53 protein-coding genes and 4 pseudogenes (1 of these 57 cut by a window edge) are annotated in these 56697 nt (G+C 58.0%); 37 read left to right on the forward strand and 20 right to left on the reverse strand.

Going from position 1 to position 56697, the window contains the following annotated elements:
* Positions 1 to 138: 138 nt before the first annotated feature.
* The 13 genes from AC1DHT_RS10770 to AC1DHT_RS10830 all read left to right on the forward strand — a co-directional run bounded on the left by AC1DHT_RS10770 (position 139) and on the right by AC1DHT_RS10830 (position 16551).
* Positions 139 to 1263, forward strand: a complete 1125-nt coding sequence (locus tag AC1DHT_RS10770) for a C45 family autoproteolytic acyltransferase/hydolase (RefSeq protein ID WP_427539977.1) — start codon at positions 139 to 141, stop codon at positions 1261 to 1263.
* Positions 1264 to 1380: 117 nt separating this feature from the next.
* Entirely contained in the window at positions 1381 to 2943 is a 1563-nt protein-coding gene (locus AC1DHT_RS10775) for an ABC transporter substrate-binding protein (protein ID WP_427539974.1), read from the forward strand.
* Positions 2944 to 2953: 10 nt separating this feature from the next.
* Complete coding sequence (locus AC1DHT_RS10780) at positions 2954 to 3895, forward strand: ABC transporter permease (protein ID WP_427539971.1); 942 nt, start codon at positions 2954 to 2956, stop codon at positions 3893 to 3895.
* Entirely contained in the window at positions 3892 to 4752 is an 861-nt protein-coding gene (locus AC1DHT_RS10785; RefSeq protein ID WP_427539968.1) for an ABC transporter permease, read from the forward strand. The genes AC1DHT_RS10780 and AC1DHT_RS10785 overlap by 4 nt, the downstream gene beginning before the upstream one ends.
* Positions 4753 to 4754: 2 nt before the next feature.
* Positions 4755 to 6404 (forward strand): ABC transporter ATP-binding protein, encoded by a 1650-nt coding sequence (locus tag AC1DHT_RS10790; RefSeq protein ID WP_427539965.1) that lies wholly within the window; start codon positions 4755 to 4757, stop codon positions 6402 to 6404.
* A gap of 103 nt (positions 6405 to 6507) precedes the next feature.
* On the forward strand, positions 6508 to 7782 hold the full coding sequence (locus tag AC1DHT_RS10795; RefSeq protein ID WP_427539962.1) for an OprD family porin: 1275 nt from the start codon (positions 6508 to 6510) through the stop codon (positions 7780 to 7782).
* 219 nt (positions 7783 to 8001) lie between these two features.
* Positions 8002 to 9312, forward strand: coding sequence for an ABC transporter substrate-binding protein (locus AC1DHT_RS10800; protein WP_427539959.1), 1311 nt, complete (start codon positions 8002 to 8004; stop codon positions 9310 to 9312).
* A 157-nt stretch (positions 9313 to 9469) separates the two neighbouring features.
* Positions 9470 to 10396 carry a carbohydrate ABC transporter permease gene (locus tag AC1DHT_RS10805; RefSeq protein ID WP_427539956.1) on the forward strand — a complete coding sequence of 309 codons (927 nt, stop codon included), beginning with the start codon at positions 9470 to 9472 and terminating at the stop codon, positions 10394 to 10396.
* An 8-nt stretch (positions 10397 to 10404) separates the two neighbouring features.
* Entirely contained in the window at positions 10405 to 11235 is an 831-nt protein-coding gene (locus AC1DHT_RS10810; protein ID WP_054597530.1) for a carbohydrate ABC transporter permease, read from the forward strand.
* Positions 11236 to 11270: 35 nt separating this feature from the next.
* Positions 11271 to 12374: an ABC transporter ATP-binding protein gene (locus AC1DHT_RS10815; RefSeq protein ID WP_427539953.1), complete on the forward strand. Its 1104-nt coding sequence runs from the start codon at positions 11271 to 11273 to the stop codon at positions 12372 to 12374.
* A 15-nt stretch (positions 12375 to 12389) separates the two neighbouring features.
* Positions 12390 to 13871: a mannitol dehydrogenase family protein gene (locus tag AC1DHT_RS10820; protein WP_427539950.1), complete on the forward strand. Its 1482-nt coding sequence runs from the start codon at positions 12390 to 12392 to the stop codon at positions 13869 to 13871.
* Positions 13872 to 14099: 228 nt separating this feature from the next.
* Entirely contained in the window at positions 14100 to 15593 is a 1494-nt protein-coding gene (gene xylB, locus AC1DHT_RS10825) for a xylulokinase (protein ID WP_427539947.1), read from the forward strand.
* A gap of 13 nt (positions 15594 to 15606) precedes the next feature.
* Entirely contained in the window at positions 15607 to 16551 is a 945-nt protein-coding gene (locus AC1DHT_RS10830; protein ID WP_427539944.1) for a carbohydrate kinase family protein, read from the forward strand.
* 122 nt (positions 16552 to 16673) lie between these two features.
* Here AC1DHT_RS10830 and AC1DHT_RS10835 read toward each other — a convergent pair whose 3' ends face one another.
* The gene (locus AC1DHT_RS10835) at positions 16674 to 17975 is read right to left on the reverse strand and encodes an OprD family porin (protein WP_427539941.1); all 1302 of its coding nucleotides are present in this window, start codon (positions 17973 to 17975) and stop codon (positions 16674 to 16676) included.
* Positions 17976 to 18350: 375 nt separating this feature from the next.
* Between AC1DHT_RS10835 and AC1DHT_RS10840 the strand changes: the two genes are divergently transcribed.
* The 4 genes from AC1DHT_RS10840 to AC1DHT_RS10855 all read left to right on the forward strand — a co-directional run bounded on the left by AC1DHT_RS10840 (position 18351) and on the right by AC1DHT_RS10855 (position 23109).
* A complete protein-coding gene (locus tag AC1DHT_RS10840; RefSeq protein ID WP_442114742.1) occupies positions 18351 to 20564 on the forward strand; it encodes a type VI secretion system Vgr family protein in 2214 nt (737 codons plus the stop codon).
* Positions 20561 to 21568: a DUF2515 family protein gene (locus tag AC1DHT_RS10845; RefSeq protein ID WP_427539619.1), complete on the forward strand. Its 1008-nt coding sequence runs from the start codon at positions 20561 to 20563 to the stop codon at positions 21566 to 21568. Before AC1DHT_RS10840 ends, AC1DHT_RS10845 begins: the two co-directional genes overlap by 4 nt.
* Positions 21569 to 21639: 71 nt before the next feature.
* Entirely contained in the window at positions 21640 to 22443 is an 804-nt protein-coding gene (locus AC1DHT_RS10850; RefSeq protein ID WP_477761353.1) for a hypothetical protein, read from the forward strand.
* Between the two features lie 72 nt (positions 22444 to 22515).
* Complete coding sequence (locus AC1DHT_RS10855; protein WP_427539613.1) at positions 22516 to 23109, forward strand: hypothetical protein; 594 nt, start codon at positions 22516 to 22518, stop codon at positions 23107 to 23109.
* 118 nt (positions 23110 to 23227) lie between these two features.
* Here AC1DHT_RS10855 and AC1DHT_RS10860 read toward each other — a convergent pair whose 3' ends face one another.
* Positions 23228 to 23524 carry a hypothetical protein gene (locus tag AC1DHT_RS10860; RefSeq protein ID WP_427539610.1) on the reverse strand — a complete coding sequence of 99 codons (297 nt, stop codon included), beginning with the start codon at positions 23522 to 23524 and terminating at the stop codon, positions 23228 to 23230.
* A gap of 443 nt (positions 23525 to 23967) precedes the next feature.
* Here AC1DHT_RS10860 and AC1DHT_RS10865 point away from each other — a divergent pair, with 443 nt between their 5' ends.
* Together AC1DHT_RS10865 and AC1DHT_RS10870 are read left to right on the forward strand one after the other, a co-directional pair.
* Positions 23968 to 24231 carry a DUF2790 domain-containing protein gene (locus AC1DHT_RS10865; RefSeq protein ID WP_427539607.1) on the forward strand — a complete coding sequence of 88 codons (264 nt, stop codon included), beginning with the start codon at positions 23968 to 23970 and terminating at the stop codon, positions 24229 to 24231.
* Between the two features lie 90 nt (positions 24232 to 24321).
* Positions 24322 to 24720: a hypothetical protein gene (locus tag AC1DHT_RS10870; protein ID WP_427539604.1), complete on the forward strand. Its 399-nt coding sequence runs from the start codon at positions 24322 to 24324 to the stop codon at positions 24718 to 24720.
* On the opposite strand, the gene AC1DHT_RS10875 is transcribed toward AC1DHT_RS10870, so the two are convergent.
* Entirely contained in the window at positions 24717 to 24989 is a 273-nt protein-coding gene (locus tag AC1DHT_RS10875; protein WP_145016091.1) for a DUF1652 domain-containing protein, read from the reverse strand. The two genes, AC1DHT_RS10870 and AC1DHT_RS10875, sit on opposite strands and share 4 nt — an antisense overlap.
* 318 nt (positions 24990 to 25307) lie before the next feature.
* Between AC1DHT_RS10875 and eco the strand changes: the two genes are divergently transcribed.
* A complete protein-coding gene (gene eco, locus AC1DHT_RS10880; protein WP_427539600.1) occupies positions 25308 to 25787 on the forward strand; it encodes a serine protease inhibitor ecotin in 480 nt (159 codons plus the stop codon).
* 14 nt (positions 25788 to 25801) lie between these two features.
* On the forward strand, positions 25802 to 26107 hold the full coding sequence (locus tag AC1DHT_RS10885) for an NIPSNAP family protein (RefSeq protein WP_427539597.1): 306 nt from the start codon (positions 25802 to 25804) through the stop codon (positions 26105 to 26107).
* 33 nt (positions 26108 to 26140) lie between these two features.
* On the opposite strand, the pseudogene ilvA reads toward AC1DHT_RS10885, so the two are convergent.
* From ilvA to AC1DHT_RS10900, 3 genes and pseudogenes are all read right to left on the reverse strand, one after another.
* Positions 26141 to 27148 (reverse strand): annotated as a pseudogene (ilvA, locus tag AC1DHT_RS10890) (threonine ammonia-lyase, biosynthetic); the annotation flags it as partial.
* 216 nt (positions 27149 to 27364) lie between these two features.
* Positions 27365 to 28405: an asparaginase gene (locus AC1DHT_RS10895; protein ID WP_427539594.1), complete on the reverse strand. Its 1041-nt coding sequence runs from the start codon at positions 28403 to 28405 to the stop codon at positions 27365 to 27367.
* 97 nt (positions 28406 to 28502) lie between these two features.
* The gene (locus AC1DHT_RS10900; protein WP_477761354.1) at positions 28503 to 30089 is read right to left on the reverse strand and encodes a RimK family protein; all 1587 of its coding nucleotides are present in this window, start codon (positions 30087 to 30089) and stop codon (positions 28503 to 28505) included.
* Between the two features lie 92 nt (positions 30090 to 30181).
* On the opposite strand from AC1DHT_RS10900, the pseudogene rimI reads away from it, so the two are divergent.
* Positions 30182 to 30646: pseudogene (rimI, locus tag AC1DHT_RS10905) on the forward strand (ribosomal protein S18-alanine N-acetyltransferase); the annotation flags it as partial.
* 32 nt (positions 30647 to 30678) lie between these two features.
* On the opposite strand, the gene AC1DHT_RS10910 reads toward rimI, so the two are convergent.
* Both AC1DHT_RS10910 and lpxO read right to left on the reverse strand, forming a co-directional pair.
* Entirely contained in the window at positions 30679 to 31056 is a 378-nt protein-coding gene (locus AC1DHT_RS10910) for a hypothetical protein (RefSeq protein ID WP_427539588.1), read from the reverse strand.
* A gap of 170 nt (positions 31057 to 31226) precedes the next feature.
* Positions 31227 to 32126, reverse strand: a complete 900-nt coding sequence (gene lpxO / locus AC1DHT_RS10915) for a lipid A hydroxylase LpxO (protein WP_054597549.1) — start codon at positions 32124 to 32126, stop codon at positions 31227 to 31229.
* A gap of 626 nt (positions 32127 to 32752) precedes the next feature.
* Here lpxO and AC1DHT_RS10920 point away from each other — a divergent pair.
* The 5 genes from AC1DHT_RS10920 (at position 32753) to AC1DHT_RS10940 (ending at position 36757) form a co-directional block, all read left to right on the forward strand.
* The gene (locus AC1DHT_RS10920; RefSeq protein ID WP_427539584.1) at positions 32753 to 34183 is read left to right on the forward strand and encodes a GGDEF domain-containing protein; all 1431 of its coding nucleotides are present in this window, start codon (positions 32753 to 32755) and stop codon (positions 34181 to 34183) included.
* Between the two features lie 362 nt (positions 34184 to 34545).
* Complete coding sequence (locus AC1DHT_RS10925; RefSeq protein ID WP_427539581.1) at positions 34546 to 35181, forward strand: LysE family translocator; 636 nt, start codon at positions 34546 to 34548, stop codon at positions 35179 to 35181.
* A gap of 86 nt (positions 35182 to 35267) precedes the next feature.
* Positions 35268 to 35645 carry a hypothetical protein gene (locus AC1DHT_RS10930; protein WP_427539578.1) on the forward strand — a complete coding sequence of 126 codons (378 nt, stop codon included), beginning with the start codon at positions 35268 to 35270 and terminating at the stop codon, positions 35643 to 35645.
* 222 nt (positions 35646 to 35867) lie between these two features.
* Positions 35868 to 36071: an exodeoxyribonuclease VII small subunit gene (locus AC1DHT_RS10935; RefSeq protein ID WP_054597553.1), complete on the forward strand. Its 204-nt coding sequence runs from the start codon at positions 35868 to 35870 to the stop codon at positions 36069 to 36071.
* Positions 36072 to 36475: 404 nt separating this feature from the next.
* Positions 36476 to 36757, forward strand: a complete 282-nt coding sequence (locus AC1DHT_RS10940) for a DUF3761 domain-containing protein (RefSeq protein WP_429538114.1) — start codon at positions 36476 to 36478, stop codon at positions 36755 to 36757.
* Positions 36758 to 37512: 755 nt separating this feature from the next.
* Here AC1DHT_RS10940 and AC1DHT_RS10945 read toward each other — a convergent pair.
* The 6 genes and pseudogenes from AC1DHT_RS10945 to AC1DHT_RS10970 all read right to left on the reverse strand — a co-directional run bounded on the left by AC1DHT_RS10945 (position 37513) and on the right by AC1DHT_RS10970 (position 39943).
* Complete coding sequence (locus tag AC1DHT_RS10945) at positions 37513 to 37968, reverse strand: carboxypeptidase regulatory-like domain-containing protein (protein ID WP_427539572.1); 456 nt, start codon at positions 37966 to 37968, stop codon at positions 37513 to 37515.
* A gap of 194 nt (positions 37969 to 38162) precedes the next feature.
* Positions 38163 to 38421 (reverse strand): annotated as a pseudogene (locus AC1DHT_RS10950) (phage tail protein); the annotation flags it as partial.
* A gap of 94 nt (positions 38422 to 38515) precedes the next feature.
* Complete coding sequence (locus AC1DHT_RS10955; protein WP_427539628.1) at positions 38516 to 38731, reverse strand: hypothetical protein; 216 nt, start codon at positions 38729 to 38731, stop codon at positions 38516 to 38518.
* Between the two features lie 115 nt (positions 38732 to 38846).
* Positions 38847 to 38954 carry a DUF1737 domain-containing protein gene (locus tag AC1DHT_RS10960; RefSeq protein WP_427539569.1) on the reverse strand — a complete coding sequence of 36 codons (108 nt, stop codon included), beginning with the start codon at positions 38952 to 38954 and terminating at the stop codon, positions 38847 to 38849.
* A gap of 252 nt (positions 38955 to 39206) precedes the next feature.
* Positions 39207 to 39443, reverse strand: coding sequence for a hypothetical protein (locus AC1DHT_RS10965; RefSeq protein WP_427539566.1), 237 nt, complete (start codon positions 39441 to 39443; stop codon positions 39207 to 39209).
* Between the two features lie 281 nt (positions 39444 to 39724).
* Positions 39725 to 39943 carry a putative metallopeptidase gene (locus AC1DHT_RS10970; RefSeq protein WP_427539563.1) on the reverse strand — a complete coding sequence of 73 codons (219 nt, stop codon included), beginning with the start codon at positions 39941 to 39943 and terminating at the stop codon, positions 39725 to 39727.
* On the opposite strand from AC1DHT_RS10970, the pseudogene AC1DHT_RS10975 reads away from it, so the two are divergent.
* Together AC1DHT_RS10975 and AC1DHT_RS10980 are read left to right on the forward strand one after the other, a co-directional pair.
* A pseudogene (locus AC1DHT_RS10975) lies at positions 39898 to 40500 on the forward strand (tyrosine-type recombinase/integrase); the annotation flags it as partial. The gene AC1DHT_RS10970 and the pseudogene AC1DHT_RS10975 sit on opposite strands and share 46 nt — an antisense overlap.
* 12 nt (positions 40501 to 40512) lie before the next feature.
* On the forward strand, positions 40513 to 42102 hold the full coding sequence (locus AC1DHT_RS10980; RefSeq protein ID WP_145021703.1) for an ABC-F family ATPase: 1590 nt from the start codon (positions 40513 to 40515) through the stop codon (positions 42100 to 42102).
* Positions 42103 to 42167: 65 nt separating this feature from the next.
* Here AC1DHT_RS10980 and pssA read toward each other — a convergent pair whose 3' ends face one another.
* On the reverse strand, positions 42168 to 43511 hold the full coding sequence (pssA, locus tag AC1DHT_RS10985; RefSeq protein WP_427539331.1) for a CDP-diacylglycerol--serine O-phosphatidyltransferase: 1344 nt from the start codon (positions 43509 to 43511) through the stop codon (positions 42168 to 42170).
* A gap of 229 nt (positions 43512 to 43740) precedes the next feature.
* On the opposite strand from pssA, the gene AC1DHT_RS10990 reads away from it, so the two are divergent.
* The 3 genes from AC1DHT_RS10990 to AC1DHT_RS11000 all read left to right on the forward strand — a co-directional run bounded on the left by AC1DHT_RS10990 (position 43741) and on the right by AC1DHT_RS11000 (position 45750).
* Positions 43741 to 44304, forward strand: a complete 564-nt coding sequence (locus AC1DHT_RS10990; protein WP_427539328.1) for a TetR/AcrR family transcriptional regulator — start codon at positions 43741 to 43743, stop codon at positions 44302 to 44304.
* A gap of 56 nt (positions 44305 to 44360) precedes the next feature.
* On the forward strand, positions 44361 to 44840 hold the full coding sequence (locus tag AC1DHT_RS10995; RefSeq protein WP_427539325.1) for a nuclear transport factor 2 family protein: 480 nt from the start codon (positions 44361 to 44363) through the stop codon (positions 44838 to 44840).
* A 130-nt stretch (positions 44841 to 44970) separates the two neighbouring features.
* Complete coding sequence (locus AC1DHT_RS11000) at positions 44971 to 45750, forward strand: TSUP family transporter (protein ID WP_427539322.1); 780 nt, start codon at positions 44971 to 44973, stop codon at positions 45748 to 45750.
* Here the strand turns inward: AC1DHT_RS11000 and nudC are convergent.
* Together nudC and AC1DHT_RS11010 are read right to left on the reverse strand one after the other, a co-directional pair.
* Positions 45718 to 46548 carry an NAD(+) diphosphatase gene (gene nudC / locus AC1DHT_RS11005; protein ID WP_427539319.1) on the reverse strand — a complete coding sequence of 277 codons (831 nt, stop codon included), beginning with the start codon at positions 46546 to 46548 and terminating at the stop codon, positions 45718 to 45720. The genes AC1DHT_RS11000 and nudC overlap by 33 nt on opposite strands.
* A 6-nt stretch (positions 46549 to 46554) precedes the next feature.
* Positions 46555 to 47367 (reverse strand): crotonase/enoyl-CoA hydratase family protein, encoded by an 813-nt coding sequence (locus tag AC1DHT_RS11010; protein ID WP_427539316.1) that lies wholly within the window; start codon positions 47365 to 47367, stop codon positions 46555 to 46557.
* Between the two features lie 220 nt (positions 47368 to 47587).
* Between AC1DHT_RS11010 and AC1DHT_RS11015 the strand changes: the two genes are divergently transcribed.
* Together AC1DHT_RS11015 and AC1DHT_RS11020 are read left to right on the forward strand one after the other, a co-directional pair.
* Positions 47588 to 48022, forward strand: coding sequence for a YeeE/YedE family protein (locus tag AC1DHT_RS11015; protein WP_427539313.1), 435 nt, complete (start codon positions 47588 to 47590; stop codon positions 48020 to 48022).
* Between the two features lie 2 nt (positions 48023 to 48024).
* Positions 48025 to 48438, forward strand: a complete 414-nt coding sequence (locus tag AC1DHT_RS11020) for a DUF6691 family protein (protein WP_427539310.1) — start codon at positions 48025 to 48027, stop codon at positions 48436 to 48438.
* Between the two features lie 81 nt (positions 48439 to 48519).
* On the opposite strand, the gene AC1DHT_RS11025 is transcribed toward AC1DHT_RS11020, so the two are convergent.
* Positions 48520 to 49803: a Zn-dependent hydrolase gene (locus AC1DHT_RS11025; RefSeq protein ID WP_427539307.1), complete on the reverse strand. Its 1284-nt coding sequence runs from the start codon at positions 49801 to 49803 to the stop codon at positions 48520 to 48522.
* Positions 49804 to 49955: 152 nt separating this feature from the next.
* Positions 49956 to 51440 (reverse strand): NCS1 family nucleobase:cation symporter-1, encoded by a 1485-nt coding sequence (locus tag AC1DHT_RS11030; protein WP_427539304.1) that lies wholly within the window; start codon positions 51438 to 51440, stop codon positions 49956 to 49958.
* Positions 51441 to 52062: 622 nt separating this feature from the next.
* Here AC1DHT_RS11030 and hydA point away from each other — a divergent pair.
* The 3 genes from hydA (at position 52063) to preA (ending at position 56297) form a co-directional block, all read left to right on the forward strand.
* The gene (hydA, locus tag AC1DHT_RS11035) at positions 52063 to 53502 is read left to right on the forward strand and encodes a dihydropyrimidinase (protein WP_477761355.1); all 1440 of its coding nucleotides are present in this window, start codon (positions 52063 to 52065) and stop codon (positions 53500 to 53502) included.
* Positions 53503 to 53654: 152 nt separating this feature from the next.
* Complete coding sequence (locus AC1DHT_RS11040) at positions 53655 to 55022, forward strand: NAD(P)-dependent oxidoreductase (RefSeq protein WP_427539298.1); 1368 nt, start codon at positions 53655 to 53657, stop codon at positions 55020 to 55022.
* Positions 55023 to 56297 (forward strand): NAD-dependent dihydropyrimidine dehydrogenase subunit PreA, encoded by a 1275-nt coding sequence (preA, locus tag AC1DHT_RS11045; RefSeq protein ID WP_427528050.1) that lies wholly within the window; start codon positions 55023 to 55025, stop codon positions 56295 to 56297.
* A 125-nt stretch (positions 56298 to 56422) separates the two neighbouring features.
* Here preA and AC1DHT_RS11050 read toward each other — a convergent pair whose 3' ends face one another.
* A protein-coding gene (locus tag AC1DHT_RS11050) for a TetR/AcrR family transcriptional regulator (protein ID WP_054597654.1) crosses the window boundary here: on the reverse strand, positions 56423 to 56697 show its 3' end. It continues 346 nt past the right edge of the window; only the last 275 of its 621 coding nucleotides appear in the window; its start codon lies off the right edge, out of view; it ends in the stop codon at positions 56423 to 56425.

The following is a 56697-nucleotide window of genomic DNA, read 5'->3' on the forward strand; positions in this document are numbered from 1 at the left end:
TGCGCACATAACGCAGCCGATAGCCCGCTGTAGGATTCCTACAGCAAGGTTTTATCCGCCACCAAAACGCATTGACAGTCGGTTTATATCCGGCAATTCTTGTACTCAACACAAACAAAAAACATGAGATTGCCAACCATGAGCCACTCCCCTTTCCCTCTCGTCGAGATCAGCGGCACCCCCTTCGACCGCGGCCTCCAATACGGTCAAGCGGTCAGTCAGCGCATTCACAAAAGCATCGAGATCTACTCTGTCCAGCTGCTGAAGATGGGTTACACCTGGGCCGACATCCGTGGCTTTGCCAATGAGTTCGTGCCCAGCATCGAAGCATTCGAGCCTGAGTACGCCCAGGAAATGCGCGGTATCGCCGAGGGTGCAGGCTGTGATTTCGAAGCTATCGTGCTGATCAACGCCCGCACCGAGATCATCCAGCTGGGCCGACGCAAGGCTCGCCTGCCAGATCCGGATGGCTGCACTGGCGCGGTGATTCTGCCGACGGCATCGGCCGCCAACGAAGTGATTCACGGACAAAACTGGGACTGGCGCGCGGAATGCGCCGAGAGCGCCATTGTGCTGAAAGTCCTGCGCGAAGACGGCCCGGATGTACTGACCTTCACCGAAGCCGGCGGCCTGGCCCGCAACGGCTTGAACTCGATCGGCACCGCGATTACCGCCAACTACCTGGAGTCCGAACGCGACTACACCCAGGTCGGCGTGCCACTGCCATTCATTCGACGCAAGGCGCTGGAGGCTGCGCATTTTGCGCTGTCGATCAAGGTGGTCGCCACCACGGCCAAATCCACCTCCAACAACATGATGCTCAGTCACGCTGGCGGCTATGCGATCAACTTTGAATGCGCCCCGGATGAAGTCTTCCCGATTCAGGCCGAACAGGGGTTGCTCGTACACGCCAACCATTGGCAGAGCCCGGTGGCATTGGGCAAGTTGCGTGAAGCCGGATTGAACAGCGTTCCGGAAAGCCTCTATCGCGACGTGCGTGTGCGGCAAATCCTCAGCGAAACGCCCGGGCAATTGACCGCCGAGCACCTGAAAAAAGCCTTCTTCGATGACTTCGGCACGCCGTGGGCGGTGTGTCGGCCACCACTTTCCAACATGGCCGGCAACCTGTCGGCCACCGTAGCCATGGTGGTGATGCGTCCGGCCAAGGGGCTGATGGAAGTCGCACCGCTGCCGGCCGTGAACCGCGAATTCAGCGCCTATTCGCTGGCCATGGAGGGCGACATCAACCGCTACCTCAAGTAACTCGCGCGACACCCTGCCCTGCGGGCGGCACGACAAGAACAATGACAATAAACAACTAACGGTTTGCGACGCCTGCCGGCTCTCACCGTCGCAAACCGCCTATGGAGAATCACTCCCGTGCATACATTCACTCGTATCGCCCTGACGCTAGGGTTCAGCAGTTTCGTTCTTGGCAGTCTCAGCGCCGAAGCCGCCAGCACTCTGCGGGTAGCCCTCAATGCGGATATCCGCAGCACCGACCCCGGCGTCAATCGCGACGAAAACACCGACGCGGTGATCCTGCACATTGTCGAAGGCCTGGTGGCTTACCGCGAAGACGCCTCGGTCGGCATGCTGCTGGCCAGCAAGGTCGAGGTGTCGGCCGATGGCCTCGAGTACCAATTCACCCTGCGTGACGGGGTGAGGTTTCATAACGGCGCCGCCCTCACGTCCGCCGACGTGCTGTGGACCTGGAAACGCTATCTTGACCCGCAAACCCAATGGCGCTGTCTTGCAGACTTCGATGGCCGCGGGGTGGCGAAAGTCGCCGACATCAGTGCGCCGGATCCGTTGACCGTGGTCTTCACGCTGGACAAACCCAATGGCTTGTTCCTCGCACAAATGGCCCGTTCCGATTGCGGCGGCACCGGCATCCTGCACCCTTCCTCTGTCGATGCGAACGGCAAGTGGCAAGCACCAATCGGCACCGGACCGTTCAAGCTCGTCGAATGGAAACCGGGGCAATACGTCGACCTGCAACGCTTTACCGACTACAGCGCCCGTCCGGAGACAGACACCGACGGCTACACCGGCAACAAGCAGGCGTTTATCGATAACCTGCGCTTCATGGTCATCCCTGATGCCGCTTCAGCCAAAGCCGCGTTGCAATCCAAAGGCGTCGATGTGCTGCCGGATGTCACGGTGATGGACGCCCACGAACTCGGCGCCTTGCCAGGTATCAAGACCTCCAGCAGCTCCAACATGTCGCTCAACGCGCTGTTGTTCCAGACCCGCGACCCACTGCTCAAGGACGTGCGCATTCGGCGTGCCATCGCGCTGTCGCTGGACAGCGAACAAATGGTCCAGGCACTCACCGAAGGCACGTCCCACGCCAACAACTCGGTGGTGCCAGACACCAGCCCCTACTACAAAACCGTTCAAAAACAGGGCTACAAAGCCAACATCGAAGAAGCCAGGCGCCTGCTCAAGGAAGCCGGTTACAACGGCCAGCCGCTGAAAATCATCACCAATAAACGCTACCAGAGCGTGTTCGACATGGCGGTACTGAGCCAGGCCATGGCCCAGGCAGCCGGGTTGAACATCGATATCGAAACCCTCGAATGGGGCACGCAACTGGAGCGCTACCAGAGCGGTGCGTACCAGATCATGGCGTTCTCCTATTCAGCGCGCTTCGACGCGGCGCTGAACTTCGAGTCGGTGATGGGCGACAAAAACCAGCAACCCCGCAAGGTCTGGGACAACCCCCAGGCACAGGGCTGGATGCTTGAGTCCATGCGCGAAATCGTACCGGCCAAGCGTCAGGCCCTGTTCGATCAGTTGCACCAACAGATGCTCGCCGATGTGCCGATGGTGGTGATGTACAACGGCAGTACCGTCGGTGCCTTTCAGGATCGGGTCGAAGGTTACCGCTCCTGGCCCATCGCCAAACCGCGCCTGTGGGGCGTGAAACTGGCCGACTAGGAGATCGATCATGTTGCGATTTATCGCTCAACGCCTGGCACTGTCGGTGCCGACCTTGCTGCTGATTTCCGTGGTGGTGTTCGCGCTGATCCGCTTCATCCCCGGCGACCCGGCGCTGCTGATGCTCGGCGATATGGCCGACCCGCAAAGCCTGGCCAGCACCCGCGCAGCATTGGGGCTGGATCACTCGATCGGCGTGCAGTTCGTGTATTGGTTGCAGTCGGTGCTCAGTGGCGACCTCGGCGTGTCGATCACCAGCAAACAACCGGTGCTCGAGTTGATCCTCGACCGTTTCTCGGTCAGCGCCAACATCGTGCTGGTGGCGGTTCTGCTGGCGGCGTTGATTGCCGTTCCAGCAGGCCTGTTCGCGGCCTGGAAACAGGACAGCGCGCTGGACCTCGGGCTGGTCACCGGCGCAACCCTGTTGCTGTCGATTCCCAGTTTCTGGCTCGGCTTGCTGTTGCTCTACGCGTTCGGGATCAAGCTCAATTGGCTGCCCGTGTTCGGTTATGTGCCGTTCGCCCAGAACCCCGGTGAAGCCGTGACCTATCTGGTGCTGCCGATTGTCACCCTGACGCTGGTGGAGTTGGGAGCCATTACCCGGATGGCCCGGGCCAGCACCATCGAGGTGCTGCGGCTGGAATACATCGCCCACGCCAGAGCCAAGGGCTTGTCGGAACGCGCGGTGCTGTGGCGCCACGCACTGCCGAATGCCTTTGCGCCGACCTGGACCTTGATCGGCCTGATCCTCGGCAATTTGCTGGGCGGCATCGCGGTGCTGGAAACGGTGTTCACCCTGCCTGGCATCGGTCGCTTGATGGTCGACGCCATCTACGCTCGCGACTACCCCGTGCTGCAAGGCTGCCTGCTGCTGATCACGTTCATCTACGTGGCGGTCAACCTGCTGGTCGACCTGCTCTACCCACTCTTCGACCCAAGGGTGAAATTATGACCGTCTCCCTGCTTCCCGTGAACGCTACGCCCGCGCGTCGCCCGTTGCGCTGGCCACCGGCAAACGCCTTGATCGGCGGCACGTTGCTGGTGTTGTTGATCAGCATGGCGCTGGTCGGTGTGTTCTGGACACCTTACGACCCGCTGAAAATCGATCTGCTGTCGCGCCTCAAGGCCCCCTCGGCGCTGCATTGGCTAGGCACCGACGAGTTTGGCCGTGACGTGCTCAGCCGCCTGATCATCGGTGCGCGCACCAGTTTGTGGATCAGCTTGCTGACGGTGTGCCTGGCGCTGTTTTTCGGCAGTGTAATCGGCATGCTCGCCGGTTACCTGCGGGGCTGGACCGATCGCCTGCTAATGATGATCAACGATGCATTGCTCGCGTTCCCTGGCATCCTGATGGCGTTGGGCTTGATGGCGATCATCGGGGCCAGCCAGTACGGCATCGTTCTGGCCTTGAGCATCGCCTACACGCCGTCGGTGGTTCGGGTGGTACGTGGCAGCGTGCTGTCGCTGCGAGAACGCGAGTTCATCGAGGCCTCACGGGTCATCGGCAACAGCGAGTTCTACACGTTGTATCGGCACATCGCCCCCAACTGTGTCGCGCCACTGTGCGTGCTCGCCACAAGCATGTTCGGCTGGACGCTGCTGTCGGAAAGCGCCTTGAGCTTCCTCGGCCTGGGTGTTCCGCCACCCGCAGCGACCTGGGGCAACATGCTCGCCGCCAGCCGCCCGTACATTGCCAATGCCACCTGGCTCGGCCTGTTCCCGGGGTTGTTCATCGCCCTGGCGCTGGTCGCCATCAACCTGTTCGGCGACGCCCTGCGCGACCGCCTCGACCCTCGAATGAGCCGTTGATCATGCCCAGTCAAAAACTGTTGCTTGAAGTCGACCACCTGCTGATCCGCGCTGGCGCCGAAGGCCCGTTGGCGGTCAACGACCTGAGTTTCACCGTCGCACCTGGCGAGATTGTCGCGCTGGTGGGCGAATCCGGGAGCGGCAAGACCATGGCCGCTCGCGCAGCGATTGGCCTGCTGCCACTGCCGATGGAAGTCTGTGGCGGTGCGATTCGCTTCGAAGGCCAGGACCTCAATCAGCTGAGCTGTGCGCAATTGCGTGATATCCGCGGTGCGCGAATCGGCATGGTGTTCCAGGAACCGATGGTTTCGCTCAACCCGGCCATCCGCATTGGCGAGCAAATGGCCGAAGGTCTGCGCCTGCACACCGACCTGGGCAAGGCACAGATTCGCCAACGCTGCGTGGACATGCTGACGCGTATCGGCATCACCGACCCCGAGCGCTGCCTGAGCGCCTATCCCCATGAGTTTTCCGGCGGCATGCGCCAGCGGATCATGCTCGCTTCGGTGATGCTGCTGCGCCCGGCGTTGCTGATTGCCGACGAACCCACCACCGCCCTCGACTGCCTGGCGCAACTGGACGTGATCGAGCTGATGCTGGAGCTGACCCGCGAGCAAGGCACGGCGATCCTGTTCATCAGCCACGACCTGTCGCTGGTGGCGCGTTACGCCCACAAGGTGGTGGTCATGCGCCACGGTCAGGCCGTGGAGCAAGGTTCGATCAATCACATCCTGTTGGCACCGCAACACGCCTATACCCGCCAATTGCTCGAAGCGTTGCCCAAGCGCGGCGAACTGGCCGCGTTGCCAGCGACCGACAAACCGCTGGTGGAAATCACCGGTGTCAGCATCGAGCATCCGGGTCAGGCGCGGTTCTGGGGTCAATCGCAACCCAAGCGCGCCGTTCACAGTGCCAACCTGAGCATCGCACCCGGTGAAACCCTGGCATTGGTCGGCGGCAGTGGTTCGGGTAAAACCACACTGGGCCGCGCACTGGTGGGACTGGTCAAGCCCTGTGCCGGCGAGATTCGTTTCAAGGGCGTCGATATCCTCAAGGCCGGTCAGCGTGATCATCGGCTGCAATGCCAGATAATCTTTCAAGACCCCTACTCGTCCCTCGATCCGCGGATGCGCATTGGCGAAACCCTCGCCGAACCGTTGCGCCATCTGCCGGAGCTGAGCGAGGAGCAAAAACGTCAGCGTGTCGCCACCACGCTGGTGGATATCGGTTTGTCGGAAGCGTTCATGGAGCGCTTTCCCCATCAACTGTCGGGTGGACAACGCCAGCGGGTGGCCATCGGCCGAGCGCTGGTGCGGCACCCGCAACTGGTGATCGCCGACGAACCGATCTCGGCGCTGGACATGACCATCCAGAAACAGATCCTCGAACTGTTCGAGCGCTTGCAGGCGCAGTACGGCTTTGCCTGCCTGTTCATTTCCCATGACCTGGCGGCCGTCGAACGCATCGCCCATCGAGTGGCGGTCATGCACCAGGGCCATATCGTGGAAATCGGCAGTCGCGAAGCGGTCTTCGATAAGCCCTTGCATCCCTACACCCGCCAATTGCTGGCAGCGGCCAGTCCATTGGAACAACTGGCAAGCGGCGGTTACCGGCTGCGACCAAAACCCGAAAACCTGCAGCCCACGCCTTAGTCATTACTGACCTCACCTAGGGCGCTTTCAGACACCACTGAATGCGCCCATGGCGAAGCCATGCCCCCAAAAAAAACAACAAGCCCTCACAGGAGCCAACACCATGAACGCACGACTCATGCAGCACTTGACCTTGATCGGCGGCACCAGCCTGCTGCCGATGGCCGCCGAAGCGGAATTCCTCAAGGACAGCAAGGCCACGCTGGACTTGAAAAACTACTACTTCAACCGCGACTACCGCGAAGGTAATGGCCAGTCCAAGCGTGATGAATGGGCCCAGGGATTTCTGCTGAACCTGCAGTCGGGCTACACCGAAGGCACGGTCGGTTTTGGCCTGGACGCACTCGGCATGCTCGGACTGAAGCTCGACTCCAGCCCGGATCGCTCCGGCAGCGGTTTGTTGTCCCGAGAAAGCACAGCCGAACCGGGTAAACCGAGTTACGCCAGGCGTGCCCACGACAGCTATTCCAAGGTAGGCCTGACCGCCAAGGCCCGCGTTGCCAAGAGCGAGCTGCGTGTCGGCCATTTGCTGCCCGACCTGCCGCTGTTGCAACCGAACACCAGCCGAGTGTTGCCGCAGAGCTTCGAAGGCGCCCTGCTCAGCTCGAGCGACATCAAGGGCCTGACCTTACGCGGCGGGCAGATCGATCAGGTCAAACAGCGGGAATCGACCAACTACGAAAAGATGGGGCTGACCAGCCAGAACGGCGCTTACAAGAGCTCGGCAAAAAGCGATGAATTCCGTTTTGGCGGCGCTGATTACCGGTTCAACCCAACGCTGACGGGTAGCTATTACTACGCGCAGCTCGAGGACATTTATCAGCAGCACTATGTCGGTCTCAAGCACAGCCTGGCGCTGGGCGGCGGCACCCTGAAAAGCGATATCCGCTATTTCAGCGCCGACGCCGCCGGTGCAGGCCTGGCCGGCACCGTCGACAACCGCGCCTTGAGCACGCGCTTCATGTATGCGATTGCCGGACACTCCATCGGTGGTGGCTTCCAGCAGCAGTACGGTGAAACGCCGTTTGCGTATGTCGACGGCAGCAACACCTACCTGTTCACCGAATACCAACTGAGCAACTTTTCACAAACCAGGGAACGCGCCTGGCACGCCCGCTACGATTTTGACTTTGCTACCGTGGGCATTCCGGGGCTGTTGTTCTCCACGCGCTACGCCAAGGGCGATCAGGCGCAGATCAAAAGATTTGCCGGCGAAGGCCGGGAATGGGAGCGTGACATCGACCTGGGCTACACCATCCAGAGCGGCCCGCTGAAAAACGTCAGCGCCCGCTGGCGCAATGGCATGAGCAAAAGCAACTACCAACGCGACACCAACGAAAACCGCCTGGTCCTCAGTTACAGCGTCAAACTGTGGTAAGACGACATTGAAGATCGCAGGCTGCGCCAACTCCAACAAAGAGCTGGCATAGCCTGCGATCTTTCCATGTGCAAAATAGTATCAGTGCAAGTGCTACCAATGATTTGTCATCGCGTGTGTTGAGGGCTGTAATCAGCCTCAGATTCTTCCTACCTCCGGAAGACACAAAAACAATAACTGTCCTTCTGCTGCCCCCAGGGCTCAGAAGAGGAGTGCGCGATGAAACCCACTGTAAAAGCTCTGCTTGCCTGCACCTGCATGACCCTCAGCAGCGTCAGCCTTGGCGCACAAACCCTGACCATTGCCACCGTCAACAACAGCGACATGATCCGCATGCAAAAGCTCTCGAAAACCTTCGAGGCCGAGCACCCGGAGATCAAGCTCAATTGGGTGGTGCTGGAAGAAAACGTCCTGCGTCAGCGCCTGACCACCGACATCGCCACCCAGGGCGGCCAGTTCGATGTGTTGACCATCGGCATGTACGAAGCTGCACTGTGGGGCGCCAAGGGCTGGCTGGAACCGATGAAGGACCTCCCTGCCAGTTACGCGCTCGACGACGTCTTCCCTTCCGTGCGTGAAGGCCTGTCGGTCAAGGGCACGCTGTACGCCCTGCCGTTCTATGCCGAAAGCTCCATGACCTATTACCGCACCGACCTGTTCAAGGACGCAGGCCTGGCCATGCCCGAGCATCCGACCTGGGAGCAGATCGGCGAATTCGCTGGCAAACTCAACAAACCCGACCAGGAACAGTACGGTATCTGCCTGCGCGGCAAGACCGGCTGGGGCGAGAATATGGCGCTGATCACCACCATCGCCAACGCCTACGGCGCACGCTGGTTCGATGAGAAGTGGCAGCCGGAATTCAGCGGTCCCGAGTGGAAGAACGCACTGAGCTTCTACGCCGACACCATGAAAAAGTCCGGCCCGCCGGGTGCTTCCAGCAACGGCTTCAATGAGAACCTCGCGCTGTTCAACAGCGGCAAGTGCGCGATCTGGGTCGACGCCAGCGTTGCCGGTTCGTTCGTCACCGACAAGACCCAAAGCAAAGTCAGCGACCACGTCGGCTTCACCTACGCGCCCCATCAAGTGACCGACAAAGGCTCGGCCTGGTTGTACTCCTGGGCACTGGCGATCCCCACCAGCTCCAAAGCCAAGGACGCGGCAAAAACCTTCAGTGCCTGGGCCACCTCCAAAGAGTACGGCGCGCTGGTGGCCGAGAAGGACGGTATCGCCAACGTGCCGCCTGGCACTCGCGCTTCGACCTACAGCGCGGCCTACATGAATGCCGCGCCGTTCGCCAAGGTCACGCTGGAATCGCTGAAGGTCGCCGATCCGGGCAAACCGACCCTCAAGCCGGTGCCCTATATCGGCATCCAGTTGGTGACCATTCCCGAGTTCCAGGCCGTTGGTACCCAGGTCGGCAAGCTGTTCTCCGCCGCGCTGATCGGCCAGACCACCGTCGACCAGGCCCTGGCGGCGGCCCAGCAAACCACCGAACGTGAAATGAAGCGCGCGGGTTATCCCAAGTAACCCGGAAACCCCTGTGGGAGCGAGCCTGCTCGCGATGAGGCCATGACATTCAACATCGATGTCGGCTGATCAATCGCCATCGTCGGATCGCCGCCCGGAGCAAGCTCGCTCCCACACTGGATCTTCATTTGCCTGTTCTCAATCGGTTGTGATCGCCATGAATACCTCGACTCTCAAAGCACAAATGGACATTCCGGCGCCGCTGCGTAAAAGCCGGCTGGCCAACCCGGGCTGGTTTCTGGTCAGCCCTTCGGTGGCGCTGTTGCTGCTATGGATGATCGTGCCGCTGGGCATGACCCTGTACTTTTCGCTGATCCGCTACAACTTGCTGTACCCCGGCGACAACGCGTTCGTCGGGCTGGAGAACTTCAGCTACTTCCTGACCGATTCGGGCTTCCTGCCGGGCGCCACCAATACCTTGTTGCTGGTCGGCAGCGTGCTGCTGATCAGCGTGGTGTTCGGCGTATTGATCAGCGCCTTGCTGGAGGCCAGTGAGTTTCTTGGCCGCGGCATCGTGCGAGTAATGTTGATCTCGCCGTTCTTCATCATGCCCACCGTCGGCGCGCTGATCTGGAAGAACCTGATTTTCCATCCGGTCTCGGGGATTCTCGCGGCCGTGTGGAAGCTCTTCGGCGCGCAACCGGTGGACTGGCTCGCGCACTATCCGTTGCTGTCGATCATCATCATTGTCTCGTGGCAATGGCTGCCCTTCGCGATCCTGATCCTGATGACCGCCATGCAATCCCTCGACCAGGAACAGAAAGAAGCGGCACGCCTGGATGGCGCCGGCCCCGTCGCGATCTTCTGGCACCTGACCCTGCCGCACCTGGCGCGACCGATTGCGGTGGTGGTGATGATCGAAACCATCTTCCTGCTCTCGGTGTTCGCCGAAATCTTCACCACCACCAACGGCGGCCCCGGCTACGCCTCGACCAACCTCGCGTACCTGATCTACAACCAGGCGCTGGTGCAGTTCGACGTCGGCATGGCCTCGGCCGGTGGCTTGATCGCGGTGGTGATTGCCAACATTGCGGCGATCATCCTGGTGCGGATGATCGGCAAAAACCTGACAGACAAAGCCTGAGGCCTGCCATGACTCTTCAACAAACCCGCCGCCTGCAAAGCCTGCTGCTGGGCACCCTGGCCTGGGCCATCGCGATCCTGATTTTCTTCCCGATCTTCTGGATGGTGCTGACCAGTTTCAAAACCGAGATCGACGCGTTCGCCACGCCGCCGCAGTTCATCTTCACGCCAACGCTGGAGAACTACCTGCACGTCAACGAGCGTAGCGGCTACTTCAGCTTCGCCTGGAACTCGGTAGTGATTTCGTTCAGCGCGACAGCGCTGTGCCTGCTGATCGCAGTGCCGGCGGCGTACTCGATGGCGTTCTACGAAACCCAGCGCACCAAGGGCACGCTGCTGTGGATGCTCTCGACCAAGATGCTGCCGCCGGTGGGCGTGCTGATGCCGATCTACCTGCTAGCCAAGAGTTTCGGCCTGCTCGATACGCGGATCGCGCTGATCATCATCTACACGCTGATCAACCTGCCGATTGTGGTCTGGATGATTTACACCTACTTCAAGGACATTCCCAAGGACATCCTCGAAGCGGCGCGACTGGACGGCGCCACACTGTGGCAGGAAATGGTCCGGGTGCTGCTGCCGATCGCCAAGGGCGGACTGGCATCGACCGTGTTGCTGTCGCTGATCCTGTGCTGGAACGAGGCGTTCTGGTCACTGAACCTCACCTCGTCGAAAGCCGCGCCATTGACTGCGTTGATCGCCTCGTACTCCAGTCCCGAAGGGTTGTTCTGGGCCAAGTTGTCGGCGGTCTCGACCCTGGCCTGCGCACCGATCCTGATCTTCGGCTGGATCAGCCAGAAACAACTGGTCCGCGGCCTGTCCTTTGGCGCCGTGAAATAACGCCCCTTTCGAATCATTAAAAGTGGAGGCCCGTCATGGCCCACCTGAAAATCAAAAATCTGCAAAAAGGTTTCGAAGGCTTTTCCATCATCAAAGGCATCGACCTTGAAGTGAATGACCGCGAGTTCGTGGTCTTCGTCGGCCCGTCCGGCTGCGGCAAATCGACCCTGCTGCGGCTGATCGCCGGGCTGGAAGAAGTCACTGCCGGCAGCATCGAACTGGACGGACGCGACATCACCGAAGTCAGCCCGGCCAAGCGTGACCTGGCGATGGTGTTCCAGACCTATGCCCTCTACCCGCACATGAGCGTGCGCAAGAACATGTCCTTCGCCCTCGACCTGGCCGGAGTGAACAAGGCCGAGGTAGAGAAAAAGGTCAACGAAGCGGCACGAATTCTCGAGCTCGGGCCGATGCTCGAACGCAAGCCGAAACAGCTCTCCGGTGGCCAACGCCAGCGCGTGGCGATCGGCCGGGCGATTGTGCGCAACCCGAAAATCTTCCTGTTCGATGAACCACTGTCCAACCTCGACGCCGCCCTGCGGGTACAGATGCGCCTGGAGCTGGCGCGACTGCATAAAGAACTGCAAGCAACGATGATCTACGTGACCCACGACCAGGTCGAAGCCATGACCCTGGCTGACAAAGTCGTCGTGCTCAACGGTGGTCGGATCGAACAGGTCGGCTCGCCGCTGGAGCTCTATCACCAGCCGGCCAACCTGTTTGTCGCAGGCTTTCTCGGCACCCCGAAAATGGGCTTTCTCAAGGGCAAGGTCACCCGTGTCGAACGCCAGAACTGCGAAGTGCTACTGGACGCCGGCACTCGCATCACATTGCCGCTGAGCGGTGCCAACCTGAGCATTGGCGGCGCGGTGACGCTGGGTATTCGTCCGGAACACCTGAACCTCGCGTTACCCGGCGACTGCACCTTGCAAGTCACCGCCGACGTCAGCGAACGCCTGGGCAGCGACACCTTCTGCCACGTTCTGACCGCCTCCGGTGAAGCGCTGACCATGCGCATTCGCGGCGATCTGGCGAGCCGTTATGGCGAACAACTGAGCCTGCATCTGGACGCCGAACACTGCCACTTATTCGATGCCAGCGGGGTGGCGGTGGCCAGACCGCTGCGTGCCGCTGCCTGATTGCCGAGACCCGACATGAAACTGAACAAGCCCAACCTTACCCGTCTGGCAGCTGAAGTGGCTCTGCCCGCCTACCCCCTGAGTGCGACTCGCCAGGGTATCGCACACATCGGCGTCGGCGGTTTCCATCGCGCCCATCAGGCCTATTACACCGATGCCTTGATGAACACTGGAGAAGGCCTGGACTGGAGCATCTGCGGCATCGGCCTGCGTGCCGAAGATCGCCGCGCCCGGGATGACCTGGCCAGCCAGGATTACCTGTTCACGCTGTTTGAGCTGGGCGACAGCGGCGACACCGAAGTACGGGTCATCGGTGCCATCAGCGACATGCTGCTGGCCGAAGACGGTACCCAGGCGCTGATCGATAAACTCGCCAGCCCGGGCATTCGCATCGTCTCGCTGACTATCACCGAGGGCGGTTATTGCATTGACGACAGCACGGGCGAGTTCATGGCCCAACTGCCACAGATCCAGCATGACCTGGCGCATCCGAACTCACCGAAAACCGTGTTCGGCTTCCTCTGTGCGGCCCTGGCCAAACGCCGCGCCGCCGGTATTCCAGCGTTCACCTTGATGTCCTGCGATAACCTGCCACACAACGGCGCGGTCACCCGTAAGGCGCTGCTGGCCTTCGCCGCCCTGCGCGATGCCGATCTGCGGGACTGGATCGCCACAAACGTCAGTTTCCCCAACGCCATGGTCGACCGCATCACCCCAATGACCAGCTCGGCTCACCGCTTGCACCTGCACGACGAACACGGCATCGACGATCTATGGCCAGTGGTCTGCGAACCCTTCGTGCAATGGGTGCTGGAAGACAACTTCGTCAACGGTCGTCCAGCCTGGGAAAAAGTCGGCGTGCAGTTCACCGACGACGTCACGCCTTACGAAGAGATGAAAATCAAACTGCTCAACGGCAGCCATCTGGCCCTGACTTACCTGGGCTTTCTCAAGGGCTATCGCTTCGTCCACGAAACCATGAACGATCCGCTGTTCGTGCGTTACATGCGCGCCTACATAGACCTGGACGTAACGCCGCAATTGGCGCCGGTGCCGGGCATTGACCTGACGCAGTACAAGAACACCCTGGTCGAACGATTCTCCAATCAGGCGATTGCCGATCAACTGGCGCGGGTATGCTCCGACGGCTCGTCGAAGTTTCCGAAATTCACCGTACCGACCATCAACCGCTTGATTGCCGATGGCCGCGAGACCCGACGTGCGGCGTTGGTGGTGGCAGCGTGGGCGATTTACTTGAAGGGCGTGGATGAGAATGGCGATACCTACTCGATTCCCGACCCGCGGGCGGAGTTCTGTCAGGCGCTGGTGGCCGATGATGCGTTGATCACTCAGCGGTTGCTGGAGGTTGAGGAGATCTTTGGCACGGCAATCCCCCATTCTGCGGAGTTCGTTGCAGCGTTCGAGTGGTGCTGCAACAGCTTGCGTGAACATGGCGTGACGCGAACGTTGGAGCGGGTGTTGAACGATTTCGGTTGAGGGTCATTGAGAGCCCCCCTCACCCTAACCCTCTCCCCAAGGGGCGAGGGGACTGACCGAGTTGATTATGACAACTACTGCGACCTGAAACATCGAGCCGAACTCAGGTTCTGAAAACTATGGAGATCAGCTCCCTTTCCCCTCTCCCCCCTGGGGAGAGGGTTGGGGTGAGGGGTGGCTCTTGAACCAAACGCAGATTTCATGGAACGACCCGAGAAAAACTACGCAATGACAAACCCAGCATTCTTCCTAGGCATCGACTGCGGCACCCAAGGCACCAAAGCGCTGATCCTCGATTCGCGCAGCGGTAAAGTCCTCGGTCAGGGCGCCGCCGCCCACAGCCTGATCAGCGACGCCAATGGCCGTCGCGAACAAGACCCCGCCCAATGGCTTGAAGCCTTGACCCTCGCCACTCGCCAGGCCTTGCTCGCCGCCAACATCAGCGGCCAGGAGATTCTCGGCATCGGCGTCTCAGGCCAGCAACACGGCCTGGTCCTGCTCGATGAACAAGGCCAGGTCCTGCGCCCGGCCAAGCTCTGGTGCGACACCGAAACCACCGCAGAAAACCAGCGATTGCTGGCGCATCTGGGCGGTGAAAGCGGCTCACTGGAACGCCTCGGCGTGGCCATCGCACCGGGCTATACCGTGTCCAAACTGTTGTGGACCCAAGAGCAGCATCCGCACGTTTTCGCCCGCATTGCTCACATTCTGTTACCCCACGACTACCTCAACTATTGGCTGACCGGGCGCTGCTGCAGCGAGTTCGGCGATGCTTCGGGTACCGGCTACTTCAATGTGCGAAGCCGCCAATGGGACCTAGAGCTACTGGGCGACATCGATCCCAGTGGCCGCTTGCAAGCGGCGCTGCCCGAACTGCTGGAGGCGCATCAGGCGGTCGGCACGATTTTGCCGAACATCGCCGAACGGTTGGGCATCAACCCAAAGGCGCTGGTCGCCAGCGGTGGCGGCGACAACATGATGGGCGCCCTCGGCACCGGCAATATCCAGCCGGGTGCAATCACCATGAGCCTGGGCTCTTCGGGCACCGTGTATGCCTACGCCGAGCAGCCCAACGTCAGCCCGGACGCGTCAGTCGCGACGTTCTGTTCCTCCAGCGGCGGCTGGCTGCCGTTGATCTGCACGATGAACCTGACCAACGCGACCAGCGCCGTGCGTGAGCTGTTCGATCTCGACCTCTCACAATTCAATGCCCGGGTCGAGCAGTCACCGATCGGCGCCGAAGGCGTGAGCATGCTGCCGTTCCTCAACGGCGAGCGCGTCCCCGCCCTGCCCCACGCCACGGGCAGCCTGCTGGGGCTGAACATGACCAACCTGACCCAGGCCAACCTTTGCCGCGCAGTGGTTGAAGGCACTACCTTCGGTTTGCGTTATGGCCTGGACCTGCTGCGCCACAACGGATTGCAGAGCCGCAGCATTCGCCTCACCGGTGGCGGCTCGAAAAGCCCGGCATGGCGGCAGATGGTCGCGGACATCATGAATACCCCGGTGGTGTGCACCGAACACAGCGAGGCGGCAGCCCTCGGTGCAGCGATTCAGGCGGCGTGGTGCGAGTCGGCCGCCGGTACCCAGCAAAGTCTGTTGGCGTTGTGCGAGCGCTGTGTCAGCCTTGACCCCACCAGCGAAACCCAACCCATTGCGGCGAATGTAGCGGCCTACCAACAGGCCTATGAGCGTTATCGCCAACAGGTCGCAACCCTTTAAAGAGTGAACAACTATGTATCTGGTGTGTGGAGAAGCACTGTTCGATTTCTTCAGCGAAAACGCGGTGAGCGGTCAGGCCTCGACCGTGAACTACAAGGCAATTGCCGGCGGATCACCGTTCAACGTGGCGGTCGGCTTGCGCCGATTGGGGGTGGACTCGGCGCTGTTCGCCGGGCTGTCCACCGACTACCTCGGCCGTCGCTTGCAGCAGGTGCTGGCGGACGAAGGGGTGCGTGCGGATTATTTGCTGGACTTCGACGCACCCACCACACTGGCGATGGTTGCGGTGGGTGCCAACGGCTCGCCACATTACAGCTTTCGCGGTGAAGGCTGCGCTGATCGTCAGCTCACGCTCGCCCATCTGCCAGAGTTGAGCGATGAGGTGCGCGGTCTGCACATCGGTTCGTACTCGCTGGTGGTGCAACCGATTGCCGATACGCTGCTGGCGCTGGTGCGCCGGGAAAGCGGCAAACGCCTGATCAGCCTCGACCCGAATGTACGACTCAATCCCGAACCGAACATCGAGTTATGGCGCTCACGGATTGCCGAGTTGGTAAAGCATGCCGACCTGATCAAGGTCAGTGACGAAGACTTGAGCCTGCTGTATCCAGGCCGCGAGCCGCAGAGCGTGATCGACGGCTGGCTGGAATATCGCTGCCAATTGGTGTTCCTGACCCGTGGCGGCCAGGGCGCGACGGTGTTCAGCCGCCGCCACGGCAGCTGGTCCGCACCGGCAAGCAAAGTGGTCATTGCCGACACCGTCGGTGCCGGTGACACCTTCCAGGCTGCGTTGATCACCTGGCTGACCGAGCAACAGCTCGATTCAGTCGACGGCTTGCAGCGCTTGAGCCGCGAACAGATCGACACGATGCTCAGGTTCGCCATCAGCGCAGCGGCGCTGACCTGCAGCAAGACCGGGCCGGATTTGCCGTATCGGCACCAGTTGGAAATGCGCTGAATGTGAGGGCCTCTTCGCGAGCAAGCCCGCTCCCACAGGAGATCTGAGTCGTATGCAGAGTTTGCATCACATGAAGATCCAATGTGGGAGCGAGCCTGCTCGCGATGGCATTCTGTCAGGCGCTACAGAATCGAAAAGTTGTAACTCACAATCAACCGGGTCTCATCCACATCCCGGGCGAACTGCTCGTAGTTGGTCCGGTACGTCGCGTTGCGTAGCCGCAGGCTCAGGTCCTTGAACGTCCCACTCTGCACTACATACTTGAGCTCGCTGTCGCGCTCCCACTCCTTGCCTTCCTGCTCGCTGCCCGGCACCTTGATGTGATCGCCATTCACATAGCGGGTCAGGAAGCTCAAGCCATTGAGGCCGATGGCCTTGAAGTCGTAGTCGTAGCGCAACTGCCAGGAACGCTCCTGGGCCGCAGCGAAGTCGTTGACCTGCACATAGTTGACCAGATACGGGTTACTGCCATCCAGGTACGGCATCGAGTTGTCACCGATCATTCGCTGCCAGCCGGCGCTCAGCGTGTGACCGTCGAGGGTGTAGCCGAGCATGCCACTCAAGGCGCGGTTCTCAATGGAGCCGGCGCGAGCGGCGCCGCTGTCGGCACTATCGAGTACACGCAGGTCAGCCTTCATCAGGCCCGAGCCTAACGGCTGGTTGGCCAGCAAACCGACAAAGTGCTGACGGTAGATGTCTTCCAGTTCGGCGTAGTGATACTGAGCGCTCAGGCGTTCGTTGAACTTGTAATCGATGCCATACATATCGAAGTGATCAGCCGTGACGTTGCAGGCGTAACGCTTGTTCTTGCAGTGCACGCGGATGTCCTCGGCGTCGGTGGAGTCCCGGGCGGTGTACTTGTCCAGGCGTGCGGCCGTGAAGGTCAGGTCCTTGAGTTCTTTCGATGTGAGCATTGCACCGTTGAACATCGTTGGCAGCAGACGACCGTCGTTGTATTTCAGCAACGGCAGGTCCGGCAGCAATGCGCCGTACTTCAGGACGCTCTGCGAAACGCGGACTTTGGCCGTCAGGCCCAGCTTGGCGTATTGGTCTTTCGAACCGCGTGGGTTCTCCCCGGTTGACGGCAACAAGCCGCTGTTGCTGCTGTCGGGGCTGGAATCAAGCTTGAGGCCGAGCATGCCCAATGCATCGACACCGAACCCAACGGCGCCTTCGGTGTAGCCCGATTGCAGATTGAGAATGAAACCCTGGGCCGACTCGTCACGTTTCGACGCACCCTGCTCGTTCGAGGTATGCCCGTCACGAAAATCGCGGTTGAAATACACCGTGCGCGATTCGACTTTGGCGCTGCTGTCTTCGATAAAACCGCTGGCCTGGGAGTGCGCGGTAAAACCTGCGCACAGGACTAAAGCGCCGAAACCCAGAGCCGGGCACGGAGTGATGAGGGGAAACGGGGGACGCATGAAAAAAAGCTCCAACAGTGCATCTTTGCGACAGGACAATCAGCCAACACAAATAGCGTTCATCCAGCGAAAGGGTTCGCCGCAATGAAGTAAAAAGTTACGGGGGTGATTGCCAATAGTGGCAGATGGCTGCTAGCTGACACAGGCGACTTTAGTCTGAAAATGACTGCCGACTCCTGCCCACCGATAAGTTACCCATAGCGCTTAACAACCTCGCACAGCTTACCGCCCCCCTGAATTCATTGGCCTGAACCCTGTAAATAGGGGTTTTCCCCATACCTGCCACAGCCCGCGTCTAGTCCATTTTCGCCTTGAACCAGCAGGTTTAATCCTGCACCATCGCCGCCTGGTTTTTCAAAGGACGGAATCAAAGGCATGCTGGATGCTAACGCTACCCATATTTCTCTCACCCTCGAAGGTGTTTCCACTGACCTTCAGGTGCTCAGTTTCGTTGGCCGTGAAGCCCTCAATCAGCCGTTCTGTTTTGACATCGAACTGGTCAGTTCCCGTCCCGACCTGAAGCTTGAAGAGCTGCTGCACAAACCTGCCTGCCTGACCTTCGGCGCTACCGGCGAAGGCGTCATTCATGGCCTGGTCTACCGCATCGCCCAAGGCGATTCGGGCAAAAGCCTGACGCGCTACAGCATCAGCCTGACGCCGCAGCTCAACTACCTGCGCCACAACCATGACCAGCAGATCTTCCAGCAGCTGAGCGTGCCGAAAATCATCGCCCAGGTCCTCGAAGCCCGCGGCATTCTGTCCGACGCCTACAGTTTCCAGCTGGGCGCGATCTACCCCGAGCGTGTGTACTGCGTGCAGTACGACGAGTCCGACCTGCATTTCATCCAGCGCCTGTGCGAAGAAGAAGGCATCCACTTTCACTTCCAGCACAGTGCCAGCGGCCACAAGCTGGTGTTCGGCGATGACCAGACGGTGTTCCGCAAACTGGCACCGGTGACCTATCAGCAAGACTCCGGCATGAGCGCCGACAAACCGGTGATCAAGCGTTTCAACCTGCGCCTGGAAACCCGCACCAGCCGTGTCAGCCGTCGCGATTACGACTTCGAAAAACCGCGCATCCTGCCTGAAGGCACGGCCAGCAGTGCATTCCTGCCAGACCTGGAAGACTACGACTACCCCGGCCGTTTCACCGACCGCGAACGCGGCAAGCAACTGGCAACCCGCGCCCTGGAACGTCACCGCAGCGACTACCAGCTGGCCGAAGGCAAAAGCGATCAGCCGATCCTGGTCAGCGGGCATTTCCTGGCCCTAAGCGAACACCCACGCGCCGAGTGGAACGACCTGTGGCTGCTGCTGGAAGTCATTCACGAAGGCAAACAGCCGCAAGTGCTCGGCGAAAACGTCACCAGCGACGTCACCCAGAACAAGGATGACTTCCACCAGGGTTACCGCAACCGCTTCCTCGCCACCCCGTGGGACGCGCACTTCCGCCCTGCCCTCGAACACCCGAAACCGAAAGTCCTGGGTAGCCAGACCGCGGTGGTCACCGGTCCCAAAGGCGAAGAAATCCACTGCGATCAATACGGCCGCATCAAGGTGCAATTTCACTGGGATCGTGACGGCCAGGCCGACGACAAGACCAGCTGCTGGGTCCGCGTCGCCACCGGCTGGGCCGGTAGCGCCTACGGCGGCATCGCCATCCCGCGTATCGGCATGGAAGTGCTGGTGACCTTCCTCGAAGGCGACCCCGACCAGCCGCTCGTCACCGGCTGCCTGTACCACAAGGAAAACGTCGTCCCCTACGACCTGCCGGCGAACAAGACCCGCAGCACCTTCAAGACCCTCAGCTCACCGGGCGGCAAGGGCTACAACGAGTTCCGCATCGAAGACAAGAAAGGTGCCGAACAGATCTACCTGCACGCCCAACGCGACTGGGACGAAAACATCGAGCACGACCAGAAAATCCGCGTCGGCAACGAACGCCACGACACCGTCGAAGCCAACACCCTCACCGAACTCAAGGCCGAAGAGCACCGCATCACCCATCTGGATCGCAAAACCGAAGCACGGGCCGATGATCACCTGACGGTCGGGGTGACCCAGCACATGAAGGTCGGCACGGCGCAGTTTGTAGAAGCCGGGACGGAGATTCACTACCACGCGGGTGAAAAGGTCGTGGTGGAAGGTGGGATGGAACTGACGGCCAAGGCTGGGGGGAGTTTCGTCAAGGTTGATGCGGGGGGTGTGACGATTAGTGGGGCTGAGGTGAAGGTGAATTCCGGTGGCTCGGCGGGGAGCGGGACGGGGATCGGGATTTTGATGCCTGGGCTGCCGTTGATTGCTGATCAAGCTCGGGCGGGGAACATACTTAAATCCGGTACGGCAAACAGTGAGAAGTTTGACGAGCAAATTCGCTTTGTGACCGGGCTTGGACAACCTATCAAGTCCGTGAAAGCCGCCATTATTGTTCCTTCCTCAGTAGCTCCGAAGATTTCAAAAAGTAATGCAGACGGCCTTCATCCTCGTGTCGAAACGGACACTGCCGAGACGGCAGAAGTCCATTTGATGTGGGACGAACTGATTGTGCCGCCGGGCTCTGACGATTACGAAGCGAGTAGAAATAAATGAGCGCACCCGTAGCTACTTTTAAGACCAATAGCCAGAGCTGCTCTGTTAAAGACGTTACCTTGAAGTGCGACAAGCTGTGGACGATGGGGCAACAGGAAGCGATTAGTCGCTTGAGTGTTCCGAAAAAGAGTGTTTTCTCTAAATCTACAAAAATGGTTCTGGTTTCAGATTTCGGTGCCCGAGCTGCGCGGATCGCTGCTGCTTATGCCGAGTTTTATCTGGAGCGCGGCGAAGACGGGAAACCGGATTTAAAAGGTCGATTTTACTGGATGGGGCTGGCCGCCTTTGCCAGTAAGCAGGTGAAATGCGGATTGGATTTTATTCCTGCAGAGCCTTACCTGACGATTGGAGTCCCCCCTATTGGCCAGCCACCTCTAAGGATTGGCAAGAAAGGGCTTGGCAAGGGAAATTTTTGGTTGTTTCAAGACATATTTGTATGGCACTGGTTTTATAAAAAACATCCGGATCAGTTCGATGAGTGCGCACCTGTTCGCAATGCGAAAAGTTGTGATGCGCAGGTGCAGATGAACATAGACCAGTTGCCGTGGGCCGACGAGGCTTTGCCTGTATTGAAGAATCTTTCTTTAACGCCAGATGTAAAGAAAGGATTTGAACGAATTAAGGACTCTGAGAGCACGTCAGATCCAGCAACTAAAAGAAATTTGCAATTGAAGTCACTTCTTGCCATTGCTGATCATGAGCAACGAAGGATTCTTCAGCCACTGATTTACAACGAATTCTTTTTTCAAGCGACATTGAAAGCCCAAGCTGCATTTGAGTGGGCTCCTTTTGTACCGGTACGAGTCGCCGCTTTCAGTACTGCGTGCGATGTAGATGATAAGGAATTAAGGGTTCAAATGGAAAAGGGAAACCTCTACAGCGAATCAGATCGTATGGAATTTATTGGAAAAATTGCTGCCCAGTATCATAAGTTGATGGGTTTTAAAAAAGATTATATGGAAGAGCAAATTAAAACCATTGCCACTTGGAATAATGCAGTATGAGGCTCTATTGCTTTGTACTGTTTTTTTTGCTTAGTGCCTGTGGTGATGCAAGAGACATTGGGAGTGGTTCTATGACGGGCAAGAAGTCGACGATCGAAATTCAGCTACAGGAAGATATCAACACTTTGTTGACCGCAAGCTCTGTGAAGTTTTCTGAAGAGTGCATGTCGCAGGTGAACATGTGCTGGTACAAAATTGACAAGTCCTTTGGCGATGTTGATCTACCGTCTGTGAAGGTCAATGGGGCCTTGATACTTGATGATGTTGCAGCTGTGAGTATTGCGATTGATAAAGATGTAGGAAACAACATAGAAAGCCTTGATTTGTCCGTTAGATCTCTCCCTGACGGCAGTAAGCACAAAGAGTATCAGGCTTTCTTATACAGCCTGTTAGAAAAAATAAAATCAGCAGGCTGGACTCATTATTATGCGCCGTCCGATCCGCGGATATCAGGTTCGCAAATTGATAAGATTAGCTCGCCTGGTAAGGTGCTTGGAGACTATGTCCTGAGTCATCCATGGTTAGATCCTGACTATCGCCTGGATCTAGATCGCTGGCTGAAAGTAGACGATTTTTATGATTGGAATTTTTATAACAATGGAAATCACCTAACCCTGAGGGCACAGAGGCGCGACTCTGACGACGCTCCTAATGAACGTGGAWCATATTTGGTAAGTTTGAGTTTTACAACAGAGCGTGAATACTGGGCACCTGCGTTTAATGACTCAAAAGACAAGGCACGCTGGAAAGAGTTGTTGCCGGGCCTTCTTAAGAACTACAAAGCCATTCGTGATGTTCGTGAAAAAAAGGCTGTTGATGCGGGTATAGAAGTTGATAGCAGCTATCAAGACCMTCCGATTAAAGCGCTGAAATAAAATACTCTTCGTTGAAAGAGAGGGGAGTTAAGTTCCCCCCTCTCTTTTAAAATTTAAGTTTGAGCAAATTTGATGGCATATTTATGGGTATTAATATTTCTGGCGTTGGCGGGGTGCGATAACGCTAACCAGAGCTCCGTCGCTGTAACAGAGTCTACCAAGATAGAGGCCCATTCCGGGAATGATGCCACGCTGATTGGCAATAACATTCCCGACTTTTCTGATCAGACACCCATTATGTCTATTCGGGCCGGTGGAGACGATTGGGGCTTAGCCGATATCGCTCCGCTCGCGCCAGACCTTCCGGGCATCGTTGATCTTGGGCAAGTTGGCGAGCTTTGGATGGCGATGTTTCCTCCCACTTCGCTTGTTCAAGTAAGGTTTCTTGCTGGCCCGGACTCTCCTGTGACGCACGTGAGCATGGCGGTGGTGTTTTCAAATAGTCCGCTTCCCACCTATTTCGAGACGGATGCGCAGGGAGAATCGCCCGGGTATTACGTGCAAACGGGCGTCATCGCGAAGGTCTACTTCGTGTGGGATGAGTTGATTGTTCCGGAGGGTGCCGACGATTACGAAAAGAGTCGGAACAAGGGGTTGCTGCCGACGTTGCGTGATTGGCATCCCACTGAGGTTTTGATGCCCCGTCTCATGCAGTTGGTGCAGTAGAAAGACAGAGGACTTCAGGATCGCCAAACGGCCATCAACCAAGCTGTACGACACAATAAAAAGATTCGCACAAACAAGCCCGGTTTTTTGGGAGATGGGCTTGTTGTGCAATGGTTAGTCAGGCCGGCGCTGTCCACCCCAACATCCGCTGCTGAGCCACCTTCAACAGGTCGCAACCATCCTGAGTCAGCAAATACAGTGCATGGGTAATGTGCGGAATGTCTTGGACATCGCCGTGTTTGAAGCACTGGCAGTGCAGCGTCTCCAGCAGGTCGCTGGAGGCACGGATTCGCTGTAGAGCGGCTTCAAGTATGTCTTGGGGATTGGCCTCGGTATCGATGACCATTGGGTTTGAGTCGGTAACACCGCTTTTGATTGCGCGATAACGATCGGGTAATGAATTTAACGTAGGCATTAGGATTACTCGGTTGTTTGATAAATAACCGCACTAGGAGGACATGGATCTCCGCAGCGCGAATCATGAAACACATATGAACGGTTATTATCAGGTGACCAAACCCGTTCGCTGATTTTGCAGCGACGGCAAACAGTAAACCCTTGCCGCTAACTGGCGAAAGGCGACGATGCCTATGACGTTGTAGGAAGGAGCCGAAGCTTGCTCAGGTTTATATCGTAAACGCCTGACCCTCGGTGTCAGGGCGCCACCGTAGGCAATAGCGACCAAAAACCGCTCCACCCCGCTCCATCCCCCAAACACCCACCGAGCTTAACCCCCGCTTAATCCTGCGGTCTAAAATTAACTGGACCGCGTTCGCGCAGAATCTTCTGACGCCCTGCGCGGCAGGGTCGACATCGTCAGGTGTCGCGCTGACTTCACGTCTGCACCGGAGATTTCTCATGAACATGCGAACTTTACTGGTGGCCTCTGCCCTCGCCTGCACCGGGTTTACCGGGCTGGCGCTGGCCGACTCCGCACCTTCCCAACCTGTGCCGTATCACTACGGAATGTCGCTGCACGTCAAGAAAGTGGTTTCGATGACCGAGCCCGCAACGCAGGACTGCAAGGTGGTGACGGCGGAGATGAAGTTCATCGACAACGCGGGTAAGCAGGAGTACATCAGCTACCGCAAGCTATCGGATGCCTGCAGCTATCAGAACTGAGTCATGGCGCTGCGCAGCAGTATTTGGCGATGGGCGTGAGCGAGGCCAAAGGTTATGCTTTGGCCTCCCTTACTGCCGCAAGGATTCGCCATGCAGTTGTCGTTTCGCACACTGTCGATGTTTACCGCCGGTCTGAGTTTTGCGCTGGCGCTGGTCTGGGGCTTTATACCCGAGGTGATGCTGTCCATCTGGAGTATCGGGTACTCGGACGTGACAGGATTGGTGGCCAGACGAAGTGCGATGTTGTTTGTGGCGCTGGGCGTGATGTTTTATCAGGCGCGCAACGCGCCGCCGTCCGTTTCGCGTAGCGCGCTGAGCAGCGGTCTGGTGGTGGGGGTTTTCGGGCTGGCCACGCTGGGTGTCGGTGAATGGCTCACTGGCCACGCCGGCCCGGGTATCTTGCTGGCCGTGACAGTGGAGATCGCGCTGGGCCTGGCGTTTCTCCAGACCCGGCGTGTATCTGTCGAACTCGCAGAAACCGTGGATTAATGCGCGCGGACCTTTGACGCGAGCACATGGCTGCCGGGGGTGTGATCCTCCAGGTCGTGGCGTAATTCAGCGATCAGGTCGTTGATTTCACGACAGCCATTAAGAGCGTTCGCATCGATGCCGGTCACCACCAGATCCAGTTGATCCGTCTGGTGGTTGTCGTAGACCTTCACGGTCATCGACAGGTCCGGTGACAAGGTGCATTGGCAACGTTTAGGCAAAAAGCTGTGTTCAATGATATTGCGAAGTTCCAAGGCAGAAAGAAACATTACAACCCTCCCTTTTTATAGGACCATCGATCAATCGTCGGGTTAACCGCCGTCAGTCTTGTCCATCCTTATCTCGCGGTTTTTCCTGGCGTGTTTTTAATGCACTGGAATGAAGCATAAAGCATACCCGGGAATTCGCACGACGGGCCGTCAATAAATCAGCAATTTACGACGAACCGCCAAGTGGCCTCGTGCAAAACGCATGATTGCCACTCATCATCCCTCACGTTGCCAACTTTGCCGTCGTGGTTTGCATTGAGACGCCAGTGCATTGAGAATGCTTGCGTTCAATGATTCAACCAAGAGCAAGGAGGCATCATGCGCTCATCTATTCTCACCGCCGCAGCGGTACTGCTGTCCGGTCTGTCCACTCTGGCCAGCGCTGCGAAACTCGAAGACGTTGCCCCCTATCCCAAGGCTGAAAGCGGCTTTACCCGCCAGGTGATTCACCTCGCTCCGCAAACCCGGGAAGACAATTACCAGGTCGAAATCCTCGCTGGCAAAACCTTGACCGTAGATTGCAATCACCAGCGTCTGGGTGGCACGCTGGAGGAAAAAAACCTTGAAGGCTGGGGTTATCCGTTCTATCGACTGGAGAAAGTCAGCGGCCCGATGAGCACCCAGATGGCGTGCCCGGACGGCAAGCGCAAACAGGACTTCGTGCCGGTCATCGGTGAGGGTTTCCGGCTGCGTTACAACAGTAAGTTGCCGATTGTGGTCTACGTGCCGAAAGATGTCGAAGTGCGCTACCGGATCTGGTCGGCGTCGGACAAGGTCGATAAAGCCCGTCAAGAATAAATGGAGCGCGCACAATGATTACCTGCCACGTCAAATACGTGATCGACCCCTACCAACTCGCCGACTTTGAAGCCTATGCCAAGGCCTGGCTTGGTGTCGTCGAACGCTTGGGCGGTACGCACCACGGGTACTTCCTACCGTCCGAAGGCGCGAGCAATATCGCTTATTGCCTGTTCAGCTTTCCTTCGCTGGCAGACTACGAAAGCTACCGGCATATTGCCCTGACCGACACCGAAAGCACCGCGTTGGTGGCGCTGGTGCTGGAGAAGAAATTCATCCTCAGCTACGAGCGGACGTTTCTGCGTCCGCTGCTCGCCTGAATCCCCTTCAGCGACTTACACCGGAGCGCCGCTCAACGCGGCGCGCTCGGCCACATGTCGCAAGCTATCAAAATTGATATTGGCCCCCGAGTCGATCGCCACCAGGGTCTGCCCCTGTGCACCGGTTTGCGCCACGTACTTCTTGATTCCGGCTACGGCCAGCGCGCCGGATGGCTCGGTGATCGAGCGGGTATCGTCGTAGATGTTCTTGATTGCCGCGCACAGTTCGTCGTTGCTGACCGTGAGTACTTCATCAACGTGATGGCGGCAGATCTCAAAGCCATATTCACCGATCTGCGCGACGGCTACACCATCGGCGAAGGTGCCCACGCTTGGCAACGCCACCCGCTCTCCCGCCAGCATTGCCGCTTGCAGGCACGCGGAGTGTTCCGACTCGACGCCGATGATGCGGATCTCCGGCCGCAGGTATTTGACGTACGCGGCGATGCCGGCGATCAAACCGCCGCCGCCCACCGGGACGAAGATGGCATCCAATGGGCCTTGATGCTGACGCAGGATTTCCATGGCCACCGTGCCCTGCCCCGCGATCACGTCCGGATCGTCGAAGGGCGAAACAAAAGTGCGGCCGGTTTGCCGGGCCAGGTTCAATGCGTACTCCAGGGCGAACGGAAAGCTCTCGCCATGCAACACCGCATTCGCGCCACGACTGCGCACGCCAATCACTTTCAGCTCCGGCGTTGACGTGGGCATGACGATACTCGCCTCAATCCCCAATTCCCGCGCCGCCAGTGCCACGCCTTGGGCGTGATTGCCAGCGGACGCGGTGATCACGCCGCGAGCCTTCTGCTCGGCACTCAACTGGGCTAGCTTGTTGTAGGCACCACGAATCTTGAAGGAAAAGGTTGGTTGCAGGTCTTCACGCTTGAGCAGGATCTGGTTGCCCAACACCTCGGTTAACGCCGGGGCCATCTGCAAGGGTGTGCGCACTGCCAGTTCATAAACCGGCGCGGCGAGGATTTTTTTTACGTAGTGCCCAAGCAGGGCCTGCTTGGCGGTGACCGTGTCGGTGTTGGTGTCCATCAACGTCTCCTGGCTTTGTTCACGGCCCCGGAGACAGAAAATGAAAACCCGCCTCTAGGGCGGGTTGGGTGCAGTCGTCAGCTAGCCCGCCAAATAAGGAATGGCGGTAATAATGCTTGGCTGGCGGTGCGATACGGTGAAAGTCATGGCTCGAAATTAGCTGCGCGCGAAAGGCAAGTCAATGGCCAGTTTTCTGTCGAATGCGATAGTTGAGCGCTAAACGGGCTCCAGTGAAAACGTCAGCTCGATACGTCCGGTCCTCACCTTCACCGTGTTGAGCATTGGCGGGTGATGCCAGGCACTGAGTTGGGCACGTTGCGCGGCCGTACCGATGTTCAGTTGCGTCAATACTTCACAGACCACCGCATAGAGGACGGCCTGATTTCCGTCCTCGACTTTTACCGCAATACCCCGCGCCTGCTGGCCGGCAACACCACGCACACCCATTGCATAGCTCGCGTCGGCGCCGACCTTGCCCACCAGTTGACCGTTGAAGGCCTTCATCAGCGCCGTACAGAAACGGCCCTCCCCGGCGACCAGCTCAGGGTATGTGGTCATGGCTCGGTAAATCCGCGCCAATTCAGCTTCACGTGGAGACCGGGTACTTTCGTCGGTATCGGCAGCATTGGCTATTTTGGCAAAGAGCAACGCCAGCCGATCCAGTGCAAAAGCCGGCGTGGGCAGGTTGCAGCCATCGGTCGCCCACTGAATGGCGGCACCTGAAACCTCGCAAACCTCAGCCACCGTCTGCATCACCCGCTGCTGAAGCGGATGAGCTGGAAGGTGATACCCCTCCAGCGTTGCCCCCAGCGCTTTGGCGGCCGCCAACATTCCAGCGTGTTTACCTGAGCAATTGCTGCACACCGGACCGGGTACAAAATCGCTTTTGATCCAGGCCCGATAAACCTCATCCGAGATGGGTGGATGGCCGCCGCAGCGCATGTCTGCTTCACCGGTGCCGACCTTGGCCAGCATGCCCAGCGCTCGCTGGATATGTCGTGCTTCGCTGCTATGGGAACCGCACATCAAGGCCAGGTCAGCATCGTCCAGACCAAATTGTTCGAGTGCACCAGTTTCCATGACCGCCAACGCTTGGGCAGGTTTGGCGGCGGACCGTGCCAGCGTCATGCGCGATGAGTCACCAAAGCCGCTGAGCAAGCGGCCCTGAGCATCGACGACCGCGACATGCGCGATGTGGGTGTTTTCAACGCTATCGCCGCGGTAGACGACCGCGGCAATCGCCTGTTCCCTGTCCATGCGGTATTCCTGCTGATTACTTGAAAGCCATGCGCGGATGACGTCGCGCTGATTCAGGGGAGCGTAGCTTAAGGACATTGTTGGCGTACGCAATAGCTCACCAGGCTTGCCCGCGACGCTTGAGTTCGAGTCTGCGGACGAACTCCTCGAGCACCAGTGAATACAGATCGTCCTGCAAATAGGCGTCTTCGATACCGGCATCGATGTTCGGGTTATCGTTGACCTCGATCACCACCACTTTGTCGCCGGACTGCTTGAGGTCGACACCGTACAGCCCGTCGCCGATGAGGTTGGCGGTTTTCACTGCAAGGTCCACCACGGCCTTGGGCGCCTCATGAACCGCCAGGGTACGGCACTCGCCGTTGATATCCTGGCCCTTGGCTTTGTGGTTGTAAATCTGCCAATGGCCTTTGGACATGAAGTACTGGCAGGCGAAGATCGGTTTGCGGTTGAGCACGCCAATACGCCAGTCATACTCGGTATAGAAGAACTCCTGAGCCAGCAGCAATACCGAATGCTCGAACAGCTCAGCAGTGGCTTCGAGCAGGGCTTGCTGACTTTCAACCTTGATCACCCCTCGCGAGAAGCAGCCGTCAGGAATTTTCAGCACCAATGGAAAACCCAGTCGCTCGCCTACCCGCTCAAAATCTTCCGGTCGCTCCTTGTAGAGAATTTCCGTGGCCGGCATGCCCAGTTGATGACTGTTGAGCAAGTCCGTCAGGTAGACCTTGTTGGTACAGCGCAGAATTGACGCCGGGTCGTCCATCACCACCAAGCCTTCACTTTCGGCCTTTTTCGCAAACCGGTAGGTATGGTTATCGACGCTGGTGGTCTCGCGGATCAGCAACCCGTCATATTCGGCGATACGCGCGTAGTCCTTGCGTTCGATCAACTCGACATCGATGCCCAGGCCCTTGCCCACCCGGACGAAATTCTCCAACGCCCTGGCATTGGATGGCGGCAGCGCTTCCTGCGGATCGTGGAGGATAGCCAGGTCATAACGGGCCAGTCGGCGTGAACGCGGCAGGCGCCAGATCTTGCGACTGAAGTTGTCCAGAGCGTTAGCGAAGTGATCCTCCTGATCTTCTCGCAACTTATGTAACGCACCAGACTTGACGCCTTCAATGTGCCAGCCGTTACGTCGGCGAAACTCTACCAGCACGATCGGACAAGGGAACACTTCAAACAACTGACGCGCCAAATCCTGTAATGGTTCGATATTGGTCTTACCGAAATACAGCGTCAGAGTAAATCCTTCAGTGTCGCTGTAAAGGTGATTATTGAGCGCCTTGTCCAAGGTTTTATCCAAATCGTCCAGAGACAGGCCATACAGGGACTTACGCGTCAGTTCACTGATAGTTCGCACCGAAGGAATTACCTTGTGCCCGCGGGCTTCGGCCAGCAATGAGCAGTAGTAGCCGTGTCCCAGATACTTGTAGCTGCGGCACAGGTTGATCACCTGTACCCGCTTGCCCTGCTCGCTGCCACGGGTTTGCTCGAGATACTCCTGGGCACTGACGATGTCTTCACTGGGAAAGTAAGACGCCCAGTCTTCCTTGCGTTCGACAATAATAACCAACTGACTGGACGCTCTGGCAGCTTCCGATAAATAAGTTGCTTTGGTTATTGCTGTCGGTAAACGTTGCTCCGATACTTCACGCCAATKACCTTGTAGTGCTGACATAGTGATTGATCCGTTGGAGAACAAGACCTTTCCTATTAAGCACGAACTTTTTCGAAAGTCCCGTTTTGTTACGCAACTTTTACGGTGGTCATATGAATCTTGTCTTTCGCCTTGCAGTACCGAATGATCTGGCAGCACTCCTGGAACTTGAGCAGCAATGTTTCACCACCGACCGGCTCAACAGCCGTAATTTCCAGTGGATGATCAAGCGTGCCCACGGGCAGTTGATCGTCGCCGAGTGTGCGGATCAATTGCTCGGCTACGCCCTGGTGCTGTTTCACCGCGGTACCTCGCAGGCGCGGCTGTACTCGATTGCCATCTCGGTTCAAGCCCGAGGTGCTGGCCTGGGCAAACAACTGCTGGAGCGAATCGAGACTTGTGCGCGGGAACGCGACTGCACCTGTCTGCGACTGGAGGTGCGTACCGACAACCCGATAGCGATTGCGCTGTATGAACGTAGCGGCTACCGGCGCTTTGCGTTGATTCGCGACTTTTACGAAGACCATGCCGACGCCTTGCGCCTGGAAAAAACCATCCACGAACACCGTTCTGCCCGGAAGGATGGCGCCTGCGTTACGGTCACTACCACTCAATAACTGCTGGTGTCCGAATCTCGGGGGGCTGGCTTGGGCGCACTATACGGTTTGACTGTACCCGGCGCAGTCCCGCTGCGCGGATAGCCATTGCCGATCCCGCCGTTTTCCAGGGTCGGAGGACGGGGAACCGGCACGGTATTCGGCCCGCGAATGACCGGCGCGCTGGGCTGGGTGCCCTGCATGCTGTTGGGATTTACCCGGCGAATCGGGCTGTTGTAGGGGTTATCGGAGTTGTCAGGGAGATTCTGGGTCAGCAGGATCGGATGCTCCACCGTGGCAGCCAGCATGCCAATGTCTGCGCCGGCCTGGGTCAGAGTGCCCAGCAAGCCACTCAACGCCAGTGCGCTGGTACCGAGCACAAACCTGTTCATGGTGGAGTTCCTCCAGTACATGCAGATAGAGTCTTCGATAACACGCTACGCGCAGGATTCGCCCCTGTGAAGACAATACTCCAGCGCAGATATCACACCGATTGACCGCACCGCAAACCGGCCGGTAAACCTCACCGCGCCAGCAAAGGCTGCTGGCGCGTGGATCGTGTTCAGATCAATACAATAATGGCCAGCAAACCGCCGAAAATCGCCCACTTTTCCAGGTAGTAACGCGTCCGGTTGCGCTTTTTCAGTTCTTTACCGCGCAAACGAATTTTGTAGATTTTGCCGAAAAACCGGTTTATGCCACCGGTTTTATCGCCCGCATCGTTGGGCGCGCCAGCAGCGGACATCACGTTGCGGCTGAACCAGCGATTGAACGCTGTGGCCCAGCGGTATTTCAGCGGGCGCTCGATGTCGCAGAACAGGATGATGCGATTCTGCTGGGTGGTGTTCTCGGCGTAGTGAATGTAAGTCTCGTCGAACATCACCGCCTCGCCATCACGCCAGTGATAGCGCTCGCCGTCGACGTCGATGTAGCAACCCTCATCGTTCGGCGTGTCCAGACCCAGGTGGTAACGGTACGAGCCGGCATACGGGTCGCGGTGACGGACCAGTTTCGAGCCTGGTGGCAATTCGGCGAACATCGCTGCCTTGATCGAACCAATACTTTGCACCAGCTCCGTGGTACGCGGGCAGAGCTTGGTGGCCGACGGGTGGCTGTCGCCATACCACTTCAGATAGAAGCGCTTCCAGCCGGTTTTGAAGAACGAGTTGAAGCCCACATCGTCGTATTGGTCCGAGCGCTTGATCTCCCCTGCCCTGAGCAGATTTTGGCCTTCGGCGCGGATTTCCTGCCAATTGGCCTGCAAGGGGCTCAGGTCCGGGAAATCGGCTGGATTCAGATAAGGCTTGTTGGGGATTTTCGAAAACAGGTACAGGAAGCAGTTGACCGGCGCCAGAAAGGTCGAATGGTCACTGAGCTGGCGACTCAGTTTGTGCCGGATGCGACCACGTAGATGCACATACGCAATGGATAAAACGTAAAGGGAGACAATGATGAGTTTCACGGGAATTCGTCACAGTTCAGAAGAGTACATGCCGCGCGCCACAAGCCTGAGTTGAACGCAGCGTCCGAGATCCAACTATCAAATGAATCGGTCAAGCACGGGAGCCTGAGCAGAAAGCTAGCTCATGGCCACTGGGCGTATTTTAGTCATACTTTGTAATCAAGGGTTAACTTACATTTGTGAAAAACGGTGCATGCGTTGTGCCAGAAATGCGCTTGTTCAGTGCAATCGGACGCAGGACATCATGGGGAGCTGCCGATGATCGTCTCAATAGACGTATGCCTGCTGGCTCAAATCATGCGCAGACTGAACCGCACCGGACACGCATAACCCCTCCCCCGGTGTCCTGCCCCGACCGAACGAAAGCCCCTCCATCGCCTCAAGATTTCCTACCGCTGCGTCGCGCGCCCCCCGCGAAGGAGTTGCTATACCAAATTCAGACCGTTCCTTCTGCAGCTCTGTCATTACTCGACTAGGCTACTAATCGCCACAGGAGCCAAAGCCATGGAAGACCGGAGTCCGATCAATTTCGCGCTCTACACTCTAAATCCGCCGCAGCGTGTATGCGGCGACGGAGCTACTACCGGTCCGGTGCTGGCAAAACATATTGAATATTGGAGGGAGCCATGAGCAATAGCATCGCCACCGGCGAGCCACCTGAAGCCATCCGTCTCATCATCAAGGTTTATGCCTGCCTGCTGCTCGCAGGGTTTGCGTTTATCCCTGCCTACCTGATTAGCTACTTGTACTTCTTTCAGGACCCCACCCTTCTATTCGAGAACCACACGTTCCATATCATTGCGATCACGGCAGCCACTCTGGAAGGCTTGTTTGTCACTTACGTGACGTGGCGCTGCTATCAGTCATCGGGAGAGCCGCTGCTGCGATGGATGACGCTTGGGTTTCTCGGTTTTGTACTGATCTATGCATTGCACGGTGCGTTCACCGGGCTCGCACACCACAATATCTGGCTCTTCCTGCTTTATGGGCCGGCCTCTCGACTGGTCATGTCGATACTGCTGTTAGTCGGAATGCTGTCATACCACCGCCCACCCGATGCTGCAGACCAACGAATGCAGCCCCGCCGGTGGTTGACCTGGATAGGACTGTTCCTGCTGGTTGATCTGATAGTGGCGTTCGTCGCGAACTCATCATTCGCCGGCGAACTTGCGGTGCGCCTTTCGCTGGAAGGTGGCGCCCTGGTTTTGTCCATATTGAACGTGGCAATGCTCCTGCTCCGCCGTATCCGCTCGCAGTTGATGGTGATTTTTGTCATCTCGGTCACGGCGTTCGCGTTGTCATCTCTTGCATTCATCCTTGGACGTCCCTGGAACCACATGTGGTGGCTCGCCCATGCGATCTTCGCCGCTGGGTTCTTCCTGCTGAGCTATGGGGTAGTACAAGCGTTCCTCACCACGCGGTCCTTCTCGACAATTTACACCCAGGAGGAGTTGATGGTGCGTCTTGCCGAGGCTATGGAGTACACCGAGAACGCGCTGGTGGAGCTCCAGCGCACCAATCAGGAACTCGGACACCTTGCGGCGACCGATCCACTGACAGGAGCTGATAATCGGCGTCGGTTCATAGAGCGGGTCGAAGCCGAAATTGGCCGGACCAACCGCGGCGGTGAGCCGTTCTCCGTACTGGCACTTGATCTGGACAATTTCAAGTCCATCAATGATCGCTTCGGGCATCAGGTTGGCGATGACATTCTGAAAGAGTTCGTGCAGAAATGCCTCGATTCGATCCGCCCGTATGACGGTGTAGCCCGAGTGGGTGGGGAAGAATTCATGATTCTGCTACCTCATACCTCACTAGAGGCCGCGCATGTCATCGCCGAGCGTCTGCGAACCAGCGTTGCAAATACTTCTTTTAATAGCGGCTTTCAGCGGCTGACCATGGTCACAGTGAGCATCGGCATATCGCAATCCGGTCGCGACGGAGACACCATCGAGGCCATTCTGCACGTAGCCGATCAACGCCTGTATCACGCTAAACACCAAGGCCGTAATCGTGTGGTCACTGCCATCAAGACCAGTCTCCAACCGCTGCCCTGAGCATCATTTCGGAGTCGCTGAAAGCGTCGGAGCCGAAGCACCCCGAGGTTGACAATAACGCTGTGAAGGATCGTGGCGAGCACTCGTAAATAGCAGACGAGGTGCCTATAAAAGGCACCTCGGCTGCAATAATGGAGTAAGCCATTACTCACGTTGAAGTTGTAACGTATCCCGGGAAGTGGATACCGAATGCTGCAAACGCTGTATGACGTTTTGCGAATCAATCTGTATCTAACACTCTCCCGTTGACCGCCCTACTATCGTTCGCTCCATCCAGGTGCATACCTCAGAGATGGCGAAAACCGCTTGTATTAATTTAGCGGAGCTTTCGATTCGTTATCTCATCCATCAGGAGTTACGCGATGCCCGAACTGTCCAACCTGCTCGCCTACGGTCTGATCTCACTTGGCATGGTGCTGACTCCCGGCCCGAACATGATCTACCTCATCTCTCGGTCGATCTGCCAGGGACGAATGGCCGGACTGGTTTCCCTCGGCGGTGTAGCGTTGGGTTTCGTCGTTTATATGTTTTGCGCCGCATTGGGCATCACGGCCCTGGTTCTGGCGGTTCCCTATGCGTATGACGCCCTGCGACTCGGCGGTGCGCTCTATCTGCTCTACCTGGCCTGGCAGGCGGTCAAACCCGGCGGCCGTTCCCCATTCCAGGTGCGAGACTTGCCCAAGGATGGCCCGCGCAAGCTGTTCATGATGGGCTTTGTCACCAACCTGCTGAATCCCAAAGTTGCGGTCATGTATTTGTCGCTGCTACCTCAGTTCATCGACCCCACCGACCACGGCAGCGTGCTGGCGCAATCCATCGTGCTTGGCTTTACGCAGATCGTCATTAGCGTGAGCGTCAACGCGCTGATTGCCATCATGGCTGGCTCCATCGCGACATTTCTCGCCGGCAGGCCCGTGTGGCAGATCGTGCAACGCTGGCTGATGGGGACGGTCCTCGCGGGCTTGGCCGTGCGCATGATCGTCGAAGGGCGGCGCTAAACCCAATCGGCTAGCAGTCGCCAGTCACGTGTAGCTCGCTGATTTCGATACGATGGTGATACCAATGACCATCAGCGAACGATGCCGTGCCGAGATTATCTTTTGCCATTCGTGCCCTGTTTGCGGGCTGCCTCCTCGTTGCTACAGCCAATCACCTGCATGCAGACCTTACGCATGGGCTGCTTTGGGACTACGGATACGGTGACAGTACTCCATGGGCCAGCCGTTTGTTCTGGGCAGCGCTCACGTTTTTAGATCCTCTGGCCGCACTCTTGCTCTTCACAACCCCCCGACCAGGCATCGTTTTCACAGCTGCAATCATCATTGTGGACGTGATCCATAACACGTTCTATGTGGTGCTGAACCGACAATGGCTGGAGACGTTCTATATTTCGCAGACAGTGTTTTTGCTGGCAGTACTACTTCTAGCGCCTGTTGCCTGGAAAAGTATCAAACAGCACTGAAGCCACGAGCGGCAGAAGATGTCTCCCGATACGAATCCCCGCTAACGCTCCGACAACCACGGATAGTAGCCTTCTTGCCCCCCGCAACGGATTCCCCATTCCTTTGCCTGCCGGCCCAGGGACCGGGATTTCACCCATATCGGCGCGGACAGGATCTGGAGGTCAAGTCTGGTTTGCGTCCTGAGCGACCAGCACCTGATCACAGGTTTGAGGACTACAGCAATGCCGAAGAAACAGCAGGAAAATAAAGCAGCGGCGACCGCAGCTGAAATTGAGCGCTCTATCCAGGCGCTGAACAAAATGGCTGAACGCCTGTGGGGGGATGGTCGGGAAGCTGAGGCGAAAGCCCTTCTCGATGCCTTGAATGCGTTAAATCGGGCGCTGGATCGGATCAGGATTGGTGAGAGCCGTAAGACCCTCCATTGAGACCCTCTAAAGGCTGGATAGCAATTCCATCACCTCAACAGGATATAGCGTTCGCCCTGCCATATGACCTCGCCATCCATGGGCCGGTAAAGAGTCATATGGCCGGGTGAACAGCTGAAACGATACACCAGCTGGTTCGGACCTTCAAAGCATCTAAAAAAACAAAACGGTATGACTCGCTCACACAGGCTGACGTTGCGTGGTGAGAAGGGGGAAATTGCAGGTCCAATCGGTGGTTGCGCAGCGCCAGCCGCTACCGGAGCCGGCAGCGTGGTTCATGGAGGAGCACTCGTCCGACTTGACCCGGCGCATGCTCAACGAATTATCGGCATTGGGTAACTGGAAACGAAAAAGCCCAGCACCAGGCTAGACTCTTCCTACACACACCAAGGATGGGTCGCCAAATGAAACTAGCCTTCCTGGCTCTTACCGCTTGCTTGATCTTTCAGCCCGCTTTTGCAAGGTCTGATGTTGATCCTCGAACAGTAACCCCTGACGAATCGCAACTGCTTGAGCATGGCTCGTACAAAAATAGTGACGGAAAAACCGTACACAGCCCAGCCCATACGAAATCAAATCGTGCACCAGAGGGCGCAACCGCCAAATGTCGCGACAAATCCTACAGTTTTAGCCAGCACCGACGTGGTACGTGCTCGCGTCATGGTGGCGTGATGGCTTGGTTGTAGATACGAAAAGGTCAACCGGTGGGCCCGATTGCTGAGGAAGGAGGCATGAACGAAAGTGCCCCTGAAAGGCTCGACTGTCTTTCCTTCGAGGTCAACGTTTGAATGCGATGGAAACAGCAACGCGGGTAGGCCAAGCAGACATAGCACCATGAAGAATATGGCGAGACACCCTGATCCGTTTAATGCGTTGTATTTGATCAATCCGCATCACTCAATGTTGATAGCGGCAATTTACCACTATCCTGCGATGCCGCCATCCCGCCCGAACGAATTACCAGCAACACCCCTCCTCCTCGAATAAATGAAACATCATTAAATAACCTTCATCAAGAAATGATCTTACACGCCTACCCTTCAGGAACTGACAAAGTGAACTACAGGAGTAACCCACGATGTTTTCCCATGAAGGTCTCGGCCTGATTACCCTCTTCATCGTCCTACTATTGGCAGTACTCGCGATGTTTATCCACCCTGTGCACGCGTTCTGGAACTGGCTCCAAAGGCGTAAACGAAGATTGTCCAACGATGGCAAAGCTGTAGAGAGGAAGCCATGTTCGCGCTGACACTCCTTCAGCCCTATTAATCCCGGCGCTAGATCGGGTCTTTCCCACCTGTACGAATTCCCAGAAACAACAAAGCCCAGCACTAGACTGCAATGCTGCTCCACTCAAGTGGACAGCATTGCAGTCTAGTGCCGGTTTTTTTTGTGAGCTGTAGCACTTGAAGAAATGCTAATGACTTTCAGGCATCAGCGATTATGTGGCATCGTTCCAGTGGAGATTCAGGTCACCAATAGTCCCACCTTTGAGTTCAACGGTACCTCGTTGTTCGTGCCCATTGCGAGTAGCGACGATGACATATTTTCCGGGGGGCAACTGAACGTAAACGATAGGCCCCACCTGACTCAGCGTCAGCACTGAGTGTCCCTGCATATTCTGAATCGCGACATCGACATCAGGGACGTATTTATTGCCCGTCCCAGTGGAAAAGGTCATGTGCAGGCTATATCCCTTGGCCTGCTGAATGGCTCGCGACTCATCCAGACCAATACCACCCGACAAATAGGCAATACCGTTTTGCTGTTGTTGCTCCAGTTGCACTGCTGACGTATCAATAGGCTCGCTGCTGGCAGCGTGCAATACCGCTGCTGGTAATCCCGACAACATGACAGCAGCCGCTCCAGAAAGCACAAGTAAGTGCAAAGACTTCATGATGACGACTCCCGGGTTCTCGCAGAACCCATGCATGGATGCCACCACAAAGCGCTATGCCATAAAATGGCGTCATCCCGACTTCAGTTAACCCTTGTACTGTTGATCCCTCACATTCTAAAAAGTTTATATTTTTCTCATTGGCTGGTTTGACCTGTTCGGTATGAGGTCTCCATAAACAACAAAACCCAGCACTAAACCGGGTTTTTTGCTTCTTTATGCCTGAGGCCCAGGCGTGTACGGTGGAGCCAGGGACCGCCGAATATGATCACTGTTCAGGTAAGCCGTCCGCCCGACATCCATCATGATCATGTCGTCGCTCTGCGGCTGATCGACCTGGTAGAATCCGGCCGCCTCGTAATTTGTCCTGTACAAACTGGCGTGGTCCGCACTCCCCCACCAGCCTTCGGCGCGTTTGAAAGCTCTGCCGACCAGGGCAATCCAGCGAAAATATCCTGGAAACATCGCGTCACTCCCTTGAGAAAAGGAGCGATCGCAATTGGCGACCACCTCAACTCACGCCGCGCATCCGGTCACGGGGGCGGTATCAGGCCAGCTTCATCAGTGCTCCAGAGACATTATCTCTGGCTTGCCGCAACTCACTCGCATCCTGATTCAGGCGATGGACCACGCCCAGCAGCCGCTGGCGCAGCAATTCGTCACCAAGCTGATCAATGGCCCGCATGACATCAAGTGCTGCGGCCTCGTTATTGGCTGCTGCAGCGTCCAGTGTTTTGCGCAGGTTTCGTGCTGATCGGTTCACTTCATTAGCCCTCATGAATCAGGCCTGCACTCTATAACAGCAATGTTTCTTTTTAATTTCAGTCGTTTAGCTTTGGACGAGTGGCAGCTGACTGGAAATGCCTCAATGGCTGGAATCATAGGGTCGTCGCCAGCGCTTCAGATACGCGATGACAGAACGACGAGTCATCTTTGCCTGTCAGTAGTCGATAGATTGGCAAGCCTTCGGGAGGGGATATCTGCATTTAGGGGTAACAAGAAAATAATGCCCTTGGCGATCTAGATACATTCCGTCTCACGCCTCTGTCCTGACTCGACATGCGGTGCCACCGGTGCTCTGGCTGACCAGATCGCTGCCTTGTTCCCGCTGTACGTGCGAAACACCAAAGGCGCGCTGACAGTGGTGATCATGACACCTGTCCCGGTACCCGGGACGACACGACTTACACAGTCTCTGCAAGCTTTCAGTATCGCGCTGATACTCAGTGAGTGAAGGGTTAGACGTTACTTCGCCGATTTCGGTACCACTTGATTGAGTACCATGGAGTTGCAAATATCAAAACAATGAGAGCTGTCATGGGTAACGCAGCTACCCAAAGGCCTGCAAACAGCCCGATATCCCCCGCCCAGGTTTCAAAACCGAAGTGCGAGTTTGCTCCATAGGCTGAAAACGCAGCGAGCGCCACTGTAATAATCGTTAACCTTTTAGCGACATGAATCACGTCCTGTTTCATTGTGGCTCCTGGTCGATTCTTAAATTTGACTAAGGCAGCGATGCTAGCAGACGTGCCGTCTCTTAGGTCTATGTGACCCAAGGAAATAATTTCAGCTCCCTTAACGTGCCCATTGGGTAAACCCAGAGCCCGCCATTGAGCGGGTTTTGTCATTTCTGAAAAGAGGAAAAACCCATGGTCGGCATTCAAATGCCTAACGGCGCAACGTCAGCAGTACTAGCCCGCTCCGGCGTTGGCTCAGTGCGCGACGTCGCTTCCTTCACCTGCTCTTGCCGACCCTTCTACCACGGACCACAGCGGAACGTGACCTGCTCAGCCTGGCCAACGATCGTGCGGCCCTGCTTGATGAACCCACCGGCAGCCCACAACACAGCGAGATCGGTCTCGATCGGATGTTCGTGGTCTTCGTTATGCAGCTCGCCATTCGAATCAACGATCGAGGTGAACAGCCAATCAGCTTTACACCACAGCCCATTGGCCGAGCACGATCTACGCTGCATTTTTCGAGTTCATTTTCTTCACCGGCATGCGCCCGCAGGAGATCATTGCTCTGCGCCAGGAATCCGTGGCCAGGGAGAAGCGGCAATCGCGCCATCGTGCGAGGGACCATAAAGAAGCGCGCCAGGCGAAGAGAAATCGGTACGTCCTGCTTAACGGGCGGGCATTGCACACCCTGGAATTCGCCGCTCAATACGCGGAGCGCCGGAAAGCCGGGAGTAGTTCAATCAAGGAGTTTCCCTACGTTTCCCCGCCCTTAAAGATGAGTCAGTACATCCGTCAGACCTCAGACCTGTACAAACAATGGGCGCCAACCCTGAAGAAGCTGGCGACGCGTTATCGGCCGCCGTACAACTGCCGTCACACTTATGCGACAATATGCACAATGTCTGGCATGAACCCCGCCTTTATTGCTCAACAGCTTGGACACAGCGTCCAAATGCTGCTGTCGACTTATGCGCGCTGGCTGAACTCTAGCGGAGACTGGGGAGAGATGGAAAAACTCCAGAATGCCCCAGGAATGGCCCAAGCATCAAATGCGCAGCCCGCAACCCATTGATAGGTAAAGTAATTGATCTCCACAGCAAATATCACGATGCAGTTCGGCGCCAAGCCGTTGTTCGAGAACGTTTCGGTCAAATTTGGTGCGGGTAACCGCTATGGCCTGATCGGCGCCAACGGTTGCGGCAAGTCGACCTTCATGAAAATCCTCGGTGGCGACCTCGATCCGTCCGGCGGTCAGGTCATGCTCGAACCGAACGTGCGTCTGGGCAAGTTGCGCCAGGACCAGTTCGCCTACGAAGAATTCACCGTGATCGACACCGTGATCATGGGTCACGAAGAGCTGTGGAAGGTCAAGGCCGAGCGCGACCGCATCTACTCGCTGCCGGAAATGACCGAAGAGGACGGCATGGCCGTCGCCGAGCTGGAAACCGAATTTGCCGAGATGGACGGTTACACCGCCGAATCGCGCGCCGGTGAACTGCTGCTGGGCCTGGGTATCGGCATCGAGCAACACTTCGGCCCGATGAGCGAAGTTTCGCCAGGCTGGAAACTCCGCGTTCTGCTGGCTCAGGCACTGTTCTCCGATCCGGAAGTGCTGCTGCTCGACGAACCGACCAACCACCTGGACATCAACACCATCCGCTGGCTGGAAAACGTGCTGACCCAGCGCAGCAGCCTGATGATCATCATCTCCCACGATAGACACTTCCTGAACAGTGTCTGCACCCACATGGCTGACCTGGACTACGGCGAGCTGCGCCTGTTCCCGGGCAACTATGACGAGTACATGACCGTGGCGACCCAGTCCCGCGAGCAACTGCTCTCGGACAACGCCAAGAAGAAAGCACAAATCTCCGAACTGCAATCGTTCGTCAGCCGCTTCTCGGCCAACGCCTCGAAAGCCAAGCAAGCCACTTCCCGCGCCAAGCAGATCGACAAGATCCAGCTGGCCGAAGTCAAACCTTCGAGCCGCGTGAGCCCGTTCATCCGTTTCGAGCAGAACAAGAAGCTTCATCGCCAGGCGGTCATCGTCGAGCGTATGGCCAAGGGCTTCGACGGCAAGAATCTGTTCAAGGACTTCAGCTTCACCGTTGAAGCCGGCGAGCGTGTGGCGATCATCGGCCCGAACGGTATCGGTAAAACCACCCTGCTGCGCACCCTGGTCAACGAATTGAGCCCGGATGCCGGTAGCGTGAAATGGACCGACGCCGCAGAAATCGGCTACTACGCACAGGACCACGCTTCGGATTTCGAAGATGAATCCAACCTGTTCGACTGGATGGGTCGCTGGACTCAAGGTGGCGAGCAACTGGTCCGTGGCACCCTGGGCCGCATGCTGTTCTCCAACGACGAGATCCTCAAGTCGGTCAAGGTCATCTCTGGTGGTGAGCAAGGTCGCATGCTGTTCGGCAAGCTGATTCTGCAAAAGCCGAACGTGCTGGTGATGGACGAACCGACCAACCACCTGGACATGGAATCCATCGAAGCGCTGAACCTGGCGCTGGAAAACTATCCGGGCACGCTGATCTTCGTCAGCCACGACCGTGAGTTCGTATCGTCGCTGGCCACTCGAATCATCGAGCTGAGCCCAAGCGGTGTGATCGACTTCAGCGGCACCTACGATGACTACCTGCGTAGCCAGGGCGTAGTGTTCTAAGCAGTTTTCAGCCGCGCGCTTCACGTAAAAGCCCCGTCCATGTGACGGGGCTTTTGTGTTTTTGACTAGAGGATGCGGTAGAGCAAGCGCTCAATCCGTACCCGGCTGACCCGACGCAGAAACTTGCTCACCGCCGGCGGGTATTCGAGCAAGGTTTCCAACTGCTGATAGCGTTCAATGCGGCGGGTGTTGTGGAAAATCTCCGCCAGCTCACTGCGACGGGGTTCCTGCAACTCACCTTTCGGGTCGTCGATCAGCAAAGCGTTTTCCAGGTCCAGGCGGAAGGCTCGCGGGTTGAGGTTGTTGCCGGTCAACAAGGTGTAGCGTTCGTCGACCCACATGCCTTTGAGGTGATAGGTGTTGTCGCCGTCGCGCCACAGATGAAGGCTCAACTGACCGCTGTCGATCACCCGCTGATGGCGCTTGGCGAAGCGTCGCAGGCTGATTTCATAGAGATACGGTAACGCGGCAATGACCTTGAACGGCTCGCTTGGCGGAATGTAGAAGTCGTTGGCAGTCTTGTCACCGACAATGATATCGATCTTCACCCCGCGTGCCAGCGCCCGGTTGATTTCACGGGTCACCGGCAATGGCAGGTTGAAATACGGTGTGCAAATAGTCAGCTGATGCTGGGCGCAGGCAATCAACTCACAGATCACCCGGCTCAACGGGTTGTTTTTACCGACCCCGAGCAGCGGACTGACTGTCAGACCACCCTTGTCCAGCGTACCCGCCGTGGTGTCGTACACCGCGTGCTTGAGGCGACTGCGCAGGTCACCAATGTCACTGCGCAGACTGCGGGTGGTCGGCAGGTTTGGCACGTCAAGACGGTGCACGGCTTTAGAGGCGATCAACCCGTGCTGCACCAGGTGCTGCATGGAATCGGCCAGCGGCCGGTTGCGCAGCACGTGATAACGGTCGTAACGGTATTTGTCGAATTTGTGCAGATAGACGTTATTCAGACTGGCACCGCTGTAGATCACGCAGTCATCGATCACAAAGCCTTTAAGGTGCAACACACCGAACAGTTCGCGGGTTTGCACCGGCACGCCATACACCGGCACTTCGCTGGCATGTTCGCGAGTCTGCTGCTGATACCACGCCGAATTGCCCGGTTGTTTGCCGGCACCGATCAAACCGCGCTGCGCCCGTAACCAGTCAACCACCACCACCACGTCCAGTTCCGGGCGCGCAGCTTTGGCAGCGTGCAAGGCATCGAGGATTTCCTGTCCCGCTTCGTCGTGTTGCAGGTAAAGCGCGACGATGTAGATGCGCTGGGTCGCCTGGGCAATTTTCTCCAGCAGGCAACGACGGAACTCGGCAGCGCCAGAAAGGATAGAAACCGCATCGGCGGTCAGCGGAAAACTGCGCAGTTTGGGCAGTAGAGAGCGTTTGAAAAGCGACGGCATAGGGCTCGCAAATGGGTCGAATCCGAAGAATCGAGAGCTTACACCATGGATCCGTCCGGGTCTTGTTACTGTCTGTAATGGCCTATTCGCGAGCAATCGAGCGTCGACCGGCTGCTCCCACATTTGAAATGCGGTCCTCTGTGGGAGCGAGCCTGCTCGCGATGCCAATTCAACAGGCACCAACAATACTCGCTTGACCAAGAAGAATGATCGTTCTACTCTTTGCCGCATGAACGAAATCACTCGCAACGACACACGCGACATCATTCTGGATGTCACCGAAAAGTTGATCTATAAAAGTGGCATTGCTGCCACGGGCATGGATCTCCTGGTGAAAACCGCCGGTGTCTCCAGAAAAAGTATTTACCGCTACTTTGCCAACAAAGAGGAACTGACTGTCGCGGCTTTGCAGCGGCGCGACGTACGCTGGATGAACTGGTTCAAAACCGAGGTGAACAAGGCCCCAACCCCGGCCGAACGGCTGCTCAACCTGTTCACCGTGCTCAAGGACTGGTTCGCCAGCGAAGGCTTTCGCGGCTGTGCCTTTATCAACACCAGCGGCGAAACCGGCGACCCGCAAGACCCGGTGCGCCTGGTCGCGAAAGAACACAAACAGAAACTGCTCGACTATGTGCGCGAGCTCTGTACCGAACATGGCGTAGACGATCCGGAAGCGTTGGCCAAACAGCTGCTGATCCTGATCGATGGCGCCATTACTGTTGCGCTTGTCATGGGCGATCACAGTGCCGCCGATAATGCGCAATGCATGGCGCGAAAGTTATTGGACCTGTAACTGTTCAAGCAAGATCAACTGGCTGTTTTGACACTCACTTTCCCTGGAGACTTTAAATGTCATCTAATGCCGAAGTTCGTCCGCCACTTCCGCCGTTCACCCGTGAGTCCGCCATTGAAAAGATTCGCCTGGCCGAAGACGGCTGGAACTCCCGCGATCCACAACGGGTATCCCTGGCCTACACCCTGGATACCAAATGGCGTAACCGCGCCGAGTTCGCCAACAACCGGGAGGAAGCCAAGGCTTTTCTGACCCGCAAATGGTCCAAGGAACTGGATTACCGGCTGATCAAGGAACTCTGGGCTTTCACCGGGAACCGTATCGCTGTGCGTTACGCCTATGAATGGCACGACGATTCGGGCAACTGGTATCGCTCGTATGGCAATGAAAACTGGGAGTTCGATGAGCATGGGTTGATGTCCAACCGTTACGCCTGCATCAATGACATGCCAATCAAGGAAAGCGAGCGCAAGTTCCACTGGCCGCTGGGGCGGCGCCCGGATGATCATCCGGGCCTGTCTGACCTGGGCTTGTAACCCGGCTGCTGATCGTTCCCATGCTGCGTGGGAACGATCATGCCGGGTATCAGGGCGGTCGCAGGGGGCGGCGGTTATGGGTAAGATGGCGCCCCGCCGTGCCCTCTGCCCCGCCGAATAAGTCGACCTCATGCCTTTCGAACTCAGCGTAGACCTCACCACTCTGGCCATTTTGGCCATCGTCGCGTTCATTGCCGGTTTCATCGATGCCATTGCCGGCGGTGGCGGTCTGCTGACCACCCCGGCGTTGCTCACTGCCGGTTTGCCGCCGCACCTGGTGCTGGGCACCAACAAACTCAGCTCGACCTTCGGCTCGGCCACCGCCAGTTTCACCTTCTACCGACGCAAGCTATTCCACCCGCGGCAGTGGGTACACGCGATCTTCGGAACCCTGGTCGGCGCACTGACCGGCGCAATCATTGCGCACTACCTTCCGGCTGAATGGTTGAACAAGATGCTCCCGGTGATCGTCTTCGCCTGTGGCGTGTATCTGCTGTTTGGCGGCACGCCGAAAGCGCCACTGGACAGCGACGCACCGATCAAGAAGAAGTGGCAGTCGAGCCAGGGTTTCAGCCTCGGTTTCTACGATGGCGTGGCCGGTCCCGGCACTGGCGCCTTCTGGACCGTCAGCAGCCTGCTGCTCTACCCCATCGATCTGGTCAAGGCCAGCGGCGTGGCGCGCAGCATGAACTTCGTCAGCAACATCGCGGCGCTGTCGGTGTTCATCTTTTCCGGGCAAGTGGACTGGATCATCGGCCTGAGCATGGGCCTGTCGGTGATGGTCGGTGCGTTCTTTGGGGCACGCACCGCCATCAGCGGTGGGGCGAAGTTCATTCGCCCGGTATTCATCACCGTGGTACTGGGCTTGACCGTGCGTCTAGCCTGGCAACACTGGTTCAGCATGGCCTAAGCGTCGCGCCACATAGATGTCGATCAGGTAGCGGGCAATCGAACGCCCTGCCGGCAACGGCGGCAGCGCATGAATGTCGAACCACTGGGCGTCTTCGATCTCGTCGGCTTGCGGCACGATCTCGCCACTGGCGTATTCGGCATGAAAACCAAGCATCATCGAATGCGGGAACGGCCAGCACTGGCTGCCCAGATACTGGATGTTCCTGACCTCGATCTGCACCTCTTCGCGCACTTCACGAATCAGGCAATCCTCGGCCGACTCCCCCGGCTCGGCAAAACCCGCCAGGGTGCTATAGACACCCGGAACAAAGCGCGGCGAGCGCGCCAGCAGGATTTCGTCGCCGCGAGTGATCAACACGATCATGCTCGGTGAAATCCGCGGATAAAAGCGCAAATCACAGGGTTCGCAGTACATCGCCCGCTCACGCGGTATCTGCGTCATGCGCTGACCACAGTTGCCGCAAAACCGGTGCTCCCGCGCCCAGGTGCCGACTTGCGCGGCATAACCCAGCACTTTATAAACCGTGTGATCGCCATCGAGCATGAACGCCCGCAGGCCTTTCCAGTTGCAGCCCGGCACTTCGCTGTGAGCCTTGAGCTCCAGCAAATACACCGGCTCACCGTCGAGATAACCGATGCCGTGCTCGGCGAGAATCGACAGGTCCTGACGTTTCAGCCATTCCCGCGGGAACAGCGCGCCGTTGTCGTCGAACAAAAAACCTTCGGGGCTGCGGGCCACGGCCCAGCCGCCGGGCAAGTCGGTGTCGAGTACCGCAGTGGTCCAACGTGAAGTCATGTGTGCTCAGTCCAGAAATTCGGGTTTCTGCTTGCTCATCGACGCCGCCATGGCGACCCGCAGGTCTGCGGATTGCAGCATCGCGGCGTTCCAGGTAGCAATGTATTCCAGGCCATCATTGATGCTGTGATCGCGCATGTAGCTGATCATCTCTTTGGTCCCGGCAATCGCAATCGGCGATTTGGCAGCAATTTCACGGGCAATGCCCATCACCCCATCCAGCAGGCTGGCTGTGTCCGGGTAGACCCGGTTGACCAAGCCGATGCTGCGCGCCTCTTCTGCGCCGAAGGTGCGACCAGTGTATGCCAGTTCGCGCAGCATGCCGTCACCAATGATCCGCGGCAAGCGCTGCAAAGTGCCGACATCGGCGGCCATGCCCATGTCGATTTCCTTGATCGAGAATTGCGCGTCTTCTGCCGCGTAACGCATATCACAAGCGGAAATCAGATCGATCGCGCCGCCCAGGCAATAGCCCTGAATCGCTGCCAGCACCGGTTTACGGCAATTATCGACAGCGTTGAACGAAGCTTGCAACGCCAGGATCTTGCGCCGCAACAGGCGCGCATTGCGACCCGCATCCTTGCCCATTTCATTGGCCACCGAAGCCAGCATCATCAGGTCGATGCCCGAAGAGAAATGCTTGCCGGCACCACTGATCACCACCGCACGGACTTCATCGGTGTCATCGATCCACTGGAAGATCTCAATGATTTCAGTCCAGAACACCGCGTTCATTGCGTTGATCTTTTCCGGGCGGTTGATCTGCACATGGGCAATGTTGTCGATCAGTTCGACACGAAAGGCTTGGTATTCGGACATGGCAGTGATCCTTGCTGGCGCTGAAAATAAGGCCAGAACTATAACAAGCCATCGCGCGTGGCTGTAGGCAGTGCATCGGCCAAAAGCGGGACTGAACGTTCGCAGGCCTTGCAGGCGTCTACATCCGGTTGGTTGCCTCCCCTTGGTCCGCACAAACGGACCTATGCTCAAGGTAAAAAGAGTGGTTTAGTGCCGCCCGTTACCCATCCGGAGAGTTGTCATGACGTTCGATTCGCTTCACTTCACCCCATGGTCCGCGTTGGCTGGAGGCGCGCTGATCGGTCTCGCCGCCGGTTTGTGGGTGGTCGCCAGCGGTCGTATCGCCGGCATCAGCGGGTTGTTGGGCAGCCTGCTGGGCCCCAGGGATTCGACCTCGGGAGAAAAAGCCTTGTTCCTTCTCGGATTGCTGGCGGCACCTGTGCTTTGGATGCTGTTCGCGGGACAGCCAGGCATCGAGTTCAAGACCGGCACCCTGGGCCTGATCGTGGCCGGGCTGCTGGTGGGCATCGGCACCCGCTATGGCGCAGGTTGCACCAGTGGTCATGGCGTGTGCGGTGTTTCACGGCTTTCTCCGCGTTCGATCATCGCAACGCTGTGCTTCATGTTCACCGGCTTTATGACGGTGTTCGTCTTGCGCCATCTGCTGGGAAATTGAACATGAAAAAACTGACTGCGTTTGTTGCCGGCTTGTTGTTCGGCATCGGCCTGTTACTGTCGGGCATGACCAACCCGGCCAAAGTGCTGGGGTTTCTGGACATCGCCGGACTTTGGGACCCTTCACTGGCCCTGGTCATGATCGGCGCCATTGCCGTGGCGTGGGTGCCGTTTCACTGGGCCATGAAACAGAAAACATCGCTGCTGGGCTTACCCATGCAACTGCCGGTAAGCCGTGAACTGGATCGACGCCTGATCGGTGGCAGTTTGCTGTTCGGCGTCGGCTGGGGCGTTGCCGGTATGTGCCCGGGCCCGGCACTGGTGCTGCTGCCCACCGGACACTGGCAGGCCTGGGTGTTTGTGATTGCCATGCTGGCGGGCATGCTCATTTTCAACGTCTTGCAGACCCGTCGTTGAACACATCAAACGCTTAGGTCGGGCTTGCGGACCTGAGGGTATGACGTGCACTGCTGTAGCCCAACAGTGCACGTCGGTCTTTCAGGCCGCCAGTTCACCACTGGCAATCGCCGCCGAAGCCGCCAGCATCGCCCGCAACAACACCGCACAACCGGCCGCCAGGTCATCCGGGGTGGCGTTTTCGATTTCGTTGTGGCTGATGCCCCCCTCGCACGGCACGAAGATCATCCCGGCTGGCCCCAGTTCCGCAAGGAAGATCGCGTCATGCCCCGCCCCGCTGACGATGTCCATGTGCGACAGCCCAAGGCCTTGCGCAGCGCCACGTACTGCCTCGACGCAGCCCTTGTCGAAATACAGCGGCGGGAAGTCGGCAGTTGGCGTCAGTTCATAAGTCAGACCGTGCTCATCGCAGGTGCTGTCGATCACCTGCCGCACTTCCGCGATCATCGAGTCCAGCCGCGCCGGTTCAAGATGACGGAAGTCCAGGGTCATGCGCACTTCGCCGGGGATGACGTTACGTGAACCCGGATAGGCTTGCAGACATCCGACAGTGCCACAGGCGTGAGGTTGATGACCAAGCGCGGTACGGTTCACGGCAGCGACGATTGCGGCGGCACCGACCAAGGCATCCTTGCGCAAATGCATCGGCGTTGGCCCGGCGTGAGCCTCGACGCCGCGCAGTTTCAGGTCGAACCACTTCTGCCCCAACGCGCCCATCACCACGCCAATGGTCTTGCGTTCGTCTTCCAGAATCGGGCCTTGCTCGATGTGCGCCTCAAAGTAGGCACCGACTGCATGGCCACTGACCTTGCGCGGACCGGCATAGCCGATGGCGTTCAGCGCCTCACCCACGGTCACGCCGCTGGCGTCGGTCTTGGCCAGGGTTTCCTCAAGAGTGAATTTTTCGGCAAACACCCCGGAGCCCATCATGCACGGGGCGAAGCGCGAGCCTTCTTCGTTGGTCCAGACCACCACTTCCAGCGGCGCCTCGGTTTCCACGCCCAGGTCGTTGAGGGTGCGCAGCACTTCGAGCCCGGCCAGTACGCCAAAACAGCCGTCGAACTTGCCGCCGGTGGGTTGGGTGTCGATGTGGCTGCCGGTCATCACCGGTGGCAGTTGCGGATTGCGCCCGGCGCGGCGGGCGAAGATGTTGCCGACGGCGTCGATGCTCACCGTACAGCCCGCCTCCTCGCACCACCTGACAAAAATGTCGCGGGCCTGGCGGTCAAGGTCGGTCAGGGCCAGGCGACAGACACCGCCCTTGACCGTGGCGCCGAGTTTGGCCAGCTCCATGAGCGACTGCCAGAGGCGGTCACGGTCGATGTGCTGATGGCTGGACTGCAGAACGTCTACGGCAGCGTTCATGGTGATCTCCTTCAGGCAATTGTTATGGGTTTTCTCAGGCAAATCGTTGGTGAATTTTAGGCCGTCATCGCGAGCAGGCTCGCTCCCACAAGGGTTTTGTGAACACTGGAGATCCACTGTGGGAGCGAGCCTGCTCGCGATGAGGCCATCCGTCACACCGGAGACTTCACAACAGCCGGGCTAGTACGCATTGCGCACAACCCGTAATACATCAGCCCGCCAAGGGCCGAGCCGGTGAACCAGCCGTAGCTGTAGAACCAGCTGAAGGCATCGCTGCCCAGCGACAGCAAGGTCAACACCACCGGCACACCGAAGGCGATGAAGCCATTCCAGTTCCACGCCGGGTACACGTCGTCGCGGTACAGGCCAGCCAGGTCCAGTTGTTGTTTCTTGATCAGGAAATAGTCCACCACCATGATCCCGGCGATCGGCCCGAGCAGGCTCGAATAACCGAGTAACCAGTTGGAATAGACCGTTTCCAGGCTGACATTGGAGACAATCAGCCCAAGCTTCTTCAGCAGTTCGTGGCCCATCAGCGCCAGCCCCACCAGACCAGTCAACATCACCGCCTTGGTGCGGTTGATGAGTTTAGGCGCAAGGTTCTGGAAGTCGTTGGTCGGCGAAACGATGTTGGCGGCCGTGTTGGTCGACAGCGTCGCAATAATGATCAGCGCCATGGCGAACGCCACCCACACCGGGCTCTGGATATGCCCGATCAGGCTGACTGGATCAGACACGGTCACACCCACCAGTTTCGCCGACGCGGCAGTCATCACCACCCCGAGCGAGGCGAACAGGAACATGGTCAGCGGCAAACCGAAAATCTGCCCGAGGATCTGGTCTTTCTGGCTTTTGGCATAGCGGCTGAAGTCCGGGATGTTCAGCGACAAGGTCGCCCAGAACCCGACCATCGCGGTCAGCCCGGCCAGGAAGTAACCGGTTACGCTGGCGCCTTCAGGACGTTTCGGTGGCTGGGCCAGCAACTCGGTCAGCGACACATTCGGCACGGCCCAGACCAGCAGGCCCAGCCCCACCGCCACCAGCAGCGGTGCCGAGAGTGTTTCCAGCCATTTGATCGACTCGGCCCCCCGCAGCACCACCCACAGGTTCAGCGTCCAGAACATCATGAAGCCGATCACTTCGCCGGTGCCCCCGAGGGATTTCCAGCCCTCGAAAACCGAGCCGAGAAACAGGTGAATCGCCAGCCCGCCAAACATCGTCTGGATACCGAACCAGCCGCAGGCCACCAGCGCGCGGATCAGGCACGGCACGTTGGAACCGATCACCCCGAACGATGAACGCAGCAACACCGGAAAGGGAATCCCGTACTTGGTTCCCGCAAAGGCGTTAAGGGTCAGTGGAATCAGCACAATGACGTTGGCCAGCAGAATCGCCAGCAGCGCTTCGCCAACGCTCAGGCCAAAGTACGCGGTAAGCACCCCGCCGAGGGTGTAAGTCGGCACACACACCGACATGCCGATCCACAACGCGGTGATGTGCCATTTGTTCCAGGTTCGTTCGTGCACCTTGGTCGGCGCAATGTCGTGGTTGTATCGGGGACTGTCGAGGACGTCACTGCCGGCGTCCAGTTCGTACAACCCTTCGCGCTCGGTGACTTGCGATCTGTTCTGTTGCATGGCCGCTCCACTGTTTTTTTGATTATTTTGCTCATCGGGCTGGCCTGCGGTTTAACCACAAGCCGGACGATGGCCGGAGAACTTACGACTTTTACCGGCCGGCCAAGGTGTCAGCGGCAGCAATCAATAAACATGCCGGAGGCTTTGCTGACGACCTTTGCGCGCCGGTAAAATCCATGTAAACAACTGATGTTCATCAGTTTTATTCAAACAACAATCAAGCCCGCGAAGACTTGTCCGGGCACTCAGGCAAAATGCCGGGCAAGTTGTCCGAGCCGTCAGGGCTCAATCTGGTGCGTTACATTTATTTTGTATTTTTTCTGTCAGCCACAGGCGCACCTCAAATAGCTGATTTCACATAGGAAATCTTGACCATATTTCGATCCTGTCAAGTGCGTCAAAATGGTGAGAGACCTCACCATTTTGGTGTTTTGTATTTTTAATCGTTAAATTTCAACAAGTTAATATCGATATAAGCTTATAAAAAATATTCTTGCCCAATCCGATATCTCCAGCTAGCGTTTATTCCTGACAGCGCTGACAGGAATACCACTTCCTTAGCCTGCTACATATAAAACACTTAGAACCGGCATAAGCCAGTCAAGCCTGCGAGGAACTCGGAATGTCTCTGTTGATCCGTGGCGCCACCGTTATTACCCATGATGAAAGTTATCGCGCCGATGTCTTGTGCGCCGACGGCGTGATCAAAGCCATCGGCAACAACCTCGATACTCCCGCCGRCTGCGAAGTACTCGACGGCAGCGGCCAATACCTGATGCCCGGCGGCATCGACCCGCACACGCACATGCAACTGCCCTTCATGGGCACCGTGGCCAGCGAAGACTTCTTCAGCGGCACGGCGGCGGGTCTGGCGGGTGGTACCACGTCGATCATCGATTTCGTGATTCCCAATCCGCAGCAATCGCTGCTGGAAGCTTTCCATCAGTGGCGTGGCTGGGCTGAGAAATCAGCCTCCGACTATGGCTTTCACGTCGCCATCACCTGGTGGAGCGAACAGGTTCGCGAAGAAATGGCCGAGTTGGTCAGCCACCATGGGGTCAACAGCTTCAAGCATTTCATGGCGTATAAAAACGCGATCATGGCGGCCGACGACACGCTGGTCGCGAGTTTCGAGCGCTGCCTGGAGCTCGGTGCCGTGCCGACCGTGCACGCGGAAAACGGCGAGTTGGTCTATCACCTGCAACGCAAGTTGATGGCCCAGGGCATCACCGGGCCTGAAGCGCATCCGCTGTCGCGACCGTCCCAGGTTGAAGGTGAAGCCGCGAGCCGGGCGATCCGTATCGCTGAAACGCTTGGTACGCCGCTGTACCTGGTCCACGTCTCGACCAAGGAAGCGCTGGATGAAATCACCTACGCCCGCAGCAAGGGCCAACCGGTCTACGGCGAAGTGCTGGCCGGGCACTTGCTGCTGGATGACAGCGTCTACCAGCACCCGGATTGGCAAACCGCCGCCGGCTACGTGATGAGCCCGCCCTTCCGTCCGCGCGGCCACCAGGAAGCGCTTTGGCACGGCCTGCAATCGGGCAACCTGCACACCACCGCCACTGACCACTGCTGTTTCTGTGCCGAACAGAAAGCCGCGGGTCGTGACGACTTCAGCAAAATCCCCAACGGCACGGCCGGCATCGAAGACCGCATGGCGGTGCTGTGGGATGAAGGGGTCAACACCGGGCGCCTGTCGATGCAGGACTTCGTTGCGCTGACCTCTACCAACACCGCAAAAATCTTCAATCTCTACCCGCGCAAAGGCTCGATCCGTGTCGGCGCCGATGCCGACCTGGTGCTGTGGGACCCGCAAGGTACACGCACCATTTCTGCCAAGACCCATCACCAAAACGTCGACTTCAACATCTTTGAAGGCAAGACCGTGCGCGGTGTGCCCAGCCACACCATCAGTCAGGGTCGACTGGTCTGGGCCAACGGCGACCTGCGTGCCGAACGCGGTGCCGGGCGCTACATAGAACGCCCGGCGTACCCGGCGGTGTTCGATTTGCTGAGCAAGCGCGCTGAGTTGCACAAGCCGACGGCTGTGAAACGCTGAAAGCGGCCTTCGGCCTATCGCGAGCAGGCTCGCTCCCACAAGGGAACGCATTTCAAATGTGGGAGCGAGCCTGCTCGCAATGGCGTCATCACTGACTACAAAAAACACTGCCCATCAGAGGCAGTACCTCAAATAACCGTGAGGCCAACATCGTGATCAAGACTCTGAGCCACTTGCCCCATCCCGCCGAGGATGCGGCCACCCTCGCCGGCCATTTCACCGATCTGGCGCCGCCGCTCAACGACCGTCAGGCGCATCTGGAAGCCTCGCGCTGCCTGTATTGCTATGACGCGCCGTGCGTCAACGCATGCCCGAGCGACATCGATATCCCGTCGTTCATTCGCAACATCCATCAAGAGAACGTCCAGGGCGCCGCGCAAACAATCCTCTCGGCGAACATCCTGGGTGGCAGTTGCGCCCGGGTCTGCCCGACAGAAATCCTTTGCCAGCACGCCTGTGTGCGCAACAACGCCGAGGAATGCGCGCCGGTACTGATCGGTCTGTTGCAGCGCTACGCCATCGACAACGCACACTTCAGCGAGCACCCGTTCCAACGCACAGCGGCCACCGGCAAACGGATTGCCGTGGTCGGTGCCGGACCTGCCGGTTTGTCGTGCGCACACCGCAGCGCCATGCATGGCCACGAGGTGGTGATTTTCGAGGCGCGGGAAAAGGCCGGCGGACTCAACGAATACGGGATCGCCAAATACAAACTGGTGGATGACTTTGCCCAGCATGAGTTGGAATTCCTGCTGGAAATCGGCGGCATCGAAATCCGCCACGGGCAAAAACTCGGTGAAAACCTGAGCCTCAGCGAACTGCATCAACAGTTCGACGCAGTATTCCTCGGCCTTGGCCTGGCCGCCAGCAAACAGCTGGGGCTGGCTGACGAAGACGCCCCAGGGTTGTTGGCCGCTACCGATTACATTCGCGAACTGCGCCAGGCCGATGACCTGAGCCAATTGCCGCTGGCCGATCATTGCATCGTCCTCGGCGCCGGCAACACGGCAATCGACATGGCCGTGCAAATGGCCCGCCTCGGTGCCCGCGACGTGAATCTGGTGTACCGCCGTGGTCTTGAGGACATGGGCGCAACCAGTCATGAGCAGGACATCGCCAAGGCCAATCAGGTACGGCTGATGACCTGGGCGCAACCGCAGGACGTCTTGCTCGACGATAAAGGCCAGGTGCGCGGCATGCGTTTCGCCCGCACACGTATGGACAATGGCCGGCTGATCAGCACCGGGGACACCTTTGAGCTGGCCGCCGATGCAATCTTCAAAGCCATCGGCCAAAAATTCGACGACAGCGCACTGAGTGATCCGCTGGCCCGCGAACTGAAACGCCAGGGCGACCGAATTCAGGTGGATGAACAGATGCGTACCAGCATTCCCGGCGTCTATGCCGGCGGCGATTGCACCAGCCTCGATCAGGACCTCACCGTACAGGCCGTGCAGCACGGCAAACTTGCAGCTGAAGCGATCCATGCCCAACTCATGCTCAACGTGGAGGCTGCGTAAATGGCCGATCTCTCGATTGTCTTCGCCGGCATCAAAGCTCCTAACCCGTTCTGGCTGGCCTCCGCGCCGCCCACCGACAAGGCCTACAACGTAGTCCGAGCGTTCGAGGCCGGCTGGGGGGGCGTGGTCTGGAAAACCCTGGGCGAAGACCCGGCGGCGGTCAACGTTTCGTCGCGTTACTCCGCGCATTTTGGCGCCAACCGTGAAGTCATGGGCATCAACAACATCGAGCTGATCACTGACCGCTCACTGGAGATCAATCTACGGGAAATCACCCAGGTCAAAAAAGACTGGCCGGATCGCGCACTGATCGTGTCGCTGATGGTGCCCTGCGTCGAGGAGTCGTGGAAAAACATCCTGCCGCTGGTAGAAGCCACCGGTGCCGACGGCATCGAGCTTAACTTCGGCTGCCCCCACGGCATGCCGGAACGTGGCATGGGTGCGGCAGTGGGTCAGGTGCCGGAATACGTCGAGCAAGTTACTCGCTGGTGCAAGACCTATTGCTCGCTGCCGGTGATCGTCAAGCTCACGCCGAACATCACCGACATCCGCGTCGCCGCCCGAGCGGCCCATCGTGGTGGCGCCGATGCGGTGTCGCTGATCAACACCATCAACTCGATCACCAGCATCGACCTGGATCGCATGGTTGCGCATCCGATGGTTGGCAGCCAAAGCACCCACGGCGGTTACTGCGGTTCGGCGGTCAAACCGATTGCGTTGAACATGGTCGCCGAAATCGCCCGCGACCCGCAGACCCAAGGCCTGCCCATTTGTGGCATCGGCGGCATTGGCAGTTGGCGTGACGCTGCTGAATTCATGGCACTGGGCAGTGGCGCGGTGCAGGTGTGCACGGCGGCGATGCTGCATGGTTTTCGGATCGTCGAGGAGATGAAGGACGGGCTGTCGCGTTGGATGGACAGCCAAGGCTACTCAAGCGTGCAGGACTTTTCCGGGCGTGCGGTGGGCAATACCACGGACTGGAAATACCTGGACATCAACTATCAGGTGATTGCCAAGATCGACCAGCAAGCCTGCATCGGTTGCGGCCGTTGCCACATCGCCTGCGAAGACACCTCACACCAGGCCATTGCCAGCCTGAAACAACCGGACGGCACCCATAAATATGAGGTGATCGACGATGAGTGCGTGGGCTGCAACCTGTGCCAGATCACCTGCCCGGTGCAGGACTGCATCGAGATGGTGCCGATCGATAACGGGAAACCGTTCCTGGACTGGGACCATGATCCGAGGAATCCCTATCATGTCGCGGGTTGAGATCTGCGTCGCCTGAGCTGACGCCATCGCGAGCAGGCTCGCTCCCACATTGGATCTCCAGCGTAAACCAGATCCCTGTGGGAGCGAGCCTGCTCGCGATGAGGCCATCAGCCGCGCAACAAATCTTAAGGCTCCAACCCGATCCCCCGCAAAATCACGCTGGTCACGGTCTGCACCGCGCGCTCGAATTGCATGTCCGACAGCGGTTGATGGTCGTTGAGGATGTTGATCTGGTGATCGAAGTCGGCGTAATGCTGGGTCGAGGCCCAGATCATGTACAGCAGGCTTGAAGGCTCCACCGGCAGGATGCGTTTATCCTCCACCCATTGGCGAATTTTCGCTTCCTTCATCTTGGCCCAGTCGTACAGGCTGGCGTCCAGCGCCTCACCCAATGTCGGTG

This window comes from Pseudomonas sp. 05N432 (assembly GCF_056396945.1).

Excerpts from the sequence above, each read along its gene's own strand:
- AC1DHT_RS10845 (WP_427539619.1), top strand. The coding sequence starts at position 20,561 with ATGAGCGCACCCGTAGCTACTTTTAAGACCAATAGCCAGAGCTGCTCT.
- AC1DHT_RS11010 (WP_427539316.1), bottom strand. The coding sequence starts at position 47,367 with ATGTCCGAATACCAAGCCTTTCGTGTCGAACTGATCGACAACATTGCC.
- AC1DHT_RS10960 (WP_427539569.1), bottom strand. The coding sequence starts at position 38,954 with ATGCAGATATCCCCTCCCGAAGGCTTGCCAATCTATCGACTACTGACA.
- AC1DHT_RS10920 (WP_427539584.1), top strand. The coding sequence starts at position 32,753 with ATGAGCAATAGCATCGCCACCGGCGAGCCACCTGAAGCCATCCGTCTC.
- eco (WP_427539600.1), top strand. The coding sequence starts at position 25,308 with ATGCGCTCATCTATTCTCACCGCCGCAGCGGTACTGCTGTCCGGTCTG.
- AC1DHT_RS10805 (WP_427539956.1), top strand. The coding sequence starts at position 9,470 with ATGAATACCTCGACTCTCAAAGCACAAATGGACATTCCGGCGCCGCTG.
- xylB (WP_427539947.1), top strand. The coding sequence starts at position 14,100 with ATGACAAACCCAGCATTCTTCCTAGGCATCGACTGCGGCACCCAAGGC.
- pssA (WP_427539331.1), bottom strand. The coding sequence starts at position 43,511 with ATGCCGTCGCTTTTCAAACGCTCTCTACTGCCCAAACTGCGCAGTTTT.
- AC1DHT_RS10810 (WP_054597530.1), top strand. The coding sequence starts at position 10,405 with ATGACTCTTCAACAAACCCGCCGCCTGCAAAGCCTGCTGCTGGGCACC.
- AC1DHT_RS10860 (WP_427539610.1), bottom strand. The coding sequence starts at position 23,524 with ATGCCTACGTTAAATTCATTACCCGATCGTTATCGCGCAATCAAAAGC.
- AC1DHT_RS10835 (WP_427539941.1), bottom strand. The coding sequence starts at position 17,975 with ATGCGTCCCCCGTTTCCCCTCATCACTCCGTGCCCGGCTCTGGGTTTC.
- AC1DHT_RS10870 (WP_427539604.1), top strand. The coding sequence starts at position 24,322 with ATGCAGTTGTCGTTTCGCACACTGTCGATGTTTACCGCCGGTCTGAGT.
- AC1DHT_RS10795 (WP_427539962.1), top strand. The coding sequence starts at position 6,508 with ATGAACGCACGACTCATGCAGCACTTGACCTTGATCGGCGGCACCAGC.
- AC1DHT_RS11025 (WP_427539307.1), bottom strand. The coding sequence starts at position 49,803 with ATGAACGCTGCCGTAGACGTTCTGCAGTCCAGCCATCAGCACATCGAC.
- AC1DHT_RS10885 (WP_427539597.1), top strand. The coding sequence starts at position 25,802 with ATGATTACCTGCCACGTCAAATACGTGATCGACCCCTACCAACTCGCC.
- AC1DHT_RS10865 (WP_427539607.1), top strand. The coding sequence starts at position 23,968 with ATGAACATGCGAACTTTACTGGTGGCCTCTGCCCTCGCCTGCACCGGG.
- AC1DHT_RS10940 (WP_429538114.1), top strand. The coding sequence starts at position 36,476 with ATGAAACTAGCCTTCCTGGCTCTTACCGCTTGCTTGATCTTTCAGCCC.
- AC1DHT_RS10990 (WP_427539328.1), top strand. The coding sequence starts at position 43,741 with ATGAACGAAATCACTCGCAACGACACACGCGACATCATTCTGGATGTC.
- AC1DHT_RS10965 (WP_427539566.1), bottom strand. The coding sequence starts at position 39,443 with ATGAAACAGGACGTGATTCATGTCGCTAAAAGGTTAACGATTATTACA.
- AC1DHT_RS10770 (WP_427539977.1), top strand. The coding sequence starts at position 139 with ATGAGCCACTCCCCTTTCCCTCTCGTCGAGATCAGCGGCACCCCCTTC.
- preA (WP_427528050.1), top strand. The coding sequence starts at position 55,023 with ATGGCCGATCTCTCGATTGTCTTCGCCGGCATCAAAGCTCCTAACCCG.
- AC1DHT_RS11030 (WP_427539304.1), bottom strand. The coding sequence starts at position 51,440 with ATGCAACAGAACAGATCGCAAGTCACCGAGCGCGAAGGGTTGTACGAA.
- AC1DHT_RS10970 (WP_427539563.1), bottom strand. The coding sequence starts at position 39,943 with ATGCAGCGTAGATCGTGCTCGGCCAATGGGCTGTGGTGTAAAGCTGAT.
- nudC (WP_427539319.1), bottom strand. The coding sequence starts at position 46,548 with ATGACTTCACGTTGGACCACTGCGGTACTCGACACCGACTTGCCCGGC.
- AC1DHT_RS10840 (WP_442114742.1), top strand. The coding sequence starts at position 18,351 with ATGCTGGATGCTAACGCTACCCATATTTCTCTCACCCTCGAAGGTGTT.
- AC1DHT_RS10785 (WP_427539968.1), top strand. The coding sequence starts at position 3,892 with ATGACCGTCTCCCTGCTTCCCGTGAACGCTACGCCCGCGCGTCGCCCG.
- AC1DHT_RS10830 (WP_427539944.1), top strand. The coding sequence starts at position 15,607 with ATGTATCTGGTGTGTGGAGAAGCACTGTTCGATTTCTTCAGCGAAAAC.
- AC1DHT_RS11015 (WP_427539313.1), top strand. The coding sequence starts at position 47,588 with ATGACGTTCGATTCGCTTCACTTCACCCCATGGTCCGCGTTGGCTGGA.
- AC1DHT_RS10935 (WP_054597553.1), top strand. The coding sequence starts at position 35,868 with ATGCCGAAGAAACAGCAGGAAAATAAAGCAGCGGCGACCGCAGCTGAA.
- AC1DHT_RS10925 (WP_427539581.1), top strand. The coding sequence starts at position 34,546 with ATGCCCGAACTGTCCAACCTGCTCGCCTACGGTCTGATCTCACTTGGC.
- AC1DHT_RS10895 (WP_427539594.1), bottom strand. The coding sequence starts at position 28,405 with ATGGACAGGGAACAGGCGATTGCCGCGGTCGTCTACCGCGGCGATAGC.
- AC1DHT_RS10800 (WP_427539959.1), top strand. The coding sequence starts at position 8,002 with ATGAAACCCACTGTAAAAGCTCTGCTTGCCTGCACCTGCATGACCCTC.
- AC1DHT_RS10875 (WP_145016091.1), bottom strand. The coding sequence starts at position 24,989 with ATGTTTCTTTCTGCCTTGGAACTTCGCAATATCATTGAACACAGCTTT.
- AC1DHT_RS10815 (WP_427539953.1), top strand. The coding sequence starts at position 11,271 with ATGGCCCACCTGAAAATCAAAAATCTGCAAAAAGGTTTCGAAGGCTTT.
- AC1DHT_RS11000 (WP_427539322.1), top strand. The coding sequence starts at position 44,971 with ATGCCTTTCGAACTCAGCGTAGACCTCACCACTCTGGCCATTTTGGCC.
- AC1DHT_RS10780 (WP_427539971.1), top strand. The coding sequence starts at position 2,954 with ATGTTGCGATTTATCGCTCAACGCCTGGCACTGTCGGTGCCGACCTTG.
- AC1DHT_RS10945 (WP_427539572.1), bottom strand. The coding sequence starts at position 37,968 with ATGAAGTCTTTGCACTTACTTGTGCTTTCTGGAGCGGCTGCTGTCATG.
- AC1DHT_RS10995 (WP_427539325.1), top strand. The coding sequence starts at position 44,361 with ATGTCATCTAATGCCGAAGTTCGTCCGCCACTTCCGCCGTTCACCCGT.
- AC1DHT_RS11020 (WP_427539310.1), top strand. The coding sequence starts at position 48,025 with ATGAAAAAACTGACTGCGTTTGTTGCCGGCTTGTTGTTCGGCATCGGC.
- AC1DHT_RS10910 (WP_427539588.1), bottom strand. The coding sequence starts at position 31,056 with ATGAACAGGTTTGTGCTCGGTACCAGCGCACTGGCGTTGAGTGGCTTG.
- AC1DHT_RS10855 (WP_427539613.1), top strand. The coding sequence starts at position 22,516 with ATGGCATATTTATGGGTATTAATATTTCTGGCGTTGGCGGGGTGCGAT.
- AC1DHT_RS10820 (WP_427539950.1), top strand. The coding sequence starts at position 12,390 with ATGAAACTGAACAAGCCCAACCTTACCCGTCTGGCAGCTGAAGTGGCT.
- AC1DHT_RS10790 (WP_427539965.1), top strand. The coding sequence starts at position 4,755 with ATGCCCAGTCAAAAACTGTTGCTTGAAGTCGACCACCTGCTGATCCGC.